The 57671-nt window shown below is 63.0% G+C and carries 51 protein-coding genes, 2 pseudogenes and 1 riboswitch; of the genes and pseudogenes, 34 read left to right on the top strand and 19 right to left on the bottom strand.

The features are described from left to right. Positions 1-2 precede the first annotated feature (2 nt). From NE584_RS05520 to NE584_RS05510, 3 genes are all read left to right on the top strand, one after another. Positions 3-974: an agmatinase gene (locus NE584_RS05520; RefSeq protein ID WP_050623642.1), complete on the top strand. Its 972-nt coding sequence runs from the start codon at positions 3-5 to the stop codon at positions 972-974. A gap of 34 nt (positions 975-1008) precedes the next feature. Further along, entirely contained in the window at positions 1009-2253 is a 1245-nt protein-coding gene (locus NE584_RS05515) for an adenosylhomocysteinase (RefSeq protein WP_108980682.1), read from the top strand. 87 nt (positions 2254-2340) lie between these two features. Further along, on the top strand, positions 2341-3528 hold the full coding sequence (locus NE584_RS05510; RefSeq protein WP_108980681.1) for an iron-containing alcohol dehydrogenase: 1188 nt from the start codon (positions 2341-2343) through the stop codon (positions 3526-3528). 111 nt (positions 3529-3639) lie between these two features. On the opposite strand, the gene NE584_RS19830 is transcribed toward NE584_RS05510, so the two are convergent. After that, a complete protein-coding gene (locus NE584_RS19830; protein WP_368044979.1) occupies positions 3640-5208 on the bottom strand; it encodes a DUF4261 domain-containing protein in 1569 nt (522 codons plus the stop codon). 276 nt (positions 5209-5484) lie between these two features. After that, positions 5485-7449 (bottom strand): annotated as a pseudogene (locus NE584_RS19825) (hypothetical protein); the annotation flags it as partial. A 544-nt stretch (positions 7450-7993) separates the two neighbouring features. Here NE584_RS19825 and NE584_RS05500 point away from each other — a divergent pair. After that, the gene (locus tag NE584_RS05500; protein WP_242850288.1) at positions 7994-8239 is read left to right on the top strand and encodes a helix-turn-helix transcriptional regulator; all 246 of its coding nucleotides are present in this window, start codon (positions 7994-7996) and stop codon (positions 8237-8239) included. Between the two features lie 90 nt (positions 8240-8329). Here NE584_RS05500 and NE584_RS05495 read toward each other — a convergent pair whose 3' ends face one another. The 4 genes from NE584_RS05495 to NE584_RS05480 all read right to left on the bottom strand — a co-directional run bounded on the left by NE584_RS05495 (position 8330) and on the right by NE584_RS05480 (position 11924). Next, the gene (locus NE584_RS05495; RefSeq protein WP_108980680.1) at positions 8330-8815 is read right to left on the bottom strand and encodes a hypothetical protein; all 486 of its coding nucleotides are present in this window, start codon (positions 8813-8815) and stop codon (positions 8330-8332) included. A gap of 217 nt (positions 8816-9032) precedes the next feature. Further along, positions 9033-9650 (bottom strand): TetR/AcrR family transcriptional regulator, encoded by a 618-nt coding sequence (locus tag NE584_RS05490; RefSeq protein WP_050623638.1) that lies wholly within the window; start codon positions 9648-9650, stop codon positions 9033-9035. 109 nt (positions 9651-9759) lie between these two features. Continuing rightward, positions 9760-11013 (bottom strand): coproporphyrinogen-III oxidase family protein, encoded by a 1254-nt coding sequence (locus tag NE584_RS05485; protein ID WP_108980679.1) that lies wholly within the window; start codon positions 11011-11013, stop codon positions 9760-9762. A gap of 8 nt (positions 11014-11021) precedes the next feature. Then, positions 11022-11924, bottom strand: coding sequence for a radical SAM protein (locus tag NE584_RS05480; protein ID WP_050623636.1), 903 nt, complete (start codon positions 11922-11924; stop codon positions 11022-11024). Between the two features lie 483 nt (positions 11925-12407). Here NE584_RS05480 and NE584_RS05475 point away from each other — a divergent pair, with 483 nt between their 5' ends. From NE584_RS05475 to NE584_RS05425, 11 genes are all read left to right on the top strand, one after another. Beyond that, the gene (locus NE584_RS05475) at positions 12408-12716 is read left to right on the top strand and encodes an MGMT family protein (RefSeq protein WP_108980678.1); all 309 of its coding nucleotides are present in this window, start codon (positions 12408-12410) and stop codon (positions 12714-12716) included. After that, the gene (locus NE584_RS05470) at positions 12713-13375 is read left to right on the top strand and encodes an HD domain-containing protein (RefSeq protein ID WP_050623634.1); all 663 of its coding nucleotides are present in this window, start codon (positions 12713-12715) and stop codon (positions 13373-13375) included. Before NE584_RS05475 ends, NE584_RS05470 begins: the two co-directional genes overlap by 4 nt. 189 nt (positions 13376-13564) lie before the next feature. Further along, positions 13565-13936: a BlaI/MecI/CopY family transcriptional regulator gene (locus tag NE584_RS05465; RefSeq protein ID WP_050623633.1), complete on the top strand. Its 372-nt coding sequence runs from the start codon at positions 13565-13567 to the stop codon at positions 13934-13936. Beyond that, positions 13933-14844, top strand: a complete 912-nt coding sequence (locus NE584_RS05460; protein ID WP_256182101.1) for a M56 family metallopeptidase — start codon at positions 13933-13935, stop codon at positions 14842-14844. Before NE584_RS05465 ends, NE584_RS05460 begins: the two co-directional genes overlap by 4 nt. Further along, positions 14841-16583: a hypothetical protein gene (locus NE584_RS05455; RefSeq protein WP_256182100.1), complete on the top strand. Its 1743-nt coding sequence runs from the start codon at positions 14841-14843 to the stop codon at positions 16581-16583. The genes NE584_RS05460 and NE584_RS05455 overlap by 4 nt, the downstream gene beginning before the upstream one ends. A gap of 44 nt (positions 16584-16627) precedes the next feature. After that, a complete protein-coding gene (locus NE584_RS05450) occupies positions 16628-17803 on the top strand; it encodes a hypothetical protein (RefSeq protein ID WP_256182099.1) in 1176 nt (391 codons plus the stop codon). 17 nt (positions 17804-17820) lie between these two features. Beyond that, positions 17821-19941, top strand: coding sequence for a hypothetical protein (locus tag NE584_RS05445; protein ID WP_256182097.1), 2121 nt, complete (start codon positions 17821-17823; stop codon positions 19939-19941). Positions 19942-19992: 51 nt separating this feature from the next. After that, complete coding sequence (locus tag NE584_RS05440; protein WP_108980672.1) at positions 19993-21942, top strand: hypothetical protein; 1950 nt, start codon at positions 19993-19995, stop codon at positions 21940-21942. Between the two features lie 32 nt (positions 21943-21974). Then, positions 21975-23744 carry a hypothetical protein gene (locus tag NE584_RS05435; RefSeq protein WP_108980671.1) on the top strand — a complete coding sequence of 590 codons (1770 nt, stop codon included), beginning with the start codon at positions 21975-21977 and terminating at the stop codon, positions 23742-23744. Between the two features lie 142 nt (positions 23745-23886). Then, entirely contained in the window at positions 23887-24828 is a 942-nt protein-coding gene (locus NE584_RS05430) for an AEC family transporter (RefSeq protein ID WP_108980670.1), read from the top strand. Positions 24829-25079: 251 nt separating this feature from the next. Beyond that, positions 25080-25622, top strand: a complete 543-nt coding sequence (locus NE584_RS05425) for a stage V sporulation T C-terminal domain-containing protein (protein WP_050623623.1) — start codon at positions 25080-25082, stop codon at positions 25620-25622. A 63-nt stretch (positions 25623-25685) separates the two neighbouring features. Here NE584_RS05425 and NE584_RS05420 read toward each other — a convergent pair whose 3' ends face one another. From NE584_RS05420 to yabP, 8 genes and pseudogenes are all read right to left on the bottom strand, one after another. Then, positions 25686-26153: a helix-turn-helix domain-containing protein gene (locus tag NE584_RS05420; protein WP_187120334.1), complete on the bottom strand. Its 468-nt coding sequence runs from the start codon at positions 26151-26153 to the stop codon at positions 25686-25688. Between the two features lie 83 nt (positions 26154-26236). Continuing rightward, complete coding sequence (locus NE584_RS05415; protein WP_108980669.1) at positions 26237-27187, bottom strand: dipeptidase; 951 nt, start codon at positions 27185-27187, stop codon at positions 26237-26239. Between the two features lie 110 nt (positions 27188-27297). Then, entirely contained in the window at positions 27298-27843 is a 546-nt protein-coding gene (raiA, locus tag NE584_RS05410) for a ribosome-associated translation inhibitor RaiA (protein WP_050623621.1), read from the bottom strand. A 139-nt stretch (positions 27844-27982) separates the two neighbouring features. After that, positions 27983-29143, bottom strand: a complete 1161-nt coding sequence (locus NE584_RS05405; RefSeq protein ID WP_050623620.1) for an amidohydrolase — start codon at positions 29141-29143, stop codon at positions 27983-27985. Between the two features lie 203 nt (positions 29144-29346). Further along, positions 29347-29790, bottom strand: a complete 444-nt coding sequence (locus tag NE584_RS05400) for a S1 RNA-binding domain-containing protein (protein WP_050623619.1) — start codon at positions 29788-29790, stop codon at positions 29347-29349. A gap of 55 nt (positions 29791-29845) precedes the next feature. Further along, the gene (locus NE584_RS05395; protein ID WP_050623618.1) at positions 29846-30121 is read right to left on the bottom strand and encodes a septum formation initiator family protein; all 276 of its coding nucleotides are present in this window, start codon (positions 30119-30121) and stop codon (positions 29846-29848) included. Between the two features lie 235 nt (positions 30122-30356). Continuing rightward, positions 30357-30614: pseudogene (yabQ, locus tag NE584_RS19820) on the bottom strand (spore cortex biosynthesis protein YabQ); the annotation flags it as partial. Between the two features lies 1 nt (position 30615). Then, on the bottom strand, positions 30616-30903 hold the full coding sequence (yabP, locus tag NE584_RS05390; RefSeq protein ID WP_050623617.1) for a sporulation protein YabP: 288 nt from the start codon (positions 30901-30903) through the stop codon (positions 30616-30618). Between the two features lie 147 nt (positions 30904-31050). On the opposite strand from yabP, the gene NE584_RS05385 reads away from it, so the two are divergent. Further along, positions 31051-32043, top strand: a complete 993-nt coding sequence (locus NE584_RS05385) for a biotin--[acetyl-CoA-carboxylase] ligase (RefSeq protein WP_108980667.1) — start codon at positions 31051-31053, stop codon at positions 32041-32043. Between the two features lie 153 nt (positions 32044-32196). Here NE584_RS05385 and NE584_RS05380 read toward each other — a convergent pair whose 3' ends face one another. Further along, positions 32197-32472, bottom strand: a complete 276-nt coding sequence (locus NE584_RS05380; protein WP_133248255.1) for a hypothetical protein — start codon at positions 32470-32472, stop codon at positions 32197-32199. 123 nt (positions 32473-32595) lie between these two features. On the opposite strand from NE584_RS05380, the gene NE584_RS05375 reads away from it, so the two are divergent. Then, positions 32596-32787, top strand: coding sequence for a hypothetical protein (locus NE584_RS05375; protein WP_050625315.1), 192 nt, complete (start codon positions 32596-32598; stop codon positions 32785-32787). An 82-nt stretch (positions 32788-32869) separates the two neighbouring features. On the opposite strand, the gene NE584_RS05370 is transcribed toward NE584_RS05375, so the two are convergent. Beyond that, positions 32870-33442: a uracil-DNA glycosylase family protein gene (locus NE584_RS05370; protein WP_367981554.1), complete on the bottom strand. Its 573-nt coding sequence runs from the start codon at positions 33440-33442 to the stop codon at positions 32870-32872. A gap of 484 nt (positions 33443-33926) precedes the next feature. Here NE584_RS05370 and aspS point away from each other — a divergent pair, with 484 nt between their 5' ends. From aspS to ftsZ, 15 genes are all read left to right on the top strand, one after another. Beyond that, the gene (aspS, locus tag NE584_RS05365; protein ID WP_256182093.1) at positions 33927-35246 is read left to right on the top strand and encodes an aspartate--tRNA(Asn) ligase; all 1320 of its coding nucleotides are present in this window, start codon (positions 33927-33929) and stop codon (positions 35244-35246) included. Between the two features lie 30 nt (positions 35247-35276). Continuing rightward, positions 35277-35564 carry an Asp-tRNA(Asn)/Glu-tRNA(Gln) amidotransferase subunit GatC gene (gene gatC, locus NE584_RS05360; protein WP_050625313.1) on the top strand — a complete coding sequence of 96 codons (288 nt, stop codon included), beginning with the start codon at positions 35277-35279 and terminating at the stop codon, positions 35562-35564. A 12-nt stretch (positions 35565-35576) separates the two neighbouring features. Continuing rightward, on the top strand, positions 35577-37049 hold the full coding sequence (gatA, locus tag NE584_RS05355; protein ID WP_256182092.1) for an Asp-tRNA(Asn)/Glu-tRNA(Gln) amidotransferase subunit GatA: 1473 nt from the start codon (positions 35577-35579) through the stop codon (positions 37047-37049). A 1-nt stretch (position 37050) separates the two neighbouring features. Further along, positions 37051-38499: an Asp-tRNA(Asn)/Glu-tRNA(Gln) amidotransferase subunit GatB gene (gatB, locus tag NE584_RS05350; protein WP_256182091.1), complete on the top strand. Its 1449-nt coding sequence runs from the start codon at positions 37051-37053 to the stop codon at positions 38497-38499. A 309-nt stretch (positions 38500-38808) separates the two neighbouring features. Then, a complete protein-coding gene (gene mraZ / locus NE584_RS05345; protein WP_050625310.1) occupies positions 38809-39225 on the top strand; it encodes a division/cell wall cluster transcriptional repressor MraZ in 417 nt (138 codons plus the stop codon). Positions 39226-39229: 4 nt separating this feature from the next. Beyond that, a complete protein-coding gene (gene rsmH, locus NE584_RS05340) occupies positions 39230-40168 on the top strand; it encodes a 16S rRNA (cytosine(1402)-N(4))-methyltransferase RsmH (protein WP_256182090.1) in 939 nt (312 codons plus the stop codon). A gap of 69 nt (positions 40169-40237) precedes the next feature. Then, positions 40238-40792 (top strand): hypothetical protein, encoded by a 555-nt coding sequence (locus NE584_RS05335; RefSeq protein ID WP_256182089.1) that lies wholly within the window; start codon positions 40238-40240, stop codon positions 40790-40792. A gap of 179 nt (positions 40793-40971) precedes the next feature. After that, complete coding sequence (locus tag NE584_RS05330; protein ID WP_256182088.1) at positions 40972-43410, top strand: penicillin-binding transpeptidase domain-containing protein; 2439 nt, start codon at positions 40972-40974, stop codon at positions 43408-43410. A 97-nt stretch (positions 43411-43507) separates the two neighbouring features. Further along, entirely contained in the window at positions 43508-45022 is a 1515-nt protein-coding gene (locus NE584_RS05325) for a UDP-N-acetylmuramoyl-L-alanyl-D-glutamate--2,6-diaminopimelate ligase (RefSeq protein WP_082203634.1), read from the top strand. 64 nt (positions 45023-45086) lie between these two features. Next, complete coding sequence (gene mraY, locus NE584_RS05320; RefSeq protein WP_050625306.1) at positions 45087-46073, top strand: phospho-N-acetylmuramoyl-pentapeptide-transferase; 987 nt, start codon at positions 45087-45089, stop codon at positions 46071-46073. 70 nt (positions 46074-46143) lie between these two features. Then, entirely contained in the window at positions 46144-47343 is a 1200-nt protein-coding gene (gene ftsW, locus NE584_RS05315) for a putative lipid II flippase FtsW (RefSeq protein ID WP_242850375.1), read from the top strand. Between the two features lie 77 nt (positions 47344-47420). After that, positions 47421-48539 carry a glycosyltransferase gene (locus tag NE584_RS05310; RefSeq protein WP_108979601.1) on the top strand — a complete coding sequence of 373 codons (1119 nt, stop codon included), beginning with the start codon at positions 47421-47423 and terminating at the stop codon, positions 48537-48539. Positions 48540-48597: 58 nt separating this feature from the next. After that, positions 48598-49851 (top strand): UDP-N-acetylglucosamine 1-carboxyvinyltransferase, encoded by a 1254-nt coding sequence (gene murA / locus NE584_RS05305; protein ID WP_256182087.1) that lies wholly within the window; start codon positions 48598-48600, stop codon positions 49849-49851. 49 nt (positions 49852-49900) lie between these two features. Further along, positions 49901-50737 carry a cell division protein FtsQ/DivIB gene (locus NE584_RS05300; protein WP_050625303.1) on the top strand — a complete coding sequence of 279 codons (837 nt, stop codon included), beginning with the start codon at positions 49901-49903 and terminating at the stop codon, positions 50735-50737. Between the two features lie 156 nt (positions 50738-50893). Continuing rightward, entirely contained in the window at positions 50894-52021 is a 1128-nt protein-coding gene (ftsZ, locus tag NE584_RS05295) for a cell division protein FtsZ (RefSeq protein ID WP_050625302.1), read from the top strand. Between the two features lie 118 nt (positions 52022-52139). Here the strand turns inward: ftsZ and NE584_RS05290 are convergent, their stop codons facing one another. Beyond that, positions 52140-54299 (bottom strand): methyl-accepting chemotaxis protein, encoded by a 2160-nt coding sequence (locus tag NE584_RS05290; RefSeq protein WP_256182082.1) that lies wholly within the window; start codon positions 54297-54299, stop codon positions 52140-52142. A gap of 267 nt (positions 54300-54566) precedes the next feature. On the opposite strand from NE584_RS05290, the gene NE584_RS05285 reads away from it, so the two are divergent. Continuing rightward, positions 54567-55394, top strand: coding sequence for an RNA methyltransferase (locus tag NE584_RS05285; RefSeq protein ID WP_256182080.1), 828 nt, complete (start codon positions 54567-54569; stop codon positions 55392-55394). Positions 55395-55455: 61 nt separating this feature from the next. On the opposite strand, the gene NE584_RS05280 is transcribed toward NE584_RS05285, so the two are convergent. Together NE584_RS05280 and NE584_RS05275 are read right to left on the bottom strand one after the other, a co-directional pair. After that, complete coding sequence (locus tag NE584_RS05280) at positions 55456-56145, bottom strand: ECF transporter S component (protein WP_050625299.1); 690 nt, start codon at positions 56143-56145, stop codon at positions 55456-55458. A 113-nt stretch (positions 56146-56258) separates the two neighbouring features. Beyond that, a riboswitch (FMN riboswitch) is annotated at positions 56259-56385 on the bottom strand. A gap of 386 nt (positions 56386-56771) precedes the next feature. Then, entirely contained in the window at positions 56772-56981 is a 210-nt protein-coding gene (locus NE584_RS05275) for a helix-turn-helix transcriptional regulator (protein ID WP_256182128.1), read from the bottom strand. Positions 56982-57176: 195 nt separating this feature from the next. Here NE584_RS05275 and NE584_RS05270 point away from each other — a divergent pair, with 195 nt between their 5' ends. Beyond that, entirely contained in the window at positions 57177-57617 is a 441-nt protein-coding gene (locus NE584_RS05270) for a hypothetical protein (protein ID WP_050625296.1), read from the top strand. Positions 57618-57671: the final 54 nt, after the last annotated feature.

Raw genomic sequence — 57671 nt, 5'->3', positions numbered from 1 at the left:
TTATGGAGAATTTCAGCCAGAGCGCCCCTGTCAACATGGCCCCGACCGGCATCGCCACCTTTGCCAAATGTCCCATCTGCCCTGACATCCGCCAGATCCAGGCTGACATCGCTGTCATCGGCGCCCCCTGCGATATGGCTATCCAGGGCCGCCCCGGCGCCCGGCTGGGCCCCCGGGGCATACGTACCCAGTCCACCCGCTTTCGCTTCAGTCCCCAGGGTTCCTATGATCCAGAACGGGACGACTACTACCTGAGCACCGAGAAGTGGTCGGTGATGGACTGCGGCGACATCGACTATGTCCCCGGCGATCTGGAGCAGACCTTCGGCAACATCGAGGCCGCGGTGCGCCTGCTCCGCAGCCGGGGCTGCCTGCCTGTGGTGCTGGGGGGCGACCACTCCATCTCCATCCCGGTCGCCCGGGGGCTGGACCAGTCCGGCCCCTTCCATGTGATCCAGCTGGACGCCCACCTGGACTGGACCGATCAGCTGGGCGGGAACCGGCTCTTCAACGGCCATCCCATGCGCTACATGTCCCAGCTGCCCTATGTGGACCGGATGGCTCACCTGGGCATCCACGGCATCGGCAGCAGCAAGCGCTCCGACTTCCAGGACGCCCGGGCCTATGGGGCAACGATCCTCTCCGCCCGCCAGATCCGGGCCATGGGAGCCCAGAAGGTTCTGGAACAGCTGCCCCAGGGCGGGCGCTACTATGTCACCATCGACATCGACGCTTTCGACTACTCCATCGCCGGCGGCACCGGCTCCCCCATGCTGGGCGGCCTGCTCTATGACGAGGCGGTGGACCTGCTGGAGGGCATCGCCCAGCTGGGCGAGGTCATCTGCGTGGATCTGGTGGAGGTCTCGCCCCCTTATGACGACGCGGCGGGCACCACCTGCTATCTGGCCGCCCGGATCCTGGCCGACTTCCTGGGCTTCATCACCAAGGAGCGGGAGCGCAGGGGAGAACGCTGATCCCCATCCCCATCAAATCAAAGGAGCAAATGATATGAGCATCGTGAAAGACCTGTCTCTGTCCCCTTCCGGCCTGCAGAAGATCCAGTGGGTCCGGGACTTCATGCCCGCCCTGGGCGGCATCGAAGAGCGCTTCCGCCGGGAGAAGCCCTTTGAGGGCCTGACCATCGCCGTCTCTGTCCACCTGGAGGCCAAGACCGCCAACCTGGGGCTGGTGCTCCGGGAGGGGGGCGCCCAGGTGTATCTCACCGGCTGCAACCCCCTGTCCACCCAGGACGATGTGGCCGCTGCCATGGCCAGCCTGGGGGTGGAGACCTTCGGTGTCCACGGGGTGGACATGCGGGGCTATGAGGACCTGCTGACCGAGACCCTGAAGTGCCACCCCCACCTGATCGTGGACGACGGCGGCGACCTGATCTCCCTGCTGGGGGGGCGGTGCGCTCCCTACGGGGACCGGCTGCTGGGAGGCTGTGAGGAGACCACCACCGGCATCCACCGCCTGTACGCCCGGGAGCGGGCGGGCATCCTCCCCTGCCCCATGATGGCGGTAAACGACGCCAAGGCCAAGCACTACTACGACAACAAATACGGTACCGGCCAGTCCACCTGGGACGCCATCATGCACACCACCAACCTGATGGTAGCGGGCAAGACGGTGGTGGTGGCCGGCTACGGCTGGTGCGGCAAGGGCATCGCCATGCGGGCCAAGGGCATGGGGGCCAACGTGATCGTCACCGAGGTGGACCCCTTCAAGGCCCTGGAGGCCACCATGGAGAACTTCCGGGTGATGCCCATGGACGAGGCCGCCCGATACGGCGATATCTTCGTCACCGCCACCGGCTGCAAGGACGTGATCGTGGAGCGCCACTTCCAGGTGATGAAGCACAATGTCCTGCTGTGCAACTCCGGGCACTTTGACTGTGAGGTAGACGTGGCCCGCCTGGGCCAGCTGGCGGAGGAGCGCTTCCCCCGCCGGGCAGGCATCGAGGGCTTCCGCCTGCCCGACGGCCGCGTTCTCAACGTGCTGGCGGAGGGGCGGCTGGTCAACCTGGCCGCCGGAAACGGCCACCCGGCGGAGATCATGGATATGTCCTTCGCCGTCCAGGCCCTTTCCCTGGAGTGGATGGCCAGGCATGCCAGAATGCTGGAGAAGAAGGTCTACAACGTCCCCGAAGAGATCGACGACCAGATCGGCCGGGTGAAGCTGGCCGCCATGGGGCTTTCCATCGATACGCTGACCCAGGAGCAGAAGGATTATCTGGCGGGCTGGGAGGCCTGAACCGGGGCCGGCTGCATCAGCGGGCAGGCTCTCCTGTGGGAGAGCTACCAGCAGACACATCTTATCGACTGTAAAAAGGAGAGCTGTATGAACGACTTTCAGTACTATACCCCCACTAAGGTGGTATTCGGCAGGGGCACCGAGGAGCAGGCGGGCCAGCTGGTGAAGGAGCAGGGCGGGACCAGGGCGCTGGTCCATTTCGGCGGCCGCAGCGCCAGGGAGAGCGGCCTTCTGGACCGGGTGCTGGCCAGTCTGGACCGGGCCGGCGTGGCCCACGTGGAGCTGGGCGGCGTGGTCCCTAACCCCCGGCTGTCCAAGGTACGGGAGGGGATGGAGCTGTGCTGCCGGGAGGGTGTGGACTTCCTGCTGGCCGTGGGGGGCGGAAGCGTCATTGACTCCGCCAAGGCCATCGCCCTGGGGCTGGCCTACGAGGGGGACGTGTGGGACCTGTTCTCCGGCCAGCCTGCCCAGGACTGCCTCCCGGTGGGGACTGTGCTCACCATCGCCGCCGCCGGCAGTGAGATGAGCAACTCCTGCGTCATCACCAACGAGGACGGCTGGAAAAAGCGGGGGTTGAACACCGACCTGTGCCGCCCCCGCTTTGCCGTGATGGACCCGGAGCTCACCTTCACCCTCCCCGCCTATCAGACTGCCTCCGGCTGCGTGGACATCATCTACCACACCATGGAGCGCTACTTCTCCGGCCCTGAGACGGTGGAGCCCACCGACTCTATGGCGGAGGGGCTGATGCGCTCCATGCTGGAGCTCTCCCGCCGGGTGGTCCGGGACCCCCGGGACTATGATGCCCGTGCCGGCATCATGTGGGCGGGGAGCCTGTCCCATAACAGCCTCACCGGCTGCGGCCGGGGCGGCTGCGGCCGCATCGGGGACTGGGCCAGCCACCAGCTGGAGCACGAGCTGAGCGGCATGTTCGACGTCACCCACGGGGCCGGTCTGGCCGCCGTCTGGGGGGCCTGGTCCCGGTATGTCATGGACGCGGCCCCTGAGCGGTTCGCCCGCTTCGCCCGGGCGGTGATGGGGGTGGATACTCCCGGCTCCGACGAGGAGACCGCGCTGGCCGGCATCCGGGCCTTTGAGCACTTCCTCCGCTCCATCGGCATGCCCACCACCGTGGGGCAGCTGGGCATCACGCTGGACGAGCAGGCCATCGAAAAGCTGGCCTGGATGTGTACCTTTGAGGGCAGGCGCACCATTGGCTCCTTTAAGGTGCTGGGCCTGGAGGAGATCAAGGATATCTACCGGGCGGCCCGATAAGCTGTTCATGAAAAACGCCGTGGCGTATCGTTTCCGATACGCCACGGTGTTTTTATTGAGTGGATGAAATCAGACTCCCCCGGCGGCTTCCAGCGGTCCGCAGGTCATGTTTCAGGTCTCTCCGCTGTTCTCGTCCTCCCCCTCCTCCTTTGACGGATATCCGATCTTCAGCGTCATGCCGTCGTGCCAGATCCCCGCGCTGCGGGTGATGGGCAGCTTCTGCCCCTCGCTGAAGCCGATGGTCTCCCCGTCCCGGAGGGTGACATCCTGCTCCAGCACATAGGAGGCGATGTCCAGCACAAACCCCCGCAGGTCCCCGGGCTCCGCCCGGGTGTCCAGCACCTCCAGCTCGTCCTTGCCGAAGGCGCGCAGCCCCTCGGTGTAGGCGCACAGGCCTCCCTCCCGGCGGTACAGCCCCGGCCACACCAAATTCAGCAGGGGAAGGCTCCCGTCCTCCATCATCTGGGCCGCCTCCAGATAGAACTCCGGCTGGTACACGGTGCCGTTGGCGTAGATGCCCAGCACGCCGTCCTGTCCACAGGCAGCGCACACCAGCTTCACCTGGAGGCGGGCGGCCTGCCCCACATCTCCGTCCCGTGCCATGGTGGACACCAGGATCTGCCCCCGGTGCCGGCGTGTGGTCTCCTCCGCCTCGCTCCACAGGTAGTTGCGGCCCGCATTCTGCTCCGCCTCCCCTTTGGGCACGGGGAAGGGGTAGAGGCTCACCGCCGTCAGAAAGCCCTCCGCCTCAAAGACCAGGGTGCTTCCCCCCTCCCCGCTGTCCTTCTCCTCCGTCATGCAGGGGATGCCCCAGTCGTCCCGCAGGGTCCGCTTAAATTCCTCCGCGTCCCACTCCGGCTGCTCCAGCAGCACGAAGGCCAGGAAGGTCCCCCCCTCAGGCTGCGCCAGAGCGGGCTGGTCCTCCTCGCACAGGGCAAAGTCGGGGGCGAAGCGGACCATCTGCTGCTCCTCCCCCCGCTGGTAGAACAGGCACAGCCGGCGGTCCATCTGGATGGTGAACCGCTCCAGGGCCAGTCCCCCAGTCCCCAGCCCTGCCCGGGCGGAGAGGAAGGTCAGACCCCGGCGGTCCAGCTCCGGCAGGCGCCGGACCAGCTCCCGCACCCACTCGGCCGGCACCTTGGACAGGGCGGCCTCGTTCCCGAAGAACCGCCCCTCCACCGTGCTCCCCTGATAGGGCATGGTGAACGTGCAGTAAGGGGCGTCCGCCTCCCACTCTACAGGCGCAAGGGCCGCCTTGATCTCCTCCAGCGCCTCCCGGCGGCAGAGGATGCAGGAGATCGCCCGCTTCTTGTCTCCGGCGCTCTCGTCCATCCCCGCCTGGAGTTTTCTGTCAGATTCCGGGTCGATCCAGTGGAACTCCATCTCCTCCAGCGTGCGCCCCTTCTGGATCTCCCGGCGCAGGGTGGTGAATTCATAGTCTCCCGGCTCCAGGGCAAGCCCCCGGTCCGCCGCCGCCAGGGCCCCCTCCCGGTCCCCAAAGTGGCTGAGCAGCCTGCCGTACATGAGCCAGCCCCACACATACTCCGGGTCCAGTCCGACTCCCTTCTCCGCGTACTTTAGGGCCTCCTCCAGCCGTCCGCAGTAGGTCAGGGCGCAGGCGTACCGATAGTACCAGACCCCGCTCCGGGCCTGCTCTGCCGCCTGCTCCGAATCCGGCATCCACTGGGCCGCCCGGTAATAATACTCGTACTCATCCACATTGTTGCAGATATAGGAGTACCACAGGGCCGTGTCCAGATCCGCCCGCACCCGCTCCCAGGTGAAGCGCCCCCGGCGGACACCGTCCTGAAGCCGCTCCTCCAGGAAGTTCAGCATTTTGTAGAAGTAGCCGGATACCCCTTCGCACATGGACTCCAGCTCCCGCACATCCTCAGCTGTTAGCACCGGGCCAGCCGGTGCTCTCTCTTCCGCTCCGTTCTCCAGCTCTCCGCCGCTCCGTTTGGCCAGCTCCTCCTCACACTCCCGGATCACCGCCGGGGCGTTTTTGTCCTCGGGGTCCAGCTCCATCCACCGCTGGGCGTAAGGGATGGCCTTCTCCTCCTGCCCCTCCAGGTATTGATAGGCATAGGCCATGCGCATATTCCACTCCGCCTTGTCCCGGCCCTCCTCCCGGACGGCCTCCAGCACCTGGATGGCCCGCAGGAGGGCCTTGTCCCCCTTGCGGCCGGGGGTGCCCTCTTCGCGGTCCCCGATGATGGCGTAGTTTTCCAGCGCCCTGGACAGGGCGTAGGCAAAGCGGTAGTCCCGCCAGTCCTCCGGGATGGCGTTCAGGGCCTGGATGCAGCGGGTGTACTCGTCCTCGTCGTTCCACTGTTCCAGCTGCCGGTAAAAGGCGTCGGCGTTCTCCAGGGTGTAGGGAATGTAGTCCATCCCGGTCAGCGTCTCCTCCAGCTCGTCCTCCTCCGGTTTTTTGAGGGACACCGTCCCGGCCTCCCGGCGGAAGGTGTGGAAGTCGGCCCAGGGGAGATCCGTGTCCGCGAAAAAGTCCTGGACCTTGTTCAGGACGGCGGGCAGGTCCCAGGCGATGAAGTCCACATAGCCGCAGAAGATGCCGGTGGCCCCGCCAGTGAGGATGAGCACGTCCGGGCCGCAGGCACTGCTCAGATAGTCCTCCAGCTCGTCCCGGAAAGCAAAGATCTTGTCGCTGCCCTCCTCTTCCCGCAGGGTGTCCAGTGGATAGCAGAAGAAGCCCGCCACTACGCCGTCGGCGTGGAGGTCATCCATGGAGTCGTTTTCAGCGCTCAGATAGCCGTTGATGAGGGGAGCGCAGTTGGTGGAGCCGGCGATCACATCCAGCCGCCAGTCCGCCTCCGGGTCCTCGTTGGGCTCCATCTCATAGCCGATGTAGTTCTCCAGATAGTCCTCCGGGTCGGCAGCCAGATCCAGGCCCATGCCCTTCAGCTTGTCCGGCAGGTCCGACAGGAGAATAGACTGCTCCCCTTTGGGCTCCTCCAGCACGTCGAAGGCGTCGATGTACCGCATATGGGAAATCTCGCCCAAGACCTGGTCGGTGAGGGTGGTGAGCATCCACCAGGCCCGGCCCTCCTCCTCCCGGAGCAGGGGGAGCAGCTTTTCGCAATAGGCGGACAGGGCGAAGCTGTTTTTTCCCCGCTCCTCCAGCCAGACCTGCACATCCTCCCCGGAGACCTCCCAGCCGTCGTCGGTACGCAGTCCGATGCCGGGGTTGGGCTGGCGGCCCGCCAGGATATTCCAGTGCTCCAGCACCTTTTTCGGTGCGTGCTTCTGGAAGTAGACCAGTTCAAACAGCTTGACCTTGTCCCCCTCCGGGGTGAGGATCAGCTCGTGCTTCTGGCCGTTAAAGCCCATTTCGAAGGATATGTCATCAAAGGCCAGGTGCAGAACATCCTCCATCTGGGCCACCAGTTCATCCCCCCGCTGATGGTCCTTGTCCTCATCCATCCTTTGACGCAGCTGTGCCTCCTGCTGAGCAAATTTCTCCCATGCCGCCTCCGTCCGCTCCCGGAAGCACTCCGAGAACCGGGGCAGAGCGACTCCCTTTTGACACCATTCAATGAACTCCTGGGTATCCCCGTCACCGGGGCGGGCTTCCAGCGCCGCCTGGAAATAGGGTAGCGCCCGGCCCTCCTGGTCCAGGTAGTAGTAGGAATAACCCATGCGGAAGTTCCAGCAATGGTCCCCCGCGAAATACGCCTCATGGGGCTTCAGCAGGGCAATGGCCTTGCGGAACAGCTCCCGGTCCCCCGGCGCGGCCTGGTTGTTGTAGGCCCGGGCCAGTTCGCTGTCCATCTCCGGGGTGCGCTCCTGGGCGGGGACGGCCTCCAAGGCCTCGATGATCTTCTGATACTCGTCGTTTTCGTTCCAGATCTTACACTGGTCCAGCAAAGTCATATGGGTGCTCTCCTTTATTTCTTCCTATTTTGCTATTTCGTTTGTCTATCTGTCTTCCTGCTCCGCAGGGTGCGGGAAGCAGATATCTCCTCCCCCAACGCCCCACAGAGTTTACGCAGGCGTTCCATTGATCGTCTCCGCCCTGTGACATTCCGGGCCGTACCCCAGGCCGTGAAACAAAGGTCCCCTGCGCGGTGCCGGGATCCAGCCGGCACCGCGCAGGGGATCAAAAAAGTCCGCAAAAAGCCGGCGCACTCAGGTGCGCTGTGCCGCTCCTCCCCGCAAAAGGGCCGTACTGCTCCATACGCCTCGCTCCTCTCTGTTCTCTCTGATCCGCCCAGGCGTGTCCGAAGCGTGGGCCTGGGATATCCCTCTATTCTAACAGAGGCCGCAACAAAAGAACATCCCCCTCTGAATTTCCCTGCCCCCGCTTTTCACGTCATTTATCGTGTCTGATTTGATATTTGCCATGTCAAAATTATAAATCGATATTTAAAACACGTCAATAGCCGTGTTTTAAATTATTTTGTATCCCCCTCATCTTGGGTACACTATAGACAAGGGGGGATGGGGCTTGGCACGGCAATTTGACAACCGCGAAAAAATGGCGGATCTGTTCTTCGCCATCAGCTATTACCGCAGGCGCAGGGGCATGTCTCAGGAGCAGCTGGCGGAGGAGCTGGGCATCAGCCGCCAGCATCTCGCCGCCATCGAGGCCCCGAACATGAACCGCGGCCTCTCTCTGGAGCTGCTTTTCAACATCGCCACGGTCCTGGAGATCGAACCCTATCTTCTGTTGAAATTCAGCCCGGAAAAATGACCTTGACCATACCGGCCATGAAAGCGCAGACGAAGTCCCCTTCGCCTGCGCTTTTCCGTTTCCCCGGGTGCTCCCCAGCCCCTGCGGGCCTTATTTTTTTGCGAAGCGCTCCAGGAAGAACTTGGTGAAGGCCGCCAGTTCCTCCTCCTGGGATACATAGATGTACAGTGACTCGTCTTCCAGCCAGTCGTAGGCATTGATGGCGATATAGCCCCGGCTGTCGGGGTAGATGACAAAGGCGTCGGTGGGGTAGCGGTTGCGGTAGGCCTTCAGAATATCCGCGCGTCGGTAATACACTGGCTCGCCGCAGCCGGAGAGATCCGGAACAGTGGGGACGACCACGATGGTCTGGCTTTCCTCGTTCCACCCCACGATCAGGCTTCCCACCTTCCGCCTGCTCCCGTGGACGAACCCATAGTTGAATCGGCTCACATCCTCGGTATAGCCGGAGATCAGCCTGTACTCGCCTCCGTTTTCCACAACCCGGTCGAACATCTGCCGCATCTTTTTCGCGTTTTCTCCGCTCTTCTCCAGATCCACTTCCGGACCTTTCCACAATTTGCTGAAAAATCCCATAATAGATTCCTCCTGAATGATAGTATGTGATCTCCGCCGGACACAGTGCTTTCCTGTCCTCCGCCCGGTCGGGTGCTTGGGGACATGCTTCGGAGCTCTGCCGGCTCCGTCAAAATAAAGATATTCTTCATATTTTGTATTTATTTAGGGGAGTCGAAAGCCCGCCGGGTCCGGACTGCTGTGCCAGATATCCCGGCGGGCCGCATCCCCGCTCCGGTCAGGATCCCTGCTCCTTCAGGCGCTCCAGGCGGTCCACGATGGCGTCGATCTGGAAGGCCACCGTCGCATCAGCGGCCTCCGGCACGAACAGCGGCAGACTTTCCGGGATAGCCCGGCGCACGATCATGGCCGTCAGGCTCAGGTTTGTGAACAGCTCCACCCGGTCCCGGTCTGCCCGGACCCCAAAGCACTCCAGGATCTTCCCGAACAGGCGGGCCTGCTTCTCCCGGAACACGCGGCAGTTGTCCGCTGACAGGCGCCGGAAGATCAGCTGCTGCTCCTCAATGGTCAAAACAGCGATGCCGTTTTTCTCACCATAGCAGCATGCATGGAGGAACTGCCGGACCCCCTCCCGCCAGGTCAGTGCCGGATCTGCCATCAGCCGCTCCGCGTAGGCCAGTATCCTGGGTTGCTGGAGATAGAGGGTCTCCACGATCAGGTCCTCTTTCGTCGGAAAAAATGAATAGAAAAAGGTACGGGAAATGCCCACCGCTTTGTAGATCTGCTCCACCGTGGTATGCTGGATGCCCTGCCTGGCCATCCGCTCCAGCGCCTCAGTGACCAGTGCCGCCCTGATCCGCTCCCGGTCCTCCTCAGAATAGGCCACCTTTGGCACACCCGCACCCCCTCAAATAAAAACACTTTCTATAATTTGTTCTTATTTTAACACATTTTTTTCAAAAATCAAGTACAGGACAGATCTGTGAGCTCCCGCCGTGCTCAGATCACAGCTCGATCTTTTCCGGGAATGCCTCGTTTCTCAGCACCCCCCACATCTTGTCGATATAGGCCAGGGTATAGAAATTTTCATAGTAGTGGTAGTAAAACGCGCCCTTCAGCGTCATGCTGTATCTCTCATCCCGCCGGGTGACCAGCCCCATCCATTGTGCCAGCCTCAGCTCCATACCGTACATCTTTTTCAATGGGACGCCGAAAAACTGTTCAAAGGCACCGGCATCCACCTCTGTGCTGTAGGCGGTCCAGAACAGATAATAGACCATCCGCTGACGCAGAGAAAACCGGAGTGTCAGGGAGGTGGGGAGCTTCCCTTCGTCGATCCTTCTGCAGTATTCTTCCACAGAAAAGGTGTTGATTTTGAACTGATCTCTCAGCAGGGTGGCGGCTGAGCACCCAAACCCCAGAAAATGGTCCCTTGTCATGGAGGAATACACTGCGTCCTGATCCTTTGCAAAGGTCCACACAGAGCTACGGATGTATCCCCGGTCCAGGCACCAGCGGGTGATGCCGTCCAAAAGCGCCCGCTTCTCCCCCTTTCCCATAGCCTGCACCGTGCTGGACGTGAAGGTGAAATCAATGAAGGGATAGATCGCCACATGATTGGCACCGGCCTGGAATGCAGTCTCCAGGTCCATCTCCAGATCCTCCAGGTCCTGTCCGGGCAGGGCAAAAATAAAATCCATGGACACCGTTTCAAAGTGGACCTGGGACAGCGCCTCCCGCAGGGCTGGGAGGTCCACAGGCCTCCGTCCCAGCAGTCCCTGGAACTTTCTCTGGAAGGACTGGACCCCGATGCTGATCCTGGTCACCCCCGCATCCCGCAGAATGCGCAGGACGGAGGGCACCACATTCTCCGGGTGCAGCTCCACCCCGACGCCCTCGGTGATGATAAAATGCGCCTCGATGGCTTCCATCACCTCTTTCAGCCGGCCGGCCGCCAGCGCCGGCGTACCGCCGCCGAAGTAGAGGCTGGTGACCCTTTTCCTGCCGGGGAGCTGACCGCCCACCAGGTGGATCTCCTGGATCAGCCGGTCCAGATAGCGGTCGCAGACCGCCCTGTCATACTGGACCTTGCAATACGGGCAGAAGCCGCACAGCTCCCTGCAAAACGGGATATGCACATACAGTCCCAGCCCCTCACACTGGGAAAAGGGCAGCTGCTGGTCGTATTCATTTTGAAAGAGAAAGGGCTTGGCCGAGCGGGTCAGCCACATCCTCGTCAGGTCTGTGATGATACTCATGATGCTCCTCAAATATACTTCAGGTAGGTCCGCAGCATCTCCAGAACGATCCTGGGATGTCCCCGGAACAAGAGGGTGTATTCCGCCACAAAGAAGTAGCCGCACTCCCTGCACAGGCCGGGCACTTCAATGCAGCGCCCGCATGTGGACAGCTTTCCGTTTTCCACCACCACGCACTGGTGGCACGGCGTGGGGAAGCGGTTCTCGATCAGGGCTGGGAAAGCGCCGGGCAGATTGAATACAGGCGCGCCCGCTTTCATCATCTCCCTGATAACGCCGCAGCACTCCGCCTTTTCTTCCCGGGTGAGGGCAAGCTCCCTGGTATCGGGATAGGGCGTGTGGAAATTAAAGGAGACCGCCCGCACATTTTTGGTCTCCTGCGCCGCCAGACAGACATCCCGGACTGCGCCTTTGTTGATCTGGTTGATCGCCATATAGAAGCAGATATTGTCGGAAGTGGCGTGCTCCACATGTTCCATGATGGTGTCGTATGTGTCGCCCCGGATGGCATTGTGGCGTGCCCGGTCACCGTCGAGGCTGAGCAGGATCAGATCCGCCTCCGGCAGATCAATGGGGAAGGTGCCGTTGGTCACGACGTTGACCAGGAGAAAGCCCATTTTCTTGGCCTCCACCACCAGGTCCCGCACCGTGCGCGCCCCGTCATGCCACAGGAAGGTCTCTCCCCCGCAGAAGAACAGGATGCGCACCCCCATATGGTAGAGGAGCTCCATCTCCCGGCGGATCTGTTCATAGGGATGGTCCACCGATGTCAGATCGTGGACAGAGCAGTGCCTGCACTTCAGATTGCACCGGTCTGTGACGATCACTGTGCCCAGGATGGGCTTTTTTTCCCGCAGAAGAATGGTCCTGACCCCAAAGGCGGCAAAATGCAGAAATGAAGAAAGCTTCATCCTGTCTCCCCCTCTCCAAAGCGCCCGCCGGACGGCCTGCCCGCAGCCTGTTTGAAACTACTATATCATAGTCCAGCATACACTTCCACCTGTTATGGTGGAAATTCCCCTTTTTCTTCCGCACATGCAGCGGGCATCAGGCATTTCCACGGGAGCCCGTTTCCATTTCCCCGCTTCTCCCGCAACGATCTCCTATTCCCTCATCCGCCTGCGGGAACGATGCCCAGCTTAGGAGAAATTTTCTGTCCTGATGCTCTTGGGGCTTGAAATTACCAGGATCATCCCATACAATAGGGATGTCCCCAGCTGTTTTTCCAACCTGCAAGGGCGGGGAGCACCTGCTTCCAGGCCGCTTATGATCGATGGAGTGTTGGTGTCTGTGTTTTATCTGTTTTTCTGCCCGGCCCATAGAGGGGCCCGTCCCGCCCAAGCGGGGCGCCCCCGCCGCTGTGCCCTGTGACTCCCGGGCGTCCTGATTTTTTTATGGCGGTCTACGCCGTGGTGGCCCGCATCCCGGCAGGACAGGTGGCCACCTATGGTCTGGTAGCCTTTCTGGCCGGCCGGCCCAGGGCCAGCCGCATCGTGGGCTGCGCCTTGGCCCGGGCACCGGAGGGCCTGCCCTGTCATCGAGTCCTGTACCGGGATGGGGGCCTCAGCCCCGCGGACGTGTTCGGCGGAACGGGCATCCAGCGCCTGCTGCTGGAAGGAGAGGGCGTCCCCTTCCTGCCCGATGGCAGGGTGGACCTGTCCCGTTGCCTGTGGGACGGCGGAGAAGAAAGGAGCACCCTATGAATGTTACCTTTGAGATGGTGAGGAGTTCTCCGGAGATCCGCACCTACATCACCCAGGCGGACGCCTCGCTCACGGCGCTGGGCTTTACGGAGCACTCCTTCGCCCACGTGACCAAGTGCGCCGAGGTGGCCGCCCGCATCCTGACCCAGCTGGGCTACACCCCGAAAGAGGTGGAGCTGGCCAGGATCGCCGCCTACATGCACGACATCGGCAACGTGGTCAACCGCCACGACCACGCCCTCAGCGGGGCCACCATGGCCTTCCGCATCCTGGACAAGATGGGGATGGAGCCCCCCGACGTGGCCGCCGTCATCACTGCCATCGGCCACCACGACGACTCCACCGCCTACCCGGTGAACGCCATCGCCGCCGCCCTGATCCTGGCCGACAAGACCGATGTGCGCCGCAGCCGGGTGCGGAACAAGGACATGTCCACCTTTGACATCCACGACCGGGTGAACTACTCCGTGGAGCGCTCCGAGGTGCTGCTGGACCTGCCGGGACGGACCGTGACTCTCTCCCTCTCCATCAACACGGAGGTGTGCGCCGTCATGGACTATTTTGAGATCTTTCTCCAGCGGATGCTCCTCAGCCGGAAAGCTGCCGAGACCCTGGACCTCAAATTCCGGCTGGAGATCAACGGACAGATCCTGCTTTAGTGCCCCGCTCCCCTCCGCGGCACCGCTTTTCCCTATTTTCAGGCCGTCTGCCTTTTGGCAGGCGGCCTGCTTTGTTCTGCCAGAGCCCTGCCCCGGCCGCTCTGTAACCACACTGTAACTTGACCTTTATTTACTTCAAATGTAGTATATTATTACAAACTACAAAAGTAGTAGATTGGAGCGATAGCTGTGAAACGACTCCCCGACACTGAGCTGGAGGTCATGAAGGCCCTTTGGGACTCCGGCCCCGACACCCCCCGCGCCGCCCTGGAGCGCGCTCTGGCCCCCCACGGCTGGGCCGCCAACACCATCAACACCTATCTCACCCGGCTGGCGGACAAAGGGTTTCTATCCGCCCGCCGCCTGGGCAGGAGCAACCGGTACACCCCCCTGGTCAGCCGAGAGGACTACCTCTCCTTTGACAGCCGCTCCGTCCTCTCCCGCCTGTACGGCAGTTCCCCCCGAAACTTCGTGGCTGCCCTGGCCCGGGACGGGCTGGCCCCCGGCGAGGTGGACGAGCTCAGGGCCCTGCTGGATGAGCTGGAAAGGGGCGCCAAATGAACCGATTTCTCCTTGATCTGGCCGCCCTCTCCCTGGGCGGCGGGGCAGTGGTCCTGCTCCTGCTGCTGGCTGCCCGTCTCACCCGGGGCCGCTACGCCGCCCGGTGGCGCTGTACTGCCTGGCTGCTCCTCTCCCTGCGGCTGGCTGTCCCCTTCCCCCTGCTCCCCCATACGGGGCCGGCCGAGGCACCAGTCCAGCTGACCGTCCCCTCCAACCCGGTGGTCTTCACCTATTCGCCGCCTGTCTCCCAGCCCCCGGCGGCCTCCAGCCGCCCAGCCCAGTCCCAGGCCGCGCCCTCCCGGTCTGAGCCGGTCCAGAATGCCGTCCAGCCGGAGGCCCCGGCGGAATCAGGAGGATTTTCCCTCTCCCTCGCCCAGCTCCTCCTGATCCTGTGGCTGCTGGGCGCGGCGGGGGTCCTCCTGTGGAATGTGGGCTGTCACCTCAGGTTCTGCCGCTGGCTCCGCCGCTGGGGCCGGGAGGCTGAGGAGACTCCCCTGCTGGCGCGGTACCGGGCGCTGGGGGACCAGATGGGCCTGCGCCGTCTGCCCAGGCTGGTCCTCTGCCCCTCTCTGCCCGCCCCCATGCTGGCCGGTCTGCTCCGCCCTGTGATCCTTCTACCGGAGCCCCTCCCCCAGAGCGCCCCTCTGGAGTGCGCCCTGCGCCACGAGCTGACCCACTTCCGCCGCCGAGACATCCCCCTGAAGGCCCTGGTGCTCTGGGTAAAGGCCCTGCACTGGTTCAATCCGCTGATGTGGCTCATGGCCCGGGCGGTGGAGCAGGACACAGAGCTGGCCTGTGACGACAGCACCCTGCACGCGCTGCCCGGGGACCAGCGTTCTGCCTACGGCCGTTCCATCCTTCAGGCCGTCAGCGCCGTCCAAAACAGAAAGGAGGAGGACCAGTCTTGACCCGCCCATGTCCTTACACGCCCCTCTCTACCCCCCTCTCCGGCTCCGCCCGGCAGGCGGAGGCGCGTATCCGCAACCTGTTCCAGGGCCCCAAACGGCGGCCGCCGGTCTGGCTGATGGCCCTGACCCTGCTCCTCATTTTCTCCTGCGGCGGACTGGTCACCTGCCGGACCGCAGCCTCCCCGCCCCCGGAGGAGGGCGCCCCCGTATTCTCCCTTACCACCCCGGGCGAGGAGTCGGTCCCCTTCTCCGATCTTCTGGGCTTCTCCGGCACCGCCATCCACACGGTGCGGGAGGACCTTTCAGACTGGTACGAATACCAGATCCGTCTGCCCGACGGGACTTCTTTCTCCTTGGCGGACACCTCCGGCCTGATGTACCACCTGGATCTGGACGGGGACGGCCACCCGGATCTGCTGGCCCATGACCCCGACGGCGGCTGGCTGTTGGTCTGGCGGAGGTGGCCGGACGGCTCCGTCCGCTCCCAGAATCTGCGCCAGGCGGCGGCTGAGCTGCTGGGCCTGGAGGGCACCCCCTGGGAGCTGGTCGCCTTGACCTTCCACCCTCAGGACGAGATGGTCTCCATCCGCTCCGCCGCCGACCCGTCCCAGATCCTCCTCACCCTCCCCCTGTCTCAGCTGCTGGAGGCCGCCTGCGGCGGGAATATCCTGCTGGCCTCCTCCGGCCAGCAGGGAGAAGATCTTATCCCTCTCAGTGATACTCTTCCATTTGGGACCTATGCGGTGTTCTGGGAGGGACTGGACCTGGACGGGACAGGGGGAACAGACGATTCTGTCACGGTCTTCTCCTATGATGACGACAGCGCCTCCGGTCCCCTCACTGTGGTGGAGGCCGCCCTGGGCACCGGAGAGGTGCTGACTTGGGAACTCCCCTCCACCGGCCATCCCAGGCTGCTGCCCGCCTCCTTTACCCCCTCGGGGCTGCAGTCCGTCGTCCTGGTCCTTGAGGACCGCTACTCCAATTACGGCGCAGCCAGCTGTTTCGTGCTGGCCGTGGAGGAGGGGGCGCTGACAGAGCAGGTCCGGCTGGGCACCTGGGAGGACAACGCAGACGACCTCGCCCCGGACTGCCCGGTGATCTGGTCCGCCTACCTCCATACCAGGCCGGACGGCCTTCAGGTCCTGCGGGTACCCATCCTGTACGACAAATGGCACCAGCCGGAGTGGGCCACCCTGTCCTGGACACAGGCGGGGTGGGACTTGACCCGAGACGGCTATCTGACGGACACTGAGACCGTCACCGTTGGACCGGGCCGCACGCTGACCCTGGCGCTCCGCTGCCCCATCCCCGCGCCGGACGACTCATCTCAGCTCCGCTATGACCAGATCCAGGTCCTGGACGGCGGCACTCTTCTCCAGACCATCACCCCAGACTCCTTCACCCCCGACAGCCGGGCCGCCTTTCAGGGGTTCGTGGCCTTCTCCCCCCTGCTGGACTATGTGGATGTACGGGACATCGATTTTGACGGCAGTGAGGACTTTGGAGTTCTCTGTGACACCACCCACAACGAGGCCCACTGCTGGTTCGTCTGGGACGAAGCCTCTGGCTCCTTCCGCTATCTGACCACCCTGGGGGGCCGGCTGGAGGTCCTGCCCGAGACCGGGCAGCTGGTGGAGGGCTGGTGGACCGATGGGCCTGAACCCGTCTACCACGCCCTCGCCTACAACAGCCGGGGCGAACTGGTCCTGGTCCCCTCCCAGTCGGATGGTCTTTTCTGAGGCCCCGCCTTCGACATTAAAAAATTAGAAAAGAGGTATCTGCCATGCGCGCTCTGCCTGAACCGCTCCCCTCTTCCCGTTCCGGCTCTGCCCGGCGGACGGCTTCCCTGGTCCTGTCCCTCCTTCTCGCCTGCGGAGCGCTTGCGTCCTGTCGAGGGGAGACGCCCTCTGCTCCAGTCAAGGGAGAGGCCCCACGCCTGGTCTTCTCCCTCCATCGGCTGAATCTGGATGGCGTGGGGAGCATCGACGACAGGGCCGCCGTTTTCATCCGGGGGGACGCCTCCACCACCGTGGAGGTGCGGCTGGGCACCGGGGAAGAGCTCTCCTGGACCTATGACCACCCGGATCTTGCCTTCTCCCGGCAGGTCCTCACGTCTGCCTATCTGAGCACCAAAGATCACCAGGCCCTCCTGCTCCAGGCGGCCCTCTCCCACTCTGACCATGATGCGGCCCAGTACATCATTCTGGAGGTGGAAAACGGCCGTCTGACGGAACAGGGACGGCTGGCGGAGGACGACCCTGCCTCCCTGGCCCCGGGGCAGTTCACCACCCAGTCTCAGGTGACCCGTCTCCCTGACGGCTCTATGCAGGTCCTGCGGGTGCTTCTGAAGGACCCCGACGGGCAGGCAGACCGCTGGCATCTGCTCGCCTGGGAGGACGGCGCTTTCACCCTCACCCCCCAGCCTGTCCCAGATCTGGCCTATCTGCTCATGAGGGAACATCATAACTTCCCCTATGACGCCCCGTACATGTCCTCCCAGCTGCTCCTGTCCCGGGAGGGGGATGGCTGCGTCCTGGGACTGGCCCTGGTGGAAGGGGGCACTCACTCCGCCGGAATGGGCAATCTGATGGTTGGGCTCTGGGATCTGGAGTCACAGCAGTGGCGGGGCCAGGTCCACCTTTTGGGGGGCGACAACGGGCTCTGGTCCTCCTGGACGGCTGCGGACGGCTCCCTCCACATCCTGTGTGCCAATACCTCCGCACATAGCGGGTGGGAGGGCCCCAGCAATGCCGCCCACTACCGCTTTGACGGCAGCACCCTGGAGGAGCTGGCCAGCTGGGACTACTATGACGAGGATTACAAGGCCGTCCCGAGGGAGGGAAGACTGGATCTCTACTCCTTCAATCCTCAGTATGAGTTCCAGTTTCATAACCCGGATTACAGCGGGGTACCCCTCCCCAGCCAGTGGATCTATTCCCACTTTCAGCCCCTCGCTTAGAAAAAGGAGATACCGCCATGGACCGAACCTCCCCTCGCACCCCTTTCTCCACCCCGCTCTCCGGCTCCGCCCGGCAGGCGGAGGCGCGCATCCGCAACCTGTTCCAGGGCCCCAAGCGGCGACCGCCAGTCTGGCTGATGGTCCTGGCCCTGCTCCTCATCCTGTCCTGCGGCGGGCTGGTGACCTGCCAGGACCAAAAGGTTCCGCCGGAAAAGGCGGAGATCAGCGCCCTCTCTGCCTCCGCCACCTCCCAGCCTCTCTCCAGTGAGGACCTCCTCCTGGTAGACGCCCTGTACGGGGCCGCCGCTCCCCAGATGGGTACGGCAGAGGACGGAGAATCCATCCCCCAGCTTCTCTGTGCCCACAGCCAGGACGGGACCACCCTGGCCACCGCTCTCTTCCAGAAAGACTCCGCCTCCTGGCTGGTCATCGGGGCAGTGGAACAGGCGACCAGCACCCTACGGGGCCCGGCCTATGTGGTCTCCGGACCGGAGGGGGCCGCCCATATCTTCCCGTTCCGGGAGTACGGCAGCGGTCAGCTCCGCCTGCTCTACACCTTCAACACCCTGGATCAGGGCAGCCGCTCCGGCTCCGCCGGGGTAGTGTGCCTGGAGGACAGCCGGCTCACCTGGGCGTGGCCGGCGGAGGGGGACATCCTGGAGGAGGGCTCCCGGGCCGCTCAGGAATATGAGGAATTCTGGCAGACCTATCTGCCCCTGCTGTCCCCCTCCGGTGTGGAGCTGTTCTCCCGGGAAACGGCCTCCAGCCCCTACGGGGGCTCTCCCGCCCATTGGACCTATCACCACTCCGACTCCTTCTGGTCTTCCCCGGAGCTGGACCTGCCCGACGGGGTGTATGAGCAGGCCCGGGTCTGGCTGGAGTGGCTCGCTCAGGAGGGCTGCAATCCCTGGCAGACGGAGGGCCTCCCCGCCGCCTGGCAGATCCGTGCCCTCACCCCCGCCGATGGCCGCTACCTGCTGTCCTCCCCTGCCGCCTCCGAGGAAGCTGACTATCTGTTGACAGCCCAGGCAGACTCGGACCCGGAGTTGTGCCTCACTGCCCGCCTGCGCCTCCGACACGGGACCGGGGAAGTACCTCAGGCCGTAGAGTGGACAATAGGCACGCCACAAGAGCTGGGGCTGGACGGGGAACCTCCCCGCTGCCCCCTCCCCCTCTCGGATGGCCGCACTCTCACCCTGGAGTTTGACGAGTCTCCCATCGACGGCATGGAGAGCACGGTGCTCATCCGTCAGGTGAAGGTGTGGGACGGCCCTGTCCTGCTCCAGTCCATCACCGCCGGCTCCGTCTTGGAGGACGGGCTCCACCTCTATGAAGGCCTGTACCGCCTCCTGGATTCGGACAAGGTCCCTGGCGCTCCCGACCTGCGGGACCTGAACGGGGACGGCTCCGCGGACCTGGGCCTGCTGGTCAACTGCGGTTTTCCCCACAACGTGAACTATGCCCACTTCCTCTGGAACGAGGCGATGGGGCAGCTGGTGTTCTCCGGCCTGTTTTTTGCCCCCCTGGAGCTGGAGGACACAGGCGGCGTGGTGGAGACGGAGCATGTCTCCAACTATCCGGACATCCGCCGTCGGTACACTTTCTCCAGGTACGGCGTCCCCCTGCTCACCGGCGTGGTATCCCGGGGGGCTCTTCCTCCGGAGGAGAGCACGCTCCCCATCCCAGAGGAGGGCGTCCATTTCACCTTTTCCAGCGGGGCTGGGGCTTGGAGCACCGACCTGACCCTGTTCCCTGACGGCACCTTCTCCGGGAAGTTCCACAACCGCGATATGGATATCACCTATCTGTGCCAGTTCCAGGGGGCCTTCTCCATGCTGACCCCCCTAGACAGCCGCACCTGGTCCCTCACCCTCACGGACCTGGAGGTGACCACCGGCCGCCCGGAGGGGACGGAGTGGACGGAGGGCGGCATCCGCTATGTGGCCGCCGCCCCCTATGGGCTGGATGGTGGAAACGAGTTTTGTCTCTACCTCCCCGGCACTCCTGCGGAGAATATTTCCCCGCGCTGCCGCTCTTGGCGCGGCGGCTATTACGGGCTGTTTGAGGCGGGCGCTGTTCTCTCTGGGTACGGCCTGTGTGATCTGCGGTGGGGATACGGCTTTTTCTCCTTCTCCTGACCACCCCGCGCCGTTCTCCCCGCTCCATTTCTTCTGAAAGGACGTGCTTTTATGGCCAGATCCCAGTGTCCCTCCACCCCCTTCTCCACGCCCCTCTCCGGCTCCGCCCGGCAGGCGGAGGCGCGCATCCGCAACCTGTTCCAGGGCCCCAAGCGGCGACCGCCAGTCTGGCTGATGGTCCTGGTCCTGCTCCTCATCCTGTCCTGCGGCGGGCTGGTGGCCTGCCAGAGCCAGGAGGCTCCGCCGCTGGAAGGGGACTGCGTCCAGACAGGGGAGCATGATGCCCCTAGTGCCCGGCTGATACAGGCCGTTCTGGACCGGGGACTCTCCGCCCTGGATCTCACCTCTCCTCCAGTCAGCCAGGTCCTGGCCACGCTCCCGGGAAACGGGTGCACCTTGGCCGCTGTCTCTCTCTCCGACGGGTCCTCCCACTATATACTGGCCATCGGCGTGGTGCAGGAGTCCGACGGGGCTGTCGGCCCTGTCTTTCTGGTGCAGGGCCAGGGATGCCAGCCCCATGCCGTTCCCTTCCAGCAGGACGGGACCTCCTATCTCCTGTACACCGCCAACAGCCTTTCCCAGTGGCTCTCTCAGGGAGAATCCGGTCTTCTCGCTTTCGACGGCACTCAGTTCACCTGGGTCTGGCCGGTGGAGGGAGACGTCCGGGAGGAGGGCTCCGCCGCCCGGGCGGCCTATGACTCCTACTGGGAGAACGCTCTGGCGCTCCTTGCTCCAGGCGGCGTGGACGTGTTTGCCCGGACGGACTACGCCGTCATTGACGGAGACGGCCCCCAGTGGCTCCCCGATCACAATGAGCAGTTCTATACGGCCCCTGAGGACCAGCTGAACATCGGCATCTATTACCAGACCCGGGTGTGGCTGGAGGATTTCACCCGCAGCGGGCACAACCCCTGGAACGCCCACAATGCCTCCGCCTCCTGGCAGATCCTCTCCCTCGCCCCGACGGACGGGTCCTATCCAGGGCGGAACGACATGGCGGAGGCCTCCTACGACCTGCTGGCCCGGGCGGACGCAGACAGTGACCTCTACTTGGCCGCCCGCATCCGGTACAGCCCCGAAGAGGGATGCATCTCTGTCGTCCAGGGCTGGTCCATGGGCTCTTATTCGGAGGTAGAGGCCGCCATGCAGGCTCTGCCGGAGGAGGACACCGTACCCTCCGGCCTGAACAGCAGAGAATTTTATGCCCTGGTCCGTCAGTATCTGTCTGCCCGTCTGGGGGCGGACCAGATCTTCTTTTCCGGCTGGGACCAGCTTTCTCCTCCCCAGGAGGGGGATCTGCTCCTGACTCTGGTGGACTATCTCGGCTCCGCCGCCCTGGCGGACAACACTGTGGGCTCGGTCTATACCATGGAGGCCATGCAGTTCCGTGCCGGCAGCTGGGTCCCTCAGGAGGCGCCCTTCACCCTCGTCCTCAGCCGAAGCGCCGGGGACGGAGTCTTTCTGTCCGTGGCGGGGGAGGCCATCTCCAATCCTGCCGCCATGTCTCTGGACGAGGTCGCCCGCCAGCCCTTCCGGGATCTGTACGATCCGGAGATAGCCCTGTTCCGGGACGGATGGCCCACCCCCGCTGGGCCCGGGCTCCAGGATACAGCTCTGTTTTTCTCCCAGGCCGGCGTCCGGGAGGAGCTGCCTGGTGAGGGGCTGGTCCAGAACGAGGGGGACATGTGGGTCCGATACAGCTGGGACGGCTTTTCCGCCGACTATTACCACCTGGCCTCCGACGGCTCCGAGACCCTCCGGGGAGTGGAGACCACCCGGACCGATGTGTACACCCTCCGAGGCATCCGGGTGGGAGACAGCCGCCAGCAGGTCCTGGCCTCCTATCCAGCTCTGAAGTCCGAGAGCACCAGGAACCCCTCCCTGAATGAGATGGACTGCATGTGGTACTGTGAGGACATGGACAACGATCAGGGGCTGGCTCTTCTGTTCTTTTTTAAAGGGGAGCATGTCAGCCGCATCGTCTTGACCCGGCTGCTCTGAGCCCCCTCCGCATACCGAAAGGAGATGAGACCATGAAACAGCCCCCACCCTCCACCCCCTTCTCCACTCCCCTCTCCGGCTCCGCCCGGCAGGCGGAGGCTCGCATCCGTAACCTGTTTCAGTGTGAGAAAAAGCGTCCGCCTCTCCCCCTCCTCTTTCTTGCCGCCCTGCTCATCCTCTCCTGCGGCTGGCTGGTCTCCTGCCGGAGCCAGCCCGCCGACCCCCTGGTGGTGATGGAGGTCCAGCACTACGACACCAACAGCAACTACCTGGAGATCCCCACTCTGGTCCTGCCGGACGGCCAGAAAGCCGACGAGGGGCTGACCTCCATTAACCGGGCCCTGTCCGGCCTGCGGGACAGCTACCTCCCGCTCCTGGAGGGCCCCCTTCCATCCGGTACGGATGGGTATGACAACTGTTGCCTGCTCTACCCCGCGGAGACCGACCGGTATCTGAACCTGCTCTTCTTTCAGACCTACTTTGTCAGCGATCTGAACACGGGCCATGTCCTCTCCCTGGTGTACGACAAGGAGGAGCGGCGGCAGGTGTCCCTGGAGGACGCCCTGGCACTGGCCGGGGTGACGGAGGAGGGGCTGTATCTGGCCCTGGCGGAGCAGTACGACCCGGAGCTGGCCCAGGAGGTCCCCGGGGCCGACCTCTGCATCCAGGACCCGGACCTGGAGGGCTTCCGCATGGGTGGGGACGGCCAGCCCCTCTTCTACCTCACCGCCCGCTCCGACGACCGGGAGGACAGCGCGGCGGACGCCGTCAGCGGGGCGGAGCACCTCTATATCTGGTCCGCTGGGACCTTCACCCGCTATAATCCGTACGACCTCCACCGCCTGCCCCCTCTGGTCCCGGCGGAGGAGTGCCTGGACCTGGACCCGCCCCTGTGGCGGCAATGGCACTTCGCGGACGAGAAGCCGGAGGGCGGCTTCACCTCCCCTGCCCTCCCCGTCTCCCCCGGCACGCCCCGCCCCCCGGCGCTCACGGAGGAGGCGGAGCAGATGGTGCTGGACTACTTCACCTCAGGCCGCTTCCGGCCGGTCTCAGGTCGGGCCTGGTTCCTGGGGGATGGGCTCTCCCCCCAGGCCGGCGACCTGGTGATCCAGGACATTCAGCCCGCCGCCCTCTATCCCACCTATGAGACCCTGTGCGGGATCTACCGCATCCGCTATCTGCTGTACGGCAGCGGGGACCGTCTGACCGATCCGCACGATTTGGAGGACTACCTCTTTTTTGATCTGGACCAGTCGAAAAACTTTCTTGGGGTGCGCACCGTCATGTCGGTGCCGGGCGGCCATCTCCTCACCGCCGCCCTGACGGATTCCTGGGAGGGCGTGCTGTCTGACGTGTACGCCGCTCTCTGGCGGGACGGCTTCCCCATGCCCGCCGGCCTCTGGTCCAGCGAGATCTCCTTTTACGGGGAGGACGACCGTCCCGTCCACACCGTCCTGAAGAGCTGGCGGGGCAGCGACTCCAGCGACAGCCTCCAGCTCGAGCAGCTGAGCTGGGAGGGCTTTACCTCCGTCACCTACTGCCAGCCGGAGTATGACCGCCGTTCAGTCTGGTATCTGGAGACCACTGACCCGGCCTTTTACACCGCCCGGGGCATCCGAGTGGGCTCCACCCGCGCGGAGGTGGAGAACGCCTACCCCACGCTCCAGGATCCCCCCTTCAACGGCCAGGAGTTTCCGGGCGTCTGGTACAGCTCCCAGGAGGGGCGCCTCAAGCCGGCCATTCTCTTTTTCTTTGAAGACGGCCTGGTCAGCCGCATCGCGGTGGATTTCAGGACCCACTGAGTACTGGCATGTCTGTTTTTCATAGATCCAGGAAAAATCTTCACGCTCCCGGCCCCGGTATCTCTGGACAGCCCTCCCCTTCTCTGATAAACTAGGCTTACAGAAAGAACGCCGGCCATCGGCCGGCCCGGGAGGGGTTCCTATGCAGCTAGACATCGGAATGGTATTTTCCAGCTTGATCGGCCTGTTTCTTCTCATGGGCGTGGGATGGGTCTCCGTAAAGACAAAGATCGTCCCCCCTGCCGCCTCCGCCCCCATGTCCAGCCTTTTGCTGAAGGTCACCCTGCCCTGCACCATCTTCTCCTCCCTGGCCACCCGGGAGTTTGACTCCGCCTTCCTGGTGGACGGGGTCATCATCATCGTCATCGGACTGGTCCTCTTCCCCCTGTACGCCGCCCTGTCCTGGGGCATCTCCAAGGTGCTGAAGGTACCGGCGGGCCGGCGGGGCATCTGGTCCTTCGGTGCCACCTTCTGCAACAACGGCTTTATGGGCTTCCCCGTGGCCCTGGCCCTGTTTGGCGAGGAGGGCCTGGCCCTGGCCGTCATGTTCGGCGTACCCTTCAACCTGCTGGTCTATACCCTGGGTGTGCGGATGGTGTGCGCTGACTGCGGCACCGACGCCCAGCCTGTCAATTTGGTCCGCACCCTGCTGAGCAACATCAACATCGCCCTTATCCTCAGCCTCATCTTCTATGTGGGGCAGATCCCCCTGCCGGAGGCCCTGATGACCCCCGTCACCCATCTGTCCAATGTGACCACACCCCTGTCCATGTTCGTCACTGGCATGGCTCTGGCCTCCGGCAAGGGGGCCGAGCTGTTCCGGGACAAGGACGCCTACACCGCCACCGGTATGCGGCTCATCGTTGTCCCCCTGCTCACCTGGGCGGTGATGTGCCTGCTCCCCCTGTCTAACCCGCTGATCGCCTCCATCGTCCTCATCACGGTGGCCATGCCCGCCCCCTCGGTCACCACCATTCTGGCGGAGACCTACAACGGCAACCGGGGCCTTGCCGCCAAGATCGTGTTCCTCACCAGTCTGTTCTGCATGATAACCCTGCCCCTAGTGGCCATGTTCCTCCTGTGATCCTGCTGTTCCCGTGCTGCCGTCCCAGGGGGACGGCAGCACTTTTTTCTCCATGGAGAGCCTCCGTCAAGGCGGAGGCCCTTCGGGTGTCTCTCATATCAAAGCAAAAAAGCCTCCTGCCGCAAGGCGCTCTCGCGCCGGATCTTACGACTCTGCCCGCAAAGTCCTTCCGCAAATTTTTGCATAGGCAACCAGATTTTGCGGATACTACTCTCTGTCTACAAAATGCAACCGCAGGAGGAATTTGATATATGAAAGCCACTGGAATCGTACGGCGCATCGATGACTTGGGCCGGGTGGTCATCCCCAAGGAGATCCGCCGCACGATGCGTATTCGGGAAGGTGACCCGCTGGAAATCTACACGGACCGGGACGGCGGGGTCATCTTCAAAAAGTATTCCCTCATGGGGGGCGTGTCCGAGTTCGCCGGCCAGCTGTGTGAGACCATCGGCCGCACCGCCGGCAAGATCGCAGTCATCACCGATCGGGACAACTGCGTGGCCGTCACCGGCGCCCCCAGGCGTGAGATCCAAGACAAGCAGATCTCCCCTGAGCTGGAGCGGCTGATGGAGGGCCGTCAGATCTATCAGCACAAGCCGGGAGCCGAGACCATTCCCCTCTGCGCCGACGGGACCGCGTTCCATGTGGGCACTGCCGCCCCCATCCTGTCCGAGGGCGATGTGCTGGGCTGCGTCATCTTTGCGGAGGACGGGGAGAGCCAGTCTCCCGACGAGATCGACTACAAGCTGGCCCAGGCGGCGGCCGCCTTCCTGGGAAAACACATGGAGAGCTGATCAGCTCCCGGATACAGCGAGGACGCAGGGCTCCCCCCTGCGTCCTCGCTATTCTCCCTACGCTCAGTCGTTTCCCCGGTCTTGGAGCATGGCCTCCACCTCGTGCCGGGGGCTGCGGCGGTCCCCTTCCCCACAGCGGTAGTAGGTGCCCCGATAGGGGTCGGAGCCCAGATACACCGGCCGCTGGCGGAAATCTGCCCTGGGCACAAAGATGGCCACCACCGTGTTCCGCCCGCTCCGCATCAGCCGCACGTCTTCCGTCCGGAGCACGTTGGCGCTGACCAGCTTGGGGTCCTGCACGATGGACCAGAACTCCTCCACCAGCTCCTCCGGGTCCAGGAGTGGCACCGAATACAGGGAGCCGTCCTTCGCCTCCGCCACCCCCAGCAGGATCACCCCGCCCAGGGTGTTAGCGAAAGCGGAGTAGGTCTCCCAGAGGCTGTGGGGCAGGCCGCCCTGGGCCCGCTTGGCCTCGATACGGTTGTCCTCCCGGTACTCTGACAAAAATTCCAGATCATCCAGCCCTTCCATCACTTCGCTCCTTTCTCTAGCGTGTCGGCACTCACGCCCTACAGAAGAAGTCCGCCCCCTCCGTGGAGGGAGGGGGCGTCTTGTTACGTCAAATGGGTCTGGAAAAAGCGGCTGGCGTTGCCGAACATGATCCCGTCGGCCAGTTCCTGGCCGATACCCCGGGACAGCAGATACTCATAGATCCCCGCCGCCTTGGCCGGGCTGTTCAGGTAGTCCGGCAAGTCGGCCCCGTCAAAGTCGGAGCCCAGGGCCAGGTTTTTGGCCGCCCCCAGCTCCAGGAAGTGGGACACATGGCGGTACAGGTCATCCAAGCTCTCCACCCTGCCCTCGTCCCGCAGGAATTTCACAAAGTAGTTCAGGCCGATCAGACAGTCCCGGTCCACCATCTCCCGAATCATCTCGTCTGTGAGGTTGCGTCTGTGGCCGCACACCGCCCTGGCGTTGGAATGGGTGGCCAGAAAGGGCTTTTGGGCCACCTCCAGCAGATCATAGAAGCCCGGGTCGTTGAGGTGAGACACGTCCACCAGGATGCCGCATCGCTCCAGCTCTGGGATCACCGCTTTTCCGAAGGCGGACAGCCCGTGGTCCGTGGTGTGGCCCGAGCCGATCTCATTCTCGCCGTTCCACACCAGCGTCACCGCCCGCACCCCCTGGTCTGCCAGCACCTGGACGCGGCTCAGGTCTCCGGCCAGCGCCGATCCGTTCTCGATGGTGAGAAAGGCCGCTGTCTGATTTCCGGCCCATGCCCGCTTCATGTCCGCATAGGTGCGGCAGGGGGCTGCCCGCTGAGAAAACTTCTTCATCTGGCGAAAAAAGTTCTCCCGGTTCTGCTCAAAATAGTCGATGGCCGCCTGTCCCCGATACTCATCGGGAATAAAGACCGCATAAAACTGAGCCCAGTGCACATCCTCCGGCATGGCGGACAGGGACAGCACCCGCTCCGGGTCGTCCAGCGTGTCCGGATTCCCCGCAGGGGTGGGCCGGCAGTCTGTCAGCGTGTCACAGTGCAGATCGATCAGCGCTTTGGGATTCATAAAGCCACTCCATTCTGTCCGGAGGGAAACTCCCCTCCCGTTTTGGATCACGGAAGAAGGGCCGGGCGGACTTCTGTCCGTCCGGCCCTTTCCGCTCTATTCAAGCTGGGTCAGGCCTCGTCTTCGATCAGGCCGTAATCTCCGTCATTGCGGCAGTAGACCACCGCGAAAGCACCGTCCGCATCCTCGTCCCGGAAAGCGAAGAAGCTGTGGCCCAGCAGATTCATCTGAAGGATGGCCTCGTCCCGGGTCATGGGCTTGATGGGAAAGCGCTTGCTGCGGACCAGGTTGTACTCCCCCTCCTCCGGCCCGTCGGGCACAAAAGTGGAGATCTCCTCATCCACGCTGCGCTCAAAAGCCCCCTGGCGCAGCCGCTTCTCCAGCCGGGTCTTATTTTTGCGGATCTGGCGCTCCAGCGTGGCCACAGCGGCGTCAATGGATGCGTGCATGTCGGAGGTGCTCTCCGACGCGCGGAAGATGGTGCCGCCAGACCGGATGGTGACCTCCACTCTGTTCCGGTCCCTCTCGATGCTGAATGTGACAGCTGCGGTGGCGTCCTCTTTAAAGAAACGGTCCAGCTTCCCCACCTTTTTCTCCGCGTACCGATGAATCACGGCGGGCAGGTTCACCTTTTTGTCCGTAAACACAAACTTCATAACATTCCGCTCCTTTCGCCCCGGAGGGCCAACTTCATCGGAGATCTGGCCTCCGATGAGTCAATTATACCACAGGCGTCAAAAAATTCTAGACTTTTTTGTGAATTTTTCTCAAGAGTTTCCCTCTTCTAACAGAACATCATTCCGTCACCCGCCGGCCGTCCACCACCACGGCGGAGACCCGGCTGAGCCAGTTGAGGGGATGGCCGCTCATCACCACCACGTCACCGTCCTTCCCCGGCGTCAGGGAGCCCACCCGGTGAGCCACTCCGCCGATCTCCGCCGCCCAGATGGTGATGGCCGCCAGGGCCGCATCCGCCGGCAGGCCGCCCTTCACTGCCATGGCGGCACACAGGGGCAGGTACTGGACCGGGGTCTCCGGGTGGTCGGTGCAGATAGCGATCTTCACCCCCGCCATCGCCAGCAGCACCGGGGTCTCCAGGCTCATGTTAGCCAGCTCCGGTTTGGAACGGTCCCCCAGGCAGGGGCCGGTGATGACCCGGGCCCCCTCCCGGGCCAGCTCGTTGGCGATGAGGTGGCCTTCCGTACCGTGGACGATGACATACTCCAGCCCGAACTCCTTGCAGATGCGGATGCCGGTGGCGATATCGTCCGCCCGGTGGGCGTGGATATGGACAGGCAGTTCTCGGCGGACCACAGGGAGCAGGGCCTCCAGCTTTGCGTCAAACTCCGGCTTCTCCTCGTCTGGGTCGGCAGCCGCCCGCTCCAGCTTGTCCCGGTACTCCACTGCCTTGGCCAGATTCTCCCGGATGACGGCAGCGGTGGCCATCCGGGTGATGGGTCCCTCATGCCGCTCGTGGTAGGTGAGCTTGGGGTTCTCTCCCAGCGCCAGCTTCATGGCCGCCGGGGCCTTGATGACCATGTCGTCCAGCCAGCGGCCGGCGGTCTTCATGGCTACGAACTGGCCGCTGATGGGATTGGCGCTGCCCGGACCGGTCAGGACCGTGGTCACTCCCGCCAGCCGCGCGTCCCGGAAGCAGCGGTCCATAGGGTTCACTCCGTCGATGGCCCGCAGGTGGGGGGTGCAGGGGTCGGTGGCCTCGTTGCCGTCGTCCCCCTCAAAGCCCATGGCGTCCCCGAACATCCCCAGGTGGCAGTGAGCGTCCACGAAGCCAGGCAGGATGTGCCCCCCCCGGGCATCCAGCGTCTCCCCCTTCCAGTCGGCGGGGCACTCCTCCATCGGTCCCACCTTCCAGATCTTTCCCTCCCGTATGGCTACAAACCCGTTGTCGATGGCCGGTCCGTCCATGGTGTGCACCGTTCCGTGAATGATCAGCATATATTGCTCCTTTCCGGCAATTCTTTAGTTGACATATTTGTAATTATATGGTATATTTGTCAGGCAGCTCAACCAAACTGGTTTTCTCTGCGAATCTGTTCCTGCATTTGCTGAACGCCCTTGGATGGAGATCCATCCGGGGGCGTTTTTGTATGCCGGGATAAAAAAGGACCGCGCAGGCAGCTGCGCGGTCCCGGTGCCTCTCACCGGCGGGAGCGGCGGGAGTTTCCCTTTTTTTCTATGTAGCGCAGCTCAGACAGCTTACTGTCAGAGGACTGCATAAACTGCTTCAGCCGGTCCTCAAAGTCAGTGGGCTCCTTGGGCGCGGCAGGCCGGGGCGCGAAGCCGCCAGGCCGCCCTCCCCCGGAACGGGGCCGTCCGCCCTGTCCGCCGCCGGCCGGGCGGGGAGGGGGCTCTGTCACCTTCTTGATGGACAAATTGATCCGGTTGTTCTGATCGATGCCGATGACTTTTACTTTGACTTCCTGCCCCTCCTTGAGGTGATCCGACACCTCGTTCACATAGGAATAAGCGATCTCAGAGATGTGGACCAAGCCGGATCTCCCTTCCGGCAGGGCCACAAAGGCACCGAATTTTGTGATTCCCGTAACCTTCCCATCCACAATGGACCCAACACCAAACTCCATAAGCGACTGATATATCCTCCTTGTAAATTTCCCCCTGAGGCCGTTTCCTGGGTGGTCAGTTGGCCACGTCGATGTAGAGGGTCTCCCCCGACTTCACATAGCCCTTGTCCCGGGCGACCGACTCCAGCATGTCAGGATCGTCACTGTTTTCGATGGCGTTGGCCAGCTGCTGGTTTTCCAGCTGCTGGGCGGCCACCTGCTGATTCAGCTCCTCCCGCTCCACCTGGATGGTCTGGATCTGCCCATGGAGATCCAGCAGGGCCGTGGCCATGTAGATCAGCAGGACCATCACCACGACCTTGGTCAAAAGACCGGCTCGCTTGAACCGCATGCGCACTCCCTCCCGTCTCCCGCCGCTCCCGTCTCCGGGCGGCGGCATCCAGCTCCTCAGTTATCTGATTTATTCTAAACCATTCCTGCGCAAAATGAAAGCTATTTTTTGCAAATTTTTTAGTTTTTTTCTGCAATTTTCCCGCCGCCGCCAGGGGGAGGGTAAGGATGCGCCACACCAGGGCCGCCGCATCTGCCAAAAAATAGCCGATTTTCAGCATCCAGGTACTGATGAGCCAGAAATAGAGCACCCCGCCCCCAAAGAGAAAGAAGATCCCGTACAGCCGGATCTCCCCCCGCCATGCCTGCTGAGACCAGACGAACAGCGCCACTGTCACAATGATCCAGAAGGACAGATCCAGCACCGCCCCCAGCAGGGGCAGGGCCACCCGGACCCGGAGGACACGGAACAGGTCATACAGCAGCCCCACCGCCAGCCCCAGCGCCGCCGCCTGGGCCAGGGCGGCGGCCTGCTGCGCCACCGAAATGGTCATGTCAGCGCAGCAGACGGGCGAAGAATCCGCCCCGCTCCCGGCTGTCGTCCTCATAGGATAGGGAATCGACCACGCCCTCCACCCGCAGGTCTCCCCCGTCCAGAGAGAGCTTCTCGATGTGCAGATCCTCCCCCCGGACCACCAGGGTCCCCTTCACTGTGGTCATGATGATGGTGTTTTCATCGAAGCTCTCCACCTCCTCCACGCCGGAGACGGACAGCTGTTCCCGCCCCTCCAGAATGACATGGTGTGCCCCCTCCATCCTGGGCATGTTCTCTTCATACGCCATTGCGTTCACCCTTTCTCGTTTTTCCCATTTATATGGGACAGGACCTGGGGTTATGCCTGTCTGCCAGCCTCAGTTGACACCACCCAGCCCCCACGGGTATAATAAAGACCACAAGTTCTGATTGCCGATTTAAAGGAGGGCCCTGCCTTGAGCCGAGAAACCGTTCTGTCCCTGCTGCTGGCGCACCCGGGGGAATATCTGTCCGGGGCGGCCATGAGCCGTACACTGGGCGTCAGCCGCGCCGCCGTGTGGAAGGCCATCGAGGCTCTCCGCCAGGAGGGATATGAGATCACCTCCGCCCCCAACCGGGGCTACCGCCTGGAGTCCGCCCCCGACCGGGTGCGGGAGGGGGAGCTGTCCGGCCACCTGGCCGGCTGTCTGGTGGGGAGCCGCCTGCTCTGTCTGGACACCATCGACTCCACCAACACGGAGGCCAAGCGCCAGGCTATGGCGGGCGCGCCGGAGGGCCTGGTGGTGCTGGCGGAGGAGCAGACCGGCGGCCGGGGCCGGCTGGGCCGCTCCTTCCAGTCCCCCCGGGGCTGCGGGCTGTATCTGACCGCCCTTCTCCGCCCCCAGCTCCCCCCCATAGAGGTGGTGGACTTCACCGCCTGGGTGGCAGTGGCTGTATGCGATGGCATCCAGGCCGCCTGCGGCGTCCGCCCCAGGATCAAGTGGACCAACGACATCGTGCTGGAAGGGAAAAAGCTGTGCGGTATTCTCACCGAGATGGGGCTGGAGAACGAGATCAACGCCCTCCAGTATCTGGTCACCGGCATTGGCGTGAATGTCAACCAGCGCCCCGAGGACTTCAGCCCCGACGTGCGGCCCATCGCAGCCTCCCTCTTCAATGTCCTGGGCCGCCCGGTGCGCCGCTCCGAGCTGGCGGTCCAGATCATCCGGGCTCTGGACCGGATGTACTCCGCCTTTCCCCAGGGCAAGGCGGACTATCTGGCCCGGTACCGGGCCGACTGCCTCACGCCGGGCAATCGGGTACAGCTCATCACCCCCGCCTCCCGCACCGAGGCCACCGCTCTGTCCATCGACGACGAGTTCCGTCTGGTGGTGGAGTACGATGACGGCCGCCGGGAGGCCCTCTCCGCGGGAGAGGTGTCCGTCCGCGGGATGTACGGATATGTGTAACAAAATCAGTCAAGCGGGGGGCCCCCCCCGGCGGGGTATCTCCGCCCTTTGCGTGATCCTTGAGGTGCAGGGTCCGATAGGGGGCATCGGGCCCTGCATGGCGGGCATTTCTCCTGGTTTTGGTGTAGGGCGGATTCGGGGGTATTGAAACGCTCAGGCAGGGTCCTGGGCGTTTTCAGCATTTCGGCTGTCCATCATCTCCTGCAGGTGGCGGAAAAATTCCTCTGGAGGCATGATGGATTTAAAGCGGCGGTAGAAGGCCACGCCGAACCCCATGGACAGGAAAAGACTGACCTCTTTGTTCTCCTCGGTATTCGGGAGCATCTTGACGGCGGACAGGATGGTGGAGCCCAAAATGTCCACGATCTCCCCCGCCTCCTCCATTGTGGCGGGTCGTTTCAGATATGTTTGGAATTCTTCCAATGTCATAACACTCACCTCAACTCCTAACATACCAAAAACAATTAGAAAAAACAAGTTGTAATTTTGATTATATTAAACATCAAAAGAACAAAATATAATTTCCTCATAGAATAGTGAGGAGAAAGTGCAATGGCCTTTACGATAAAACCAACAAAGAGGAAAAAGGAATCCGTAAACCGTTCTATTTATTTGAGCAAAGAAGTCCATGACAAGGTGTTGAAAATTGCGGCAGAGAACGACACCAGCTTCAGCAACGTGGTGGTCAGCATGATCGAATACTGCCTGAAGGAGCAGGAGTCAGAGCAGGAAAGAGAGACATAAAACAGCGGGCGCCGGGATCTCCGGCGCCCGCTCCAGCTTTTGGAAAAACCTCGCAGAGTCCGCGCCCACCGGCGGGGCGTTCTCAATAGGTGTGGGTGCACAGCTCCTGGATCTTGGCCTGGAGCTTTTTCAGGTCCTCAAAGGTCTCGGGCCTGCGCCGGGGGTCCCGGAGGATGGCGGCGGGGTGGAACAGGGCCATCATCTGGACGCCGGACTTCTCGAACCACTGGCCGTGCTCCTTGGTGATTTTGAAATCCTCCTTGATGATGCGCATGGCGGCGATGCGGCCCAGACATACGATGATCTTGGGGCGGATCAGGGCCGCCTGATTGCGGAGATAGCCGATGCAGGCATCCTGCTCCGTATTCAGGGGGTCCCGGTTCTGAGGCGGACGGCACTTGACGATGTTGGCAATGTAGACGTTCTTATGCCGGTCCAGGTCGATGAGCTCCAGCATGTCGTCCAGCAGCTTGCCCCCCCGGCCCACAAAGGGCTCGCCCTGAAGGTCCTCGTTCTCGCCGGGGCCCTCACCGATGAACATGACCTCGGCGTCCCGGGGGCCTACGCCGAACACCACATTGGTGCGTTTATCCGCCAGGGCGCACTTCTGACAGGAGAGGCACTGGGCCTCCAGCTCGTTCCAATTCAGCATCATGAAAAACCTCACTCCAAATGATCCGGGTCCGGGGGCGCGGCCCCCTCCTTTGTGCCAGTCTAGCATAAAATTTCCTCGTGTGCAACCAAAAATCGGACACGGATTCTGTATAAAATGACCATTGACAGGGAAAAGTGAAGAAGCGTATAATCCGACCATAAAAAATCCATATGGTAAAAGCGCTGATGAAGACCGCGCTCCAAGGCGTCCAACAGAGAGACCGGGTCACCGACTGAAAGCCTGGTTGGGAAAGACGGAGCTGCGCAACACTTCTGAGCTGGCGGTTCGAACCGGAGAGATCCGGCTGAGGGCCGCACGTATTCCCCACGTTAGCGGGGCTCGAAAGAGGTTCCTTGTTGGAGGAGCAACGCGGGTGGCACCGCGGAATGATTTGAAATTCCGTCCCGGGTCGTATCATTTTTAGATACGGCCCGGGATTTTTGCGTTCCTCCGGAAAGATCGATCAGGAAAGGATGAGATCAGCATGAAGTATGTCACGGAAACAAAGCACGTCCCCCTGGGGTTCGGGGAAATCGCGGGAGGAGCGCTGGACGGGCAGGCCGTCACCCTGAAGGGGGCGGTCCACAGCCTGCGGGCCATGGGCGGGATCACCTTCCTTGCCCTGCGGGTGCGGGACGGGGCGGTCCAGTGCGTGTGCCGGCCGGAGGAGCTGCCGGAGGGGCTGTGTGAGGAGTGTGCCGCGGTGGTCACCGGGACGGTGCGGCGGGAGGAACGGGCCCCCGGGGGCCGGGAGCTGGCGGCGGAGGAGGTGCGGGTGCTGTCCCGGCCCGCCGCGCCCATGCCGGTGGCCGTCTCCAAGCGGCGGCTGAGGCTGAACCTGGACACGGAGCTGTCCCTGAGGCCCCTTGTGCTGCGCAGCCTGCGCACCCGCTCCGTCTTCAAGGTGCAGGAGGGAATCAGCCGGGCCTTCCGGGAGTACCTCACCGCCCAGGGCTTCACCGAGATCCACACCCCCAAGATCGTCCACGCCGGGGCCGAGGGGGGCAGCAACATCTTCCGGCTGGACTACTTCGGGCGCAAGGCATTTCTCGCCCAGTCCCCCCAGTTCTATAAGCAGACTATGGTGGGCTCCTTCCAGCGGGTCTTTGAGATCGGCCCCGTCTTCCGGGCGGAGAAGCACTCCACCCCCCGGCACCTGAATGAGTACACCGGCCTGGACCTGGAGATGGGCTTCATCGACTCCTTCTACGATGTGATGGAGGTGGAGGCCGGGTTTTTGAAATACTGCATGGAGCTGCTGGCGCGGGAGTACAGCGAGGACCTGAAGCGGCTGGAGGCGGAGCTGCCCCGGGTGGACCGTATCCCCTGCGTGCGGTTCGATGAGGCCAAGCGGCTGGCCGCGGAGAAGTATGGCCGCCCTATCCGGGACCCCTTTGACCTGGAGCCGGAGGAGGAGGCCAACATCGGACGCTATTTCCAGGAGGAGTATGGAGCGGACTTTGTCTTTGTCACCCACTACCCCAGCAAGAAGCGCCCCTTCTACGCCATGGACGACCCGGAGGACCCCCGCTGCACCCTGTCCTTCGACCTGCTGTTCCGGGGGATGGAGGTGACCACCGGCGGCCAGCGGGTCCACGACTACCAGGCCCAGGTGGCCAAGATGGAGGCCCGGGGGATGCACCCGGAGGAGTTCCGGGACTTCCTCACCATCCACCAGCACGGCATGCCGCCCCACGGCGGCCTGGGCATCGGCCTGGAGCGGCTGACCATGAAGCTGTGCGGCCTGGAGAACGTGCGGGAGGCCAGCCTGTTCCCCCGGGACCAGAGCCGCCTGGAGCCGTGAGTTTGAAAACATGCAGAGAGGTGAAACAGAATGAAGATCACAACGGAAATGGCGGCCCATATCGCCGCCCTCTCCCGGCTGAAGCTGTCGGAGGAGGAGGCCGGGCGGATGGCGGGGGAGCTGGAACAGATCCTCTCCTATATGGATGTGCTGGACGGCCTGGACACCAGCGGGGCGGAGCCCATGAGCCACATCGTCCCCCTGAAGAACGTGCTGCGGGAGGATGAGACAGCCCCCTCCATGGACCGGGGGGAGCTGCTGAAGAACGCGCCGGCCACCGACGGAGGGACTTTCCTGGTCCCCAAGGCCGTGGAATAGGAGGGAAGGACGATGCAGGAGATCATGAAACTCACCGCGCTCCAGCTGGGGGCGGCCATCAGGCGGGGCGAGGTCAGCCCCACGGAGGCGGTGAAGGCGGCGCTGGAGCGCATTGAGGAGACGGCGGGGGACAACGCCTTTACTGAAATTACGGCGGAGCGGGCCCTGGAGCGGGCCGCCTGGGCGGAAAAGGAGCTGGCGGCGGGGCGGCTGGCGGGCCCCCTGGCGGGGGTCCCCATGGCCCTCAAGGACAACATCTGCACCAGAGGGGTGTCCACCACCTGCGCCTCCCGGATCCTGGCCGGGTTCCGCCCCCCTTATGATGCCACCCTGGTAGAGCGGCTGGAGGGGGCGGGGGCCGTCTCCCTGGGCAAGCTGAACATGGACGAGTTCGCCATGGGGTCCACCAGCGAGACCTCTTTCCTGGGGCCGGTGCGCAACCCCTGGGACCGGGAGCGGGTTCCCGGCGGCTCCTCCGGCGGTGCCGCGGCGGCGGTGGCCGCCCGCTCCAGCTGGTACGCCATCGGGTCGGACACCGGCGGCTCCATCCGCCAGCCAGCCGCATTCTGCGGCGTCACCGGGATCAAGCCCACCTACGGGACCGTGTCCCGGTACGGGCTGATCGCCTACGCCTCCTCCCTGGACCAGATGGGTCCCCTGGCCCGGGACGCAGCCGACTGCGCCGCCGTGCTGGACCTGGTGATGGGCCGCGACCCGAGGGACGGCACCTCTCTGGATGTGCCTGCTGGGGGGCTGCTGGCCGCCCTGACCGGAGACGTGAGGGGCCTGCGGATCGGGCTGCCCCGGGAGTGCTTCGGGGAGGGGCTGGACAGTGCGGTGCGAGCCTGCGTCCTGGCGGCGGCGGACGTGCTGCGGGACCGGGGGGCAGAGCTGGTGCCTCTGTCCTTCCCCATGATGGAGTATGTCATCCCGACCTATTATATCATTGCCTGCGCGGAGGCGTCCTCAAACCTGTCACGGTTCGACGGGGTGAAGTATGGCTGGCGGGCGGAGGGGTACGGGGACCTGCGGGAGCTGTATCAGCAGACCCGCACCGAGGGCTTCGGCCCCGAGGTCCGGCGGCGGATCCTGCTGGGCACCTTCGTGCTCTCCTCCGGCTACTACGACGCCTACTACCTGAAGGCTCTGCGAGCAAAGGGGATGATCAAGAGGGCCTTCGACGAGGCATTCTGTCAGTGTGATGTGATGCTCACTCCCACCGCTCCTGCCGCGGCCCCCCGGCTGGGGGAGAGCCTGTCCGACCCCTTGCGGATGTACCTGAGCGACATCGACACCGTGCCGGTGAACCTGGCGGGGCTGCCGGGGCTGTCTATGCCCTGCGGCTTTGACGAGACGGGGCTGCCAGTGGGCGCCCAGCTCATCGGCCCTCCGCTGGGGGAGAAGAACGTGCTGAACGCCGCCCACGCCTTCCAGCTGGAGACAGACTGGCATACGCGGGCTCCGGCGGAAAAGGAGGTTGGATGACATGACCTGGGAAACTGTGATCGGGCTGGAGACCCACGCGGAGCTGGCCACCCGCACCAAGATATTCTGCTCCTGCACCACCCGGTTCGGGGGAGAGCCCAACACCCACTGCTGCCCCATCTGCACTGGAATGCCGGGGACCCTGCCCATGGTGAACCGAAAGGTGGTGGAGTACGCCTGCCGTGCCGGGCTGGCGCTGAACTGCGAGATCACCCGGCGCAGCCGGTTCGACCGGAAAAACTACTTCTATCCCGACCTGCCCAAGGCGTACCAAGTGTCCCAGCTCTACCTCCCCATTGCCCGGAACGGGCGTGTGAGCATCGCCACGGCGGCGGGGGAAAAGGTGGTCCGCATCCACGAGCTGCACATGGAGGAGGACGCGGGCAAGCTGGTCCACGACCCCTGGCTGGACCAGACCCGGGCGGACTATAACCGCTGCGGCGTGCCGCTGGTCGAGATCGTTACCGAGCCCGACTTCCGCTCCGCTGAGGAGGTGATCGCCTATCTGGAGAAGCTGAAGTCCATCCTGGAGTATCTGGGGATCTCGGACTGCAAGATGCAGGAGGGCTCCCTGCGCTGTGACGTGAACCTCTCCGTCCGGCCGGCGGGCTCCCGGGAGCTTGGGACCCGGACGGAGATGAAGAACCTGAACTCCTTCAAGGCCATTGCCCGGGCCATCGCCTACGAGGCCCGCCGCCAGGCGGAGCTGCTGGAGGAGGGCAGGCGTGTGGTCCAGGAGACCCGGCGCTGGGATGACAACAAGGACGCCACCTTCTCCATGCGCTCCAAGGAGGACGCCCAGGACTACCGCTACTTCCCAGAACCGGACATCCCGCCTCTGGAGCTGTCGGAGGAGTACCTGGAGGGGCTGCGGGCGGAGCAGCCCGAGATGGCGGAGGAGCGGAAGCGGCGGTATCAGACCCAGCTGGGCCTGCCGGAGTACGACGCCGGCATCATCACCGGGCAGAAGGCCCTGGTGGACTTCTTCGAGGAGGTGACGGCCCTGGGGGTGCCGGCCAAGGAGGCGGCCAACTGGATGCTGGGGGACATGATGCGCCGCCTGAAGGAGGAGGAGCTGGAGCCAAAGGACATGAGGCTGACCCCCGCCACCCTGGTCAAGCTGATCGGGATGGTCCAAGCGGGACGGATCAACCGAAACACCGCATCCAAGGTGTTCCGGGGCATTTTCGCGGAGGACCTGGACCCGGAGGAGTGGGTGACGGTCCACGGCCTGGAGCAGATCCGGGACGAAAGGGTCATTGCCGGCGCGGTGGCCCGGGTCCTGGAGGAGCATCCCCAGTCTGCGGCGGATTATCGGGCGGGCAAGGAGAAGGCCCTTGGTTTTCTCATGGGCCGGGTGATGAAGGAGCTGAAGGGCAAGGCGGACCCGGGGGCGGTAAACGCTCTGCTGAAGAGCCGCCTGGAGACAGGAGGATCGGAGGGGGGATAAAAGAGTGCCCCGGAAAGGAAAGAAAGCCCGGTGTATCCTGAACGGAGGGGCGGTGCCACATATTGTGCGCTGAAAACCGGTCTATACAACGCCTTGCATGGGTCAAAAGATGTAAACCAAAATCGGGCGGCGGAAACACAGTTTCCGTGCCGAAAAACCGCTGATTTTCTGAAAAATCAGCGGTTTTTTTCTGTGCCGAATTGAAAAAAAGTCTTGCATTTTATGTAAAGTGCTTTTATACTAAAAGGCAGAGTGGGGCAAAGTGGAGTAAAATCCCGCTGAGATCCATCAAAGTGGGGAGGGAGAGCGATGACCGGCACCTATGAACACAGCATCGATGCCAAGGGCCGTCTCTTTATCCCTGCCAAGCTCCGTGAGGAGCTGGGCGTGACCTTCTACCTGGCCATGGGGGTGGACGAGTGTCTGGCCATCTACCCCCAGGAGACCTGGAACCGCTTTACAGAAAAATTTGCTTCCCTGCCCATGAGCCAGTCGGCCGCCATGCGCCCCCTGTTTGCCAACGCCTCGAAATGCGAGCTGGACAGCCAGGGCCGCATCGTCATCCCCCAGAAGCTGAGAAAATACGCGGGCTTGGAGAAGGACGCCGTCATCATCGGCGTCAACGACCGGGCCGAGATCTGGAGCGCTGAGACTTGGAATGCCCGGGAAGAGGAGGAGATGACCCCGGAGAAGATGAAGGCCTGTCTGGCCGCACTGGGGTTCTGACGAAATGAGTGAGACCTTTACCCACCGCCCGGTGCTGCTGAATGAGTGCATCCAGGCGCTGAACATCCGCCCGGAGGGTGTCTATCTGGACGGGACCCTGGGCCGGGCAGGACACAGCCGGGAGATCGCCCGGCGGCTGACCACCGGACGGCTGATCTGCGTGGACCGGGACCAGGCCGCCCTGGAGGCGGCGGAGGAGCGGCTGGCCCAATGGCGGGACCGGGTGAACCTGGTCCACAGCAATTTCGACCAGATCGATAGGATCTTGAACGAGCTGTCCCTGTCCGGCGCGGATGGGATGCTCTTTGACCTGGGGGTGTCCTCGCCCCAGCTGGATGACAGCACGAGAGGATTCTCCTACATGGCGGACGCGCCCCTGGACATGCGGATGGACCAGAGCGGCGGGATGACCGCCGCAGAGGTGGTCAACCAGTGGCCGCAGGAGGAGTTGCGGCGCATCCTGTACCAGTATGGAGAGGAGCGGTATGCCCCCCAGATCGCCGCCGCTATCGTCCGGCGTCGGCAGGACAGGCCCATCCAGACCACCATGGAGCTGGCGCAGATCGTCCGGGAGGCCATGCCTGCCCGGGCACTGAAAGAGAAGCAGCACCCGGCCAAGCGGTCTTTCCAGGCCATCCGCATCGCGGTCAACGACGAGCTCGCCTCGGTGGACCGGATGCTCCAGGCGGCTGTGCCCCGGCTGAATCCGGGGGGACGGCTGGCCGTTATCACCTTCCACTCCCTGGAGGATCGGATCGTCAAGACCGGCCTGGCGGAGTTCGCCCGGGGCTGTACCTGCCCGCCCGATTTTCCGGTATGCGTATGCGGGAAAAAACCCCAGATCCGGTTGGTGAGCCGTAAGCCGATCCTGCCCTCGGAGGAGGAGGTCCGGGACAATCCCCGGGCCCGCAGCGCCAAGCTCCGGGCAGCGGAAAAGCTGTAAAAAACGACTCTGCGGTCGTCTGTGATATGTGTGTTATAAAGGATACTGAAGAGAAATGGAGTGAATGCCATGGCCACCCGCCGGCGCAGTCAGCTAAGCTCATACCGAACCTATGGCAGTGTGGCCTACGCCCCCGCCTATGACGGCACCGCTGTCCGGGCGCCGAGGCGGGAGGAGGTGCTCCGTCCCAAGCCCCGGGTCCGCCCCAGGGAGCGGGTCCTCACCCGTACCCAGGTCCAGGTCCGAGAGGCGGGGCAGGCCTCGGTATTCGCAGTGATCGGCTTTTTAGCAGTGGGGGTGTTCGCCGCCCTGCTGCTGCTGAGCTACACCCAGTACGCCGTGCTGACTGACCAGGTGGTGACCCTGCGCAGTGAACTGACCACCCTCCAGACGGAGAACGCTACGCTCAGCGCAGAGTATGAGAAGGTATTTGACATGGAGCGGATCCAGGCGGCTGTGGGAGATACCATGATCCGGCCCACCGGTGACCAGGTGGAGTATATCGATCTGTCCGAGCCTGACAGCGTGGTAGTGTACGGGCAGGAGGACGCCAAGACCGGCATCCCGGGCCTGCTGGCGGGGCTGGAGGAGATCATCTCCAGTCTGATCGAATATTTCCGGTGACCCGCCGCATATAGTGATCCATGGGTGGACGAAAGAGATAGACCGGGCGGAAGGGGCTCCCCCCGCGCCCGGAGCAAGGGGGCGCAAGAAAAGAGAGCTTTTCTTGCGCCTCAGATTATCAAGGCAGAGCGGAACGCACGGCAAAGCAGGGAAACGGACCCAGAGGAGGAGACCCCAGGATGGACGATCGCAGAGAACGAAATACCGGCCGCAGTGGACGGGAGAGCGGCTCCAAGCGCAAGATATTCCGTCGCACGGTTTTTCTGATGCTGGTGTGCGGCGTGGGTCTGTTCATCCCGCTGATCGGCCAGCTGTGGAACATCGCCATCGTCCACCATGAGGAGTATCAGGCTGAGGCGGTGGAGCAGCAGACACGGGATGTGGAGGTGGCTGCTTTCCGGGGGAGCATCTACGACAGCAGCGGAGACGTGCTGGCCATGTCAGCCACCGTCTACAACCTGATCCTGTCTCCCAGGGACCTGGAGGCCAGCGTGGACGAGTCCAAATACAAGGATGAGGAGGGCAATGCGGACCTGACGGCCTATCAGGCGGCCCTCCAGGCCAAGAAGGACCTGGTGCTGGACGGCGTGCTGGCCGTGCTGGACCTGGACCGGGAGGCTCTGGCGGACCGATTGGAGCGGACCTACTCCCAGTATGAGGTCCTGAAGACCAACATCGAGAAGGAGCAGGCGGAACAGCTGCGCGCCTTTATCACGGAAAACAAGCTGTCTCATTTCCTGTACCTCACCCCCACCACCAAGCGGTATTACCCCTACGGCGACTTGGCGGCCCATGTGCTGGGCTTCTGCAACAGCGAGGGAGGCGCCTACGGTGTAGAGGCCATCTACAACGATGTGCTGGAGGGCACGGTGGGCCGGGTGGTCACCACCCGCACCGGCACCGGCGTGGAGATGTACGACAGCTACTCCGAGTACGTGGACGCAGAGGACGGCTGCGATCTGACCCTGACCATCGACACCACCATCCAGTCCTATGCCGAGCGCATCCTGGAGGAGGGAATCAAGGCCTATGACGTCCAGCGGGGCGGCTGGTGCGTCGTGCTGGACCCCCAGACCGGGGCAGTGCTGGCCATGGCCAGCTCCCCGGACTACGACCCCAACCAGTACGGGACCATCCGGGATGAGAGCCTGCGGGCCCAGGTGGAGGCTGATGTGCAGGCCGAGCTGGAGAAGCGGCAGGGCGAAAAGGCGGAGGGCAAGACCGACGAGGAGATCTACCAGGAGGCGGTGAACGCCGCCACAGGCACGGCCCAGAACAAGCAGTGGAGGAGCCAGGCGGTGAACGACACCTACGAGCCGGGCTCCACCTTCAAGGCCCTGGTGCTGGCCGCAGCACTGGAGGAAGGCGCGGTGTCAGAGAGCGATACCTTCTACTGCCCCGGTTATTACATGGTGGAGGGCTGGCCAAAGCCTATCAGCTGCTCCAAAAAGGCGCCGGGCCACGGCACCCAGACCCTGGCGGAGGCGGTGCAGAACTCCTGCAACCCGGCCTTTATGCAGATCGGCCAGCGGCTGGGCATCGAGAAGTTTTATGAATATTTCCAAGCCTTCGGTCTGACAGAGCCCACCAATATCGATCTGAACGGGGAGGGCGTGAGTACGGTCTGGCCCCTGAACACGATGACCGGCGTGGACCTGGCGGTAGGCTCCTTCGGCCAGCGATTCACCGTCACCCCCATCCAGATGATCACAGCTTTCGCCGCTACCATCAACGGCGGCAAGCTGCTCCAGCCCTATGTGGTCCAAACGGTGACGGCCGCCGACGGCACGGTGGTGGAGAACACGGAGCCCACCGTGGTGCGGCAGGTGGTCAGCCAGGAGACCAGCGACAAGTGCCGGGAGATCCTCACCAGCGTGGTGATGGCCGAGAAGGGCACCGGCAAGAATGCCCGCCAGGCGGGCTACACCATCGGCGGCAAGACGGGCACCTCGGAGACCACCGTCCCCGGCGAGGTGGTGGTGTCCTTCATGGGCTTCGCCCCCGCCGACGACCCCCAGATCCTGGTCCTGCTGGCCTACAACACCCCAGCCCGGTCCGCGGAGGGGAGCAGCATCGGCACCACCGGCACCTGGATCAGCGGCGGCAACATGGGTGCCCCCATGGCGGGCAAGCTGATCGGCGAGATCCTGGACTATCTGGGAGTGGAGAAGGAGTACACCGCCGACGAGGCGGCCCTGGCCGACCTCCAGACTCCCAAGGTCACCGGGATGACCCCCGCCGACGCGGAGGCTGCCCTGGAAAAGAAGGGGCTGGACTCCCGCACCGTGGGTGAGGGCGAGACAGTCACCGCCCAGGTGCCCGCGGCCGGCTCCGTCATCCCCGGTGAGAGCACTGTGATCCTCTATCTGGGCGGCGCAGAGCCGGAGGAGACGGGCACCGTGCCCGACGTCACCGGGATGAGCTTCGCAGCGGCCCGCTCTAAGCTGGAGTCCGCCGGGTTCTTCATGCGGGCAGCAGGAGCGGCCACCTATCTGGGCTCCTCCAGCAAGGCTCAGGGCCAGAGCGTGGCCGGCGGAGAGACTGCGGCCATCGGCACCATCGTAGACGTCACGTTCAGCACACCTCAGGTGGAAGACGGATACCTCTACGACGGATAAGAAGACACAGGCGGAGAAAGACCTGATTTTTTGCGGCGGTCTTTCCTTATTTCGCACCTCTTAAAGAAAATGAAACCCACCCTTGAGGGGTGACACCATGAAGCTGCGAGATCTGCTCGCCGGCGTCCCCCTCACGGGGGGCAACGCCGACCTGAATATGGAAATAAATTCCATATCGTATGACAGCCGGACCCTGGAGCCGGGCGCCCTGTTTGTGACGCTCTCAGGGTCCAAGACAGACGGACACCGGTATGTGGCCCAGGCGCTGGAAAAGGGCGCCGCCGCCATCCTGTGCCGGGAGCCGCCCCGGACAGGGAGCTGGCTCTCCACTCCAGACCCCAGGGCCGCCCTGGCCCGGGTGTCCGCCGCTTGGTTCGGATACCCGGGGGAGGAGATGACCCTGATCGGGGTCACCGGCACCAACGGGAAGACCACCACCACCTATCTTATCAAGGCCATGCTGGAAGGGGCGCTGAAGACCCGTGTGGGCCTGATCGGCACCAACCGAAACCTGATCGGCGCCCTGGAGCTGCCCGCCCACCGCACTACACCGGAGCCCTATGAGCTCCAGGCGCTGCTGCGGCGCATGGCAGACGCGGGATGCACCCATGTGGTGATGGAGGTCTCCTCCCACGCCCTGGCCCAGAGCCGGGTGGAGGGACTGACCTTCCAGGCGGGGGTGTTCACCAACCTGACCCAGGACCATCTGGACTACCACGGGACCATGGAGGCCTACCGGCGGGCTAAGGGGAGGCTGTTCCGCCAGTCGGAGCGTGCGGTGCTCAACCTGGACGACGAGGCGGGCCGGTGGTACCGGGAGCGGATCGCCTGCCCCTCCCTGACCTACTCTGAGAACAAGGATACGGCGGACCTGACCGCTAAGAACATCCGCCTCTTTCCCGGCCACGTGGAGTTCGAGGCGGTGGCCCGGGGGCAGATCACCCGGGTCCATCTGCCCATCCCCGGCGGCTTTACCATCTACAACGCCCTGGCGGCGCTGGCATGCGGGCTCTGCCTGGACATCCCGCTGGACAAGGCGGCCGCCCCCCTGCGTGCGGTGCGGGGGGTGAAGGGCCGGGTGGAGGTGGTGCCTGTCCCCACGGCCTACACCGTCATCATCGACTATGCCCACACGCCGGATGCCCTGGAGAACATCCTTACCACCGCCCGGGACTTCACTGCGGGCCGGCTGATCTGTGTGTTCGGCTGCGGCGGAGACCGGGACCGGGGCAAGCGCCCCCTCATGGGGGCAGTGGCCGCCGAGCTGGCTGACCTGGTGGTGGTCACCTCTGACAACCCACGCACCGAGGGGCCGGAGGATATCATCGAGGATATCCTGCCGGGCATGGAGGGGATGGACACCCAGTGCCACGTGGAGCCCGACCGTCCGGAGGCCATCTGCTGGGCCCTGTCCCAGGCGCGCCCGGGGGACGTGGTCGTGCTGGCTGGAAAGGGGCATGAGACCTATCAGGAGATCAACGGCGTCCAGTACCACCTGGACGAGCGGGAAGTCGTGGCCGGCTATTTCCGCGGCCAGCGGGAAGGCGCGGGAAAAAAGCAGGGACAGGGGACAGAAAACGGTGGAAAAGTCCCTGCGTATGTGGTAAAATAATACGCCATTGAGCACAGACCTGTGTGTGATACCCAAGAGAAAGAATGCCTGGAGGGTGGCAGCTATGTCATATATTCTCAGCTTTATCGTGGCCTTTGGAGTGACCTTTATTGCGGGACAGATCTTGGTCCCCCTGCTGCGCAAGTGGAAAGCGGGGCAGAGCATCCGGGAGGACGGACCCACCTGGCACATGTCCAAGCAGGGAACGCCCACCATGGGCGGACTGATGTTTATCCTGGGGATCGGGGTGGCCATTGTGACCGCGGGCTGGGAAGAGATCCAGCGGGGGAACTTTATCTATCTCTTCGTGTACCTCTTCGCTCTGGTGTTTGGAGCCATTGGCTTTGTGGATGACTTTCAAAAGCTGCGCCATCACGCCAACGAGGGGCTGACGGCCCTGCAGAAATTTCTCCTCCAGCTGGCGGCGGCGGTGGCGTTCACCGTGCTGCTGCGCAACTACGGATATCTGACCCCGAGTCTGTACATCCCCTTTTTTAATGTGGAGCTGGCCATGCCATGGGTGGTCTATATGATCTTCGCCGCCTTCGTCATGGTGGCTACCGTCAACGCAGTGAACCTGACGGACGGCATCGACGGGCTGGCCACCGGGGTCACCATCCCCGTCGCCCTCTTCTATGTGGCGGTGTCTGCCTGGTTCAACCGCAGCGACCTGACGGTGGTGTCTGCGGCCCTGGCGGGCGGCCTGTCCGCCTTTCTGATCTATAACTTCCATCCAGCCAAGGTGTTCATGGGGGACACCGGCTCCCTGTTCCTGGGGGGGGCGGTGTGCGGTCTGGCCTTTGCCCTGGACGTCCCCCTGGTCATCCCTCTGGTGGGACTGATCTATGTGCTGGAGACTCTCTCTGATATCATCCAGGTGATCTACTTCAAAGCGACCCACGGCAAACGCTTTTTCCGGATGGCGCCCCTTCATCACCACCTGGAGCTGGGGGGCTGGAGCGAGACCAAGCTGTTCTGCGTTTTCTCCGGCGCCACCCTGGTCCTCTGCGTGCTGGCCTTCCTGGGCGTCATGAACCGATATCCCATGTGACGGGCGGGGCGGAGCGCTTTTCTCTCCGGCGGGTCACTGTCACAGTATCTCAGAACAGGGGGTGGTCCTCGTGGCCCGAAAACCAAAGCGCGACCTCACGGTGGAGGAACAGCTGGCCCGGGGGCCGCTGGATCTGCCCTTTCTCATGCTGACCATGCTTCTATTGGGCGTGGGACTCATCATGATGTTCTCCGCCTCCTTTGCCACGGCCTATTACAACGACGGCGACCCGCTGGTATATATCAAAAACCAGGCGGTCTATGCCGCGGCTGGGGTAGTGGTCATGTTCCTTGTCTCCAAGATCAACTACCAGACTTTCCGACTGCTGTCCGTACCTGGCATCGTGGCCGCTATCCTCCTGCTGGTGCTGGCCCTCAGTCCCCTGGGAGTGGAGCTCAATGAGGTGAAGCGCTGGGTGCGCATCGGCCCTATCCAGTTCCAGCCCTCGGAGGTGGCCAAGGTGGCGGTGATCCTGTTTTTTGCCACCCGCCTGTCCAAGCGGGACACAGAGAAAAAGAAGAAGTGGAGCCGCCGCACCCTCACCGGCCGGACGCTGGAGCGGCTGGACCGCATCGGCTTTCTGGAGCTGGTGCCCTATGGGGCCATCCTGATGGTGATCGCCCTGCTGATGCTGATGGAGCCCCACATGTCGGGCACCATCCTGGTGCTGGCGGGGGGGGCCTCGGTCCTCTTCGCCGCCGGGATCAGCCTGGGCTGGTTCGCCGCCGGCGGGACCCTGGTGGCGGGAGCCATGTGGTTCATCATCACCCAGACCCCCTATATGACGGCCCGCATCAATCTGTGGCTGGACCCATGGGCCCAGCGGCAGGGGGACGGCTTTCAGACGGTGCAGTCCCTGCTGGCCATCGGCTCCGGCGGCCTGCTGGGCCTGGGGCTGGGCAAGAGCCGACAGAAATTCCTCTATGTCCCCGAGCCGGAAAACGACTTTGTATTCCCCATCGTGGCGGAAGAGCTGGGATTCATCGGGGCGGTGGTGGTGCTGCTCCTGTTCTCCCTGCTGATCATGCGGGGGTACTGGCTGGCACTCCACGCACGGGACAAATTCGGAGCACTGACCATCGTGGGCATTATCACCCTGCTGGCGGTCCAAGTTTTCCTGAACGTGGGCGTGGTCACCAATCTGATCCCCAATACCGGAATCTCCCTCCCCTTCTTCAGCTACGGAGGAACAGCGCTGATGATCCAGCTGGCGGAGATGGGGATCGTATTGAGCATATCCAGACAGATCCCGGCACCCAAAAATGACTGATCCGGAGGAAGACAGGCGGCGGGGCAGCCCCGTCGGAGCGCGCGCCTTCGGCCTAAACGAGAGAGTGGAGTGATACCATGAATATCCTTTTTACCTGCGGCGGCACGGCGGGACATGTCAATCCGGCGGTGGCGCTGGCCCGGATCTTCCAGGAGCGGAACCCGGACTGCAAGGTCCTGTTCGTGGGAGCGGATGGCGGGATGGAAAACCACCTGGTCCCCAAAGAGGGCTATGAGATCCGCTCGGTGACCATCACCAATTTTCACCGCTCCTTCGCGCCGGCGGATATCGCCCACAACCTGGGCACGGTGCGGAACATGGTCCGATCCAAGCAGCAGGCGGCCCGCATCCTGGACGAATTTCAGCCGGATCTGGTGGTGGGCACCGGGGGCTACGCCTCCTACCCCGTAGTGAAGGAGGCCGCCCGGCGGCACATCCCCACAGCCATCCACGAGTCCAACGCCGTGCCCGGCCTGACCACCAAGGGATTGTCCAAGGTGGTGGACCGGGTGATGGTGGGCTTTGAGGAGAGCCGGAGCCACTATGACCACCCGGAGAAGGTGGTGGTCACCGGAACCCCGGTGCGGGGCGACTTTTTCCGCTATACCCGGCAGGAGGCCAGGGAAAAGCTGGGGTTGACCGATGAGCGGCCTCTTCTGCTGTCCTACTGGGGTTCCCTGGGGGCGGAGGTGATGAACCGGAAGATGAGCGAGTTCATTGCCCGTGAATGCTATGACGGAGCCCCCTTCCACCACATCCACGGGGCCGGGCGGGACTATGGCTGGATGCAGGAGGAGATCGGCCGCCGGGGCCTGGCTCTGGAGGGCACGGGCATCGAGGTTCGGGAGTACATCTATGATATGCCCCTGGTGATGGCCGCCGCCGATGTGGTGCTGTGTCGAGCGGGTGCCTCCACCATCTCGGAGCTCACCGCCATCGCCAAGCCCTCTATTCTGGTCCCCTCCCCCAACGTCACCGCCAACCACCAGGAGAAGAACGCCCGGGTGCTGGCCGACCAGGGGGCCGCGGTGCTGCTGCTGGAGCGGGACTGTGTGGAGAACACCCTCTATGACGCAGCGGACCATCTGCTGCGGGACCGCCGCCGCCGGGATGACATGGTCCGGGCACTGACGGCTATGGCGGTGCCCGACGCAGGGGAGAAGATCTACTGGACCCTCCGGGCCCTGATGAAGTAACCAAGATCTTCTTTTTTCCATAGAATGACCTGAATCCATAAGGATTGGAGGCCATTCCATGAGCTGTTATCAAATCAACGGCGGAAACCCCCTGCGGGGGCGGCTCGCTGTTCAAGGGGCCAAGAACAGTGTGCTGCCCATCCTGGCCGCCGCCCTGCTGGCCCCCGGAGAGAGCATGATCCACAACTGTCCGGACCTGTCCGACGTGACCGCTACCCTGGACATCCTGCGCCTGCTGGGCTGCGGGGTGAGCAGGGAGGGGGACACCGTCGCGCTGGACGCGAGGGAGCTGGATGGGACGGTGATCCCCGCTTCCCTGATGGGGGAGCTGCGGTCCTCTGTGATCTTCCTGGGGGCGCTGCTGACCCGGATGGGGGAGGTGGAGCTGTCCTACCCTGGGGGCTGCGAACTGGGCCCGCGGCCCATCGACCTCCATCTGGGCGCGCTGCGCCAGCTGGGGGCGGAGATCCGGGAGGAGGGGGGCAGCCTCCTGTGCCGGCGGGGAAAGGAGATGCGGGGGCGGGAGCTGTGCCTCTCCCTGCCCAGCGTGGGGGCCACAGAGAACATCCTGCTGGCCGCCTGTGGCTGTCCTGGCCGGACCACTCTGGTGGGGGCCGCCCAGGAGCCGGAGATCGTAGACCTTCAGGAGTTCCTGAGGGCCATGGGTGCACAGGTGGAGGGGGCGGGGACGCCGGTCATCTCCATAGAGGGCGGACTGCCCCTCCACCCCGCGGAACATACCGTGATCGGAGACCGAATTGCCGCTGCCACCTATCTGTGCGCAGTAGGAGCCGCGGGGGGCGAGATCGTGACCACGGGAGTGGACCCGGACCACCTGACAGCGGTGCTCTGCGCACTCCAGGAGGCGGGCTGCCGGGTGGAGACCGGGGCGGGGGAGATCCGTCTGACCTGCTACAGCCCCTTGAGGGCTATCCGCCCAGTGCGCACCGCCCCCCACCCGGGCTTCCCCACCGATGCCCAGGCCATCCTCATGGCCGCCCTGGCCGGCGGGACTGGGAGCACTATGTTTGTGGAGAACATCTTCTCCAGCCGTTACCACCACGTAGATGAGCTGTCCCGTATGGGGGCTGACATCCAGGTAGCCGGCCGGGTGGCAGTGGTCAACGGGCGCAGGCTCCACGGGGCACGCGTCCGGGGCTGTGACCTGCGGGGCGGCGCTGCGCTGGTAGTGGCCGCCTTGGGGGCGGAGGGGACCTCCCGAATCTCGGGGCTGAAGTACATCCGGCGGGGCTATGACGGACTGGATACCGCCCTGCGCGCCCTGGGGGCGGAGATCACCACGATTTTGTAAGAGAAGGCCGGGCACCCGCTGCGGAGGGCCCGGAGGAACGGAGAGACCCATGTCATCCAGAAGCAAACGAGGGAGAAGGAGAAACCGGGGCCGCTTCAGCCTGCTGTTCAAGCTGCTGGCCGGAGCGGCACTGGTGGCTGCCCTGACCTTCGGGGCCACCGTCTTCTTCCAGGTGGAGCACATCCTGATCGCTGGGAACAGCCGCTACACCGCCCAGGAGGTGGAAGAGGCGTCCGGCATCCAGCTGGGCGACAACCTATTCCGGCTGAACAAGGGGCAGATCTCAGAGGATATCCGGCGAAAGCTGCCCTATGTGGAGGAGCTGACCATCGTCCGGCACCTGCCCAGCACCATTGCCATCGAGATCCGGGAGTGGGACGCGGTGGCCAGCATCCTGCCCTCCAGCGGGACTTCAACGGCAGAGGCACCAGCGGCGGAGGAGGCAGAGGACACTGAATTGCCCGAAGAGACCGGGACGGCGGCCGGGGAAGCTTGGCTCATCAGCGTGGGCGGCCGTCTGCTGGAACCCGCTCCGGAGGACAGCACAGCGCTGACCGTCACTGGCCTGACCGTCCTCTCCCCCCAGGCAGGGACCCAGATGGCGGTGCCTCAGGCGGAGGAGACACGGCGCCAGGGCCTGATGGCCCTGCTCGCTGCCCTGGAGGAGCGGGGGACCCTGGAGAAGGTGTCCTCCATCGACCTGTCTGCGGGGACGGAGATCCTCCTGCGCTACGACGGCCGGTTCGATGTGAAGCTGCCCATCAGCGGCGATTTTATTCACAAGCTGCGGGCACTGGAGGCGGTGGTGGAGAAGCGGGAGAGCTATGAGACCGGGACAATGGACCTGACCCGACAGGACTATGATGTGGTCTTCAGCCCCGGATGAAGAGAATTACTGGAAAGTTTGCGAAAAATCCCTGTTTTCTCTTGACCTGTCTGAAAAAGAGCGATACAATGTAACAAAATATAGACTGCGATAGGGCTTCCCCCACAACATGTCAGATCGTGGGGCCCCTAGTTTTTTACATAGGAGGAGCGATCAATGGCCTTCGGATTGGATATGGGTCCCGACAGTGTGGTAAATATCAAAGTAGTGGGTGTCGGCGGCGGCGGAAACAACGTGGTCAACCGGATGGTAAAGACGGGGACCAAGGGCGTGGATTTCATCGCGGTGAATACGGACAAGCAGGCGCTGGCCGTATCCAGCGCAACCTATAAGATCCAGATCGGCGAAAAGCTGACCAATGGCCAGGGGGCGGGCTCTGACCCCGAAGTGGGCCGCAAGTCCGCAGAGGAGAACCGCACGCAGATCTCCAAGGCCCTGGAGGACGCGGATATGGTGTTCATCACCGCCGGCATGGGCGGCGGCACCGGTACGGGAGCGGCTCCCATTGTAGCCGACATCGCCAAGGAACTGGGTGTGCTCACCGTAGGCGTGGTCACCAAGCCCTTCCGCTTCGAGGGTATGCGCCGCATGAAGCAGGCGGAGGGGGGCATTACGGAGCTGCGCAACAAGGTGGACTCCCTGGTCATCATCCCCAATGAGCGGCTGAAGCTGGCCACCGATCAGAAGATCACCATGGTCAACGCTTTCGAGATCGCTGACGACGTGCTTCAGCAGGCCGTCCAGTCCATCTCGGACCTGATCAAGAATACCGGATTCATCAACCTGGACTTTGCTGACGTGTCCGCTGTCATGAAGGACGCCGGCCGGGCCCACATGGGCGTGGGCCGCGCCGCGGGCAAGAACAAGGCGGAGGAGGCCGCCCGGATGGCCATCTCCAGCCCCCTGCTGGAGACCTCCATCAACGGCGCCAAGGGCGTGCTCATCAACGTCACCGGTTCCATGGATATCGGCCTGGAGGAGGTGGAGACCGCCGCCAACCTGGTACAGGAGGCCGCCCACCCCGAGGCCAACATCATCTTCGGCGCCGCCTTCGACGACACCTTGGAGGACGAGCTGCGGGTCACTGTCATTGCCACCGGCTTTGACGAGGTGGAGAGCTCCATGCCCAGCAAGCCCTTCACCCAGGCAGGGGCCAAGGTGGAGGAGAAGAAGGCGGGAGAGCCGGCCGCCCCTGTGGAGGAGCCTGCCCCCGCCCAGGAGAAGGCCGTGGTCAGCGACGACGACTGGGACATCCTGGAGCGTATTTTCAGCAAAAAGCGCTGATCTCATCCCGTTTTATGCACAGCCGCCCGGCGGAACTTTCCGCCGGGCGGTTTCTTATAGATAGATCAGCATTTATAAGGAGCGCATGCGCTGCATAACGACACGACCCTCTCCCTGGTCAGGCTCGTCCGTGCTGTGCTTCTGCCCCTGTTACATTGTCCACCTCATCCTCTATATCCCTCAACTGAAACTTTGCGGTCAGCTCTTTCAGGATTCGGGACTGGTTCGCCATCTCCTGGCTTGCTGCGGCGCTCTGCTCTGCTGTGGCGGAATTCGTTTGGACCACACTGGATATCTGGTCCACGCCCTGGGTGATCTGAGCCAGAGCCTCAGCCTGCTGATCGGACGCCTCGGATATCTGCTGGATCGTCTCTGTGATCTCCTGTGCGCTCTGGACTACCCTCTGCATATATTCCGCCGTCTCATTCATACTGGTTGTGCCCTGTTGGATCGCTGACAGAGACCTTTGGATCAGCTCTGCTGTGTCCTGGGATGCAGCAGAGGACTTCTGCGCCAAATTTCGTACTTCTTCTGCCACCACGGCAAATCCCTTCCCGGCAGTGCCGGCTCTGGCAGCCTCCACCGCTGCATTCAGGGCCAAAATGTTAGTCTGGAAGGCAATGTCCTCGATCGTCTTGATGATATTTCCGATTTCGCCGGAGCTGCGCCGGATCTCCGTCATTGCGGACAGCGACTCCTGCATCTTCTGGTTGCTGTCCACGATTTCACGGCCCACCGTCACCGCCTTTTCGCTGACATTCCGCGCATGCTCCGCATTGCTTTGTACATGCTCCAAAATGTCAGAGGCCGTGGCCGCCAGTTCCTGAATGGCGGATGCCTGCTCCGTGGCGCCCTGCGCCATAGACTGAGCGCCTACAGATGCCTGCTCTGACCCAGAAAAGACATGATTGGCCGCGCCATCGATCTGCCTCAATGTGTGGCTGAGTGTCCGGTTGATACGCCGTATCGAATCCAGGATACGCCCGTACTCCCCGACATAGCGCGCTTCCTCCCGGGTATTGATGCAGAAATTTCCCACGCTCATTTCATCCAGCATATAGTCGATATCCTGAATGATCGCCCTCAGGTTTTCTGTCATCGTCTGGAAGGAACCGGCGAGCAGTCCGATCTCATCATGACGGCTGACATCCAACTGGATCTCCAAGTTACCGCTGGCGATCTCATCTGCGGCCCTGGCCACCCTCTGGACAGGCCGCAGCATTTGCCGGAGAACTACGATCACAACGGCCAGGATCAGCAAAAGGCTCGCCAGGGAGAGGAGCAGGAGCAGGCGCGTCGTCTGGGCCAGGGTGCTCTCCGCATCGGCGGTGTAGAGGGCGGTCATAGACCACCAAGTCTCCTCCCCGGCCTGAAGTGGGTTAAAAAAGCAGGAGATATTTTTTCCTTTCTCAGCGGGTATCTCCGCCTGAAAAGCAGTTCCCTGGGCCATCAGGGACCTCAGCTCCTCCAGCCGGTCAGGGTCTGGCACCATATCAGACAGATTGAGCCCGGTGGACTCCGCACTTTTACTGTTCCAGACAATGATCCCATCCTGATTGAACAGGGTGGCCCACATGGAATCATAATTCGTACTTGTGGTTTTTACAGAAGAAAAGGCGCCCAGGTCCACACTGGTGATCACCACACCTACGACCCGTCCCCCGTAGGTGATAGGCGTGCCATAGGCCACCACCATGCCATCTCCATCCTGATAGGGCTGGGAGATGTAGGGATGTCCCTCTCCAGCGGGAATGCGGTAGGAGTCCTCTTTCGCATATCCCTCGTAGGCGTCATAGATATGAATGGAAGTATCCGCTGTATCCATGGTGACGTAAAATCCGTATTCTTCCATATCGCTCTGAAGCTGGTAGGGCTCAAACATAACGCCGAGCATCTTGATCTCGGGGGTGTTTTTCACTGTATTTCGGGCGGTCTCTACGACAAATTGTTCCAGATTATAGGCGGCGGACGTCAGAGCTCTCCCTGGATAAAGCGTGCTCTGCTGCAGGTCAGCGTCGCCTTCTTCCGTGACCTGGCCGCTGTAAAGTCGTCCTATGTAGTCCTGGATGCCCAGGGCCGCCCGCTCCACTGTGTCAAACCCGCTCTGGATCTCCCCGCCGTTGAACTCCGCGATTGAGGCAAGCTCGCCGGAGATCCCCGTGTAAATGCTGGCCCTGGACGTAACGACAGTTATGGTGATGAGGACCGCGAATACCACCATCACGACCGCGCTGATGACCAGAGTCAATTTTGTCGTGAGCTTCAATTTTTTGAACAATTTTTTCTTCTCCCCTCGTGCTGCTATCGATGATCCATACAGACCCCCATGGCAACTGATCTGTTTCTCCCATGTTTTATTTATTATATCGTCCCCTATTTAAAAAAAATAACATTTGTCATCAATTTTCTTCCTGAAAATGCGTTTTTTTCCGCTGCTTCAAAAAATACAGCAGAAGGGGACGGAGCAGCTCTCTTTCTGCTGGCTTCTTGCGGATTCCGTTCCTGTTCTGTATAATTAAGATATATTGAGTTTTGGGGAGATCCTATGTGTGATATCATTGAGGTGACAGACCTGGACGCGCCGGAGCTGGACGTGTACGCCCGGCTGACACAGGCTCAGCTGCGCAGCCGGCGGGAGCCGGAAAAAGGTATTTTTATTGCGGAAAGCCCTAAGGTGATCGGACATGCCCTGGACGCGGGCTGCGTCCCCCTCTCCCTGCTGATGGAGCGCAGGCAGCTGGAGGGACAGGGCCGAGACCTCGTAGAGCGGTGCGGCCAGGTGCCGGTCTACACCGGGGACCGTGCGGTTCTGGCCGGGCTGACCGGCTATGAGCTGACCCGGGGCATCCTGTGCGCCATGCGCCGGCCCAGGCTCCCCTCTGTGGAGGAGCTGTGCGCCCGGGCCAGCCGGGTGGCGGTGCTGGAGGGCATCGTGGACCCCACCAATGTGGGGGCTATCTTCCGCTCCGCCGCTGCCCTGCATATGGACGCCGTGCTGGTGACCCCCACCTGCTGTGACCCCCTCAGCCGCCGGGCGGTGCGGGTCAGCATGGGCACCCTGTTCCAGATCCCCTGGACTTTTCTGGGCACCGACGCATCCCAGTGGCCCCAGCCGGGGCTGGAGAGGCTGAAGGAGCTGGGCTTCCAGACTGCGGCCATGGCCCTGGACAGCACCGCCCTCAGCATCGAGGACCCCCGGCTCCGCGCGGCGGAGAAGCTGGCCATCCTCCTGGGGACAGAGGGGGACGGCCTGGCCCTCCGGACCATCGCCCAGTGCGACTTCACCGTGTGCATCCCCATGGCCCGGGGGGTGGACTCCCTGAACGTGGCGGCGGCCAGTGCTGTTGCCTTCTGGGAGCTCCGGGCCCGGTAGCGTCCCCATTGTATGGAAAAACGGCGGACCGTCTGGCGGTCCGCCGTTTTTCTTGTTTGATTCAGATCACGCCCGCCAGCACCAGGGCAAAGACCACGAAGGTGGCCAGCAGGGACAGGGCAAACAGCACGAATCCGGCGTTGATCCGCTTCTCCTGGGTGCTCTGAGAGGAGGGCACCACTCCGGCTCTCCGCATGGCGGACACCACCGGGGGGTAGAGCAGCAGGGTGGCCGCCATGTTCATCCCGCCCTTGGCCAGATTGAAGGGGAGGAACAGAGTGGGCAGCAGCCCGGCCACGTCGGCCCGGGAATAGCCGGTCATATACAGGGGGGTGATGAGGTAGTTCCACAGCAGCATCACCGCGACCAGGCACGCCACGCCGCAGGCCAGGCCCAGGACCGCGCCCTTCTTGGAATGGACCTTCTTGTAGATGAAGCAGGCGGTGCAGGAGAAGGCGCAGGTGGCCAGGACATTCATGATAAAGCCAATGGGGCCGGTGTGGCTGATGGTGAGCATCTCGATGAAGGCCACCAGGATAGAGATGATGGCGGCGGCGAAGGGGCCGAAGGTGAAGCCGCCGATGCAGACCACCACGTCCTTGAAGTCGAAGTCCAAAAACATGACGCTGGGCATCAGCTTGGACAGGAGCATCACGATGTAGGCGATGCCGGTGAGCATGGCGATGCTCACCATGGTCTTGGTGTCCATCTTGGGACGGGAGGGGGTCTGGACTGCGGAAGGTGCGGACATAAAAAACACTCCTTTTTGTTTTGGTACACCTGAAAGCCCATGTCTTCCAGGTGTAAAACAATAAAGGAGGTGCGCAGGACCGCGCGCCTGACGGCGCACGACATTGTTTTGACACACATCTTCTTCCATCCGGACTTTAACCGTTGGTCCCGGAGTTTCACCGGGTCAGCGGGCGCATTGCTGCGCCCGGTCGCGGACTGTACCGCCAGTGGGGGATCTCACCCCGCCCTGAAGACATTCGATTCAGTTGTCCAAACTCATTATAGTGCATCCCCGCGCCAAATGCAACAAAAATTTTGTTCCCCCCTCCCACAGCCCCTGCGGTTCCGCGCCTCCTTCCATATGCCGCTTCCTTTTTTCGTCGAAATTGGGTATAGTAGTCAGGTCACAGCCCCGGCCCTGCCGGTCTGGGGCCGCATGGGAGGGATCTTATGACCGGCATCAGTACGCTCGTCAATGTGTGCGCCCTTACCATGTGGCTTCTGCCCTTTGGTAGGGGAGGGACTTGCCTCTTACGCCAGTTTTGCACCGCCTGTCTTTACAAGAGACTTAGATAGCTTGACTGAAATAATAGACTAAAAAATTTATAAAAATAACACTCCGATGCATATTCGCAAGTCGGAGTGTTAGGGCTCTAGGTTAGATTCTGAGAAAAGTGGGGAGGAGAAAAATTCGCTCAGGTCAATTTCAAATCCCTGGCAGAGTTCATGGATGATTCGTAATTTCATAGATGGATAGGTGCAACTTACTAAATTGTTGATGGTGGATTTGGGGACTCCGCTTTTCTTATATAATTGATACTGTGTCATATCATACTCGTCCAGCAGTTCTATCAATCTTTTACTGACTGCCTCGTTCAATTGCAAGCGTTATCCCCCCTTCCTTTTCATCTAGCCACCTATGCTATGTATTATATGGCTTGATTTAGAGAAAATAGTCCATGTAGCTGGACGGAAGAGGGGTATTGTGATATAAATAAGAGTATATTTTAAGCTACGTCAACCAAAGGATGGGATAAGAGAATGTCAATTATGGAAGATAAGACGATCCTGTATTCTGTGCGCTATCCTTCGGCCCAGGAGGAGGGGGAGCGCATCAAGGTCCGGGGGGACAGGCAGGCGGCAGAGGCGAAGCTGACCGAATTTCTGCGCCGCATGAGGGAGGAGCGGACTTATGAGCCCATCCCGGGGCGGGAGGAGAAGGGCAGGCGCTTCGCCGCCCTGGCCCGGGAGCTGTCCCAGATCTATGAGGTGGGCCTGGACATCCTGCGGACGCCCGACTCCATCGAGGCCGCCCTGCACCTGTACTGTTCCGCCTATTCCAGGGATATGACGCGGCGGCTGGCAGAGCTGTTGGGGATGTGTGATGTCTGTGCCGCCAGCCGGCCCAGAACGGAGCCCAGTGATCTCACCCTCTCCCTCATGCTGTACACCCACCGCTGTTATGTGTCCGGCCGGCTGATCAGCGGCTGACCGGCCCAAAGGATAAAAAGGCGGGGGGGGGGGCCCGGGGGGGGGGGCGGGGGG

It is taken from the genome of Clostridium sp. DFI.5.61 (assembly GCF_024462915.1).
GTDB lineage: Bacteria > Bacillota > Clostridia > Oscillospirales > Oscillospiraceae > Lawsonibacter > Lawsonibacter asaccharolyticus.
Note: the sequence above shows the minus strand (reverse complement) of the source record. Positions and strands in the feature narration are given on the sequence as shown.

What these genes read in the sequence shown, in the direction of transcription:
- NE584_RS05520 (WP_050623642.1), top strand. Translation starts at nt 3, where the DNA reads ATGGAGAATTTCAGCCAGAGCGCCCCTGTCAACATGGCCCCGACCGGC.
- NE584_RS05515 (WP_108980682.1), top strand. Translation starts at nt 1,009, where the DNA reads ATGAGCATCGTGAAAGACCTGTCTCTGTCCCCTTCCGGCCTGCAGAAG.
- NE584_RS05510 (WP_108980681.1), top strand. Translation starts at nt 2,341, where the DNA reads ATGAACGACTTTCAGTACTATACCCCCACTAAGGTGGTATTCGGCAGG.
- NE584_RS19830 (WP_368044979.1), bottom strand. Translation starts at nt 5,208, where the DNA reads ATGCCGGATTCGGAGCAGGCGGCAGAGCAGGCCCGGAGCGGGGTCTGG.
- NE584_RS05495 (WP_108980680.1), bottom strand. Translation starts at nt 8,815, where the DNA reads ATGGGATTTTTCAGCAAATTGTGGAAAGGTCCGGAAGTGGATCTGGAG.
- NE584_RS05485 (WP_108980679.1), bottom strand. Translation starts at nt 11,013, where the DNA reads ATGAGTATCATCACAGACCTGACGAGGATGTGGCTGACCCGCTCGGCC.
- NE584_RS05480 (WP_050623636.1), bottom strand. Translation starts at nt 11,924, where the DNA reads ATGAAGCTTTCTTCATTTCTGCATTTTGCCGCCTTTGGGGTCAGGACC.
- NE584_RS05475 (WP_108980678.1), top strand. Translation starts at nt 12,408, where the DNA reads ATGGCGGTCTACGCCGTGGTGGCCCGCATCCCGGCAGGACAGGTGGCC.
- NE584_RS05470 (WP_050623634.1), top strand. Translation starts at nt 12,713, where the DNA reads ATGAATGTTACCTTTGAGATGGTGAGGAGTTCTCCGGAGATCCGCACC.
- NE584_RS05460 (WP_256182101.1), top strand. Translation starts at nt 13,933, where the DNA reads ATGAACCGATTTCTCCTTGATCTGGCCGCCCTCTCCCTGGGCGGCGGG.
- NE584_RS05450 (WP_256182099.1), top strand. Translation starts at nt 16,628, where the DNA reads ATGCGCGCTCTGCCTGAACCGCTCCCCTCTTCCCGTTCCGGCTCTGCC.
- NE584_RS05445 (WP_256182097.1), top strand. Translation starts at nt 17,821, where the DNA reads ATGGACCGAACCTCCCCTCGCACCCCTTTCTCCACCCCGCTCTCCGGC.
- NE584_RS05440 (WP_108980672.1), top strand. Translation starts at nt 19,993, where the DNA reads ATGGCCAGATCCCAGTGTCCCTCCACCCCCTTCTCCACGCCCCTCTCC.
- NE584_RS05435 (WP_108980671.1), top strand. Translation starts at nt 21,975, where the DNA reads ATGAAACAGCCCCCACCCTCCACCCCCTTCTCCACTCCCCTCTCCGGC.
- NE584_RS05430 (WP_108980670.1), top strand. Translation starts at nt 23,887, where the DNA reads ATGCAGCTAGACATCGGAATGGTATTTTCCAGCTTGATCGGCCTGTTT.
- NE584_RS05425 (WP_050623623.1), top strand. Translation starts at nt 25,080, where the DNA reads ATGAAAGCCACTGGAATCGTACGGCGCATCGATGACTTGGGCCGGGTG.
- NE584_RS05420 (WP_187120334.1), bottom strand. Translation starts at nt 26,153, where the DNA reads ATGGAAGGGCTGGATGATCTGGAATTTTTGTCAGAGTACCGGGAGGAC.
- NE584_RS05415 (WP_108980669.1), bottom strand. Translation starts at nt 27,187, where the DNA reads ATGAATCCCAAAGCGCTGATCGATCTGCACTGTGACACGCTGACAGAC.
- raiA (WP_050623621.1), bottom strand. Translation starts at nt 27,843, where the DNA reads ATGAAGTTTGTGTTTACGGACAAAAAGGTGAACCTGCCCGCCGTGATT.
- NE584_RS05405 (WP_050623620.1), bottom strand. Translation starts at nt 29,143, where the DNA reads ATGCTGATCATTCACGGAACGGTGCACACCATGGACGGACCGGCCATC.
- NE584_RS05400 (WP_050623619.1), bottom strand. Translation starts at nt 29,790, where the DNA reads ATGGAGTTTGGTGTTGGGTCCATTGTGGATGGGAAGGTTACGGGAATC.
- NE584_RS05395 (WP_050623618.1), bottom strand. Translation starts at nt 30,121, where the DNA reads ATGCGGTTCAAGCGAGCCGGTCTTTTGACCAAGGTCGTGGTGATGGTC.
- yabP (WP_050623617.1), bottom strand. Translation starts at nt 30,903, where the DNA reads ATGGCGTATGAAGAGAACATGCCCAGGATGGAGGGGGCACACCATGTC.
- NE584_RS05380 (WP_133248255.1), bottom strand. Translation starts at nt 32,472, where the DNA reads ATGACATTGGAAGAATTCCAAACATATCTGAAACGACCCGCCACAATG.
- NE584_RS05375 (WP_050625315.1), top strand. Translation starts at nt 32,596, where the DNA reads ATGGCCTTTACGATAAAACCAACAAAGAGGAAAAAGGAATCCGTAAAC.
- NE584_RS05370 (WP_367981554.1), bottom strand. Translation starts at nt 33,442, where the DNA reads ATGATGCTGAATTGGAACGAGCTGGAGGCCCAGTGCCTCTCCTGTCAG.
- aspS (WP_256182093.1), top strand. Translation starts at nt 33,927, where the DNA reads ATGAAGTATGTCACGGAAACAAAGCACGTCCCCCTGGGGTTCGGGGAA.
- gatC (WP_050625313.1), top strand. Translation starts at nt 35,277, where the DNA reads ATGAAGATCACAACGGAAATGGCGGCCCATATCGCCGCCCTCTCCCGG.
- gatA (WP_256182092.1), top strand. Translation starts at nt 35,577, where the DNA reads ATGCAGGAGATCATGAAACTCACCGCGCTCCAGCTGGGGGCGGCCATC.
- gatB (WP_256182091.1), top strand. Translation starts at nt 37,051, where the DNA reads ATGACCTGGGAAACTGTGATCGGGCTGGAGACCCACGCGGAGCTGGCC.
- mraZ (WP_050625310.1), top strand. Translation starts at nt 38,809, where the DNA reads ATGACCGGCACCTATGAACACAGCATCGATGCCAAGGGCCGTCTCTTT.
- rsmH (WP_256182090.1), top strand. Translation starts at nt 39,230, where the DNA reads ATGAGTGAGACCTTTACCCACCGCCCGGTGCTGCTGAATGAGTGCATC.
- NE584_RS05335 (WP_256182089.1), top strand. Translation starts at nt 40,238, where the DNA reads ATGGCCACCCGCCGGCGCAGTCAGCTAAGCTCATACCGAACCTATGGC.
- NE584_RS05330 (WP_256182088.1), top strand. Translation starts at nt 40,972, where the DNA reads ATGGACGATCGCAGAGAACGAAATACCGGCCGCAGTGGACGGGAGAGC.
- NE584_RS05325 (WP_082203634.1), top strand. Translation starts at nt 43,508, where the DNA reads ATGAAGCTGCGAGATCTGCTCGCCGGCGTCCCCCTCACGGGGGGCAAC.
- mraY (WP_050625306.1), top strand. Translation starts at nt 45,087, where the DNA reads ATGTCATATATTCTCAGCTTTATCGTGGCCTTTGGAGTGACCTTTATT.
- NE584_RS05310 (WP_108979601.1), top strand. Translation starts at nt 47,421, where the DNA reads ATGAATATCCTTTTTACCTGCGGCGGCACGGCGGGACATGTCAATCCG.
- murA (WP_256182087.1), top strand. Translation starts at nt 48,598, where the DNA reads ATGAGCTGTTATCAAATCAACGGCGGAAACCCCCTGCGGGGGCGGCTC.
- NE584_RS05300 (WP_050625303.1), top strand. Translation starts at nt 49,901, where the DNA reads ATGTCATCCAGAAGCAAACGAGGGAGAAGGAGAAACCGGGGCCGCTTC.
- ftsZ (WP_050625302.1), top strand. Translation starts at nt 50,894, where the DNA reads ATGGCCTTCGGATTGGATATGGGTCCCGACAGTGTGGTAAATATCAAA.
- NE584_RS05285 (WP_256182080.1), top strand. Translation starts at nt 54,567, where the DNA reads ATGTGTGATATCATTGAGGTGACAGACCTGGACGCGCCGGAGCTGGAC.
- NE584_RS05280 (WP_050625299.1), bottom strand. Translation starts at nt 56,145, where the DNA reads ATGTCCGCACCTTCCGCAGTCCAGACCCCCTCCCGTCCCAAGATGGAC.
- NE584_RS05270 (WP_050625296.1), top strand. Translation starts at nt 57,177, where the DNA reads ATGGAAGATAAGACGATCCTGTATTCTGTGCGCTATCCTTCGGCCCAG.